The organism is Bradyrhizobium barranii subsp. barranii (assembly GCF_017565645.3).
GTDB lineage: Bacteria > Pseudomonadota > Alphaproteobacteria > Rhizobiales > Xanthobacteraceae > Bradyrhizobium > Bradyrhizobium barranii.
In genome coordinates, this window is sequence record NZ_CP086136.1 from 5,815,012 (window position 1) to 5,869,640 (window position 54,629).

Sequence of the window (54,629 nt, forward strand, 5' to 3'; positions counted from 1 at the left end):
TCCACCTGAATTTGTAGGGCAGATTTTTTTCTAACCTGAGTTAGTTTTTTCTATGCCCAGCGTCGACTACCCCAATTTTTCTGCGCGTAGAGCAAGGGGTCGACCGGGTGGTTCAACAACTGGAACTGGAGGATTGGGCCTGGCAAATAGCCGCCGACGTGTATCGCTTGAATCTGTATAGCCGACTCACCGGACGAGCGGCCCCGGGAGACGCCGTTTCAGACGAACAGCTTGCCAGAGCAATCCGCGAAAGCTTCACTCAAACGAACGACGGCGCCTATCGAGAAATGGTTGAGTTAGCGACCGATGCCGCTTTATCGGCCTACGATCGTGTCGTCTCACGCAATGTCAAACAGGCGCGCACTCAACTAGCGAACTAACGGCTCGTCGGCGGATGATGACTAGCCTGCCCCGCAAGAGAACCCCGCCGACCTTGTGAGCCGGCGGGCTTATCTCTACCGCTTCAACCGGCGGCGATGCGTCATCAGCCGTTACCGGACGCCACTCCGATGCATTGATGCCGCAATCGGCGCGATGTTATGCTAGTCGCAGAACCGGGAGTTTCTCGATGCGCAAAATCGCCGCCGCTGTCATGTTTGCCCTGATCGGACAGACCGCATTGGCTCAGGACCATGTTCCAATGTACGGCGAGTCCAAGGACAAGACGGAGGCCGAGAAGGCGGACGACATTCGGGCCGAGCGCGCCTATCAACGCTCCCTCGGCAATGTTCCCAACCAGAAGGCAGTCGATCCGTGGGGAACTGCCCGCGGCGACGAAGCGAAGAAGCCGGCCACGCCGGCCAAACCGGTAGTGAAACATTCGTCCAAGGCCAAGAGCGGCAGCCCCCCCAACTAGCGAATTCTAAAGGGGGGCCGCCAGCGCGAACCGGCGGGTCAGCGCTTCGCTGCGTTGCCAGCTAATTCCATCGCGAGATCTAGGGCTGCGATTCCAATTTGGTCGGTCGGACGGGATCTACAGCGCTGGTCCATCCAAGCAATTATCGCTGTGAAGTCACCGCCTCCGACAATCGCCTCTATCATAGAGCGACGGCCGGCGAGGCTGCCATCGAGCATCCAGCCAAAGCTTATGCCGTGGCGACGGCAATAGCCGGCCAATTCTTGTGAAGCGCAGAAGCCTGGTGCGTGCGGAGCCGGCTCCTGAGCGCGGTGGCCAAGGGCTACGAGTGTTGGTCCACGGGTCTGCAACCTTGGGGAAAACGCTCCCTAGGTCAGTCGGGCTGCATTTTCCGAATCAACCAGATGTGCGCGCGTTCGCGCGTGATCTTGCCGGGGGTGTGCGTGAGCCAGTTTCTGTCCGTGCTGCTATTGCTGACGACACTAACGCTGACGGTGTGTTTCGGCGTGGCTGCCTGGCGCCAGTCGGCCGGCAGAGATGCCGATATCACCGCCACCATTTCACATCGGGAAACCGGCTGGAGGTCGGAACGGAGCAACTGAGACCTTGCGCTCGCTCTTGCGAGAGAGTTTTGAAGTCACCGTTGGCGCGCGCCAGTTCGATTACGATGCCCCCCGGGCTTGATCTCGAAAATGCATCGGGGCGCAGCAGCCCCTGTTGCGGGCTTCAAGTCGAGCGGCCCCTCACGGATAACGCCTCGGTGAATGAAACCGTTCGCCGCATCACGCGAAGCACTCAGGAAACAATCCGGGTCCAATCTCCCGTCACCCACGAGGGGATCTCAAAATGATTATTCTGAAGGTCTTTGCTGTTGTTCTTGGCGCTGGCATCCTTTTCACGATGTACTCAGGGGACCTAGGCGCAGACGTCGTGCTTGCCATCGTGTCCTGCTTGGCATGACAAGAAGACCGGCCAACGTGAACTTGAGGGCCAGTAATGCCAACTGCTTCGCTTGAACTATCTTCAGCTTTCCGGAGCCGACGTCGCAGCCGGCACACTCAGCGGCGCTCCCCCAACTGAAACCGGCCCGACAGACTTCGACTGCCGAACCATCCGCTTCCGCATCGCTGCCGACAGTCCATAGCGCGCATTCGCTTTTCGGATCGAGGACGTGACGTCCGACATCATTGCATTTTGCAGCGTATCGACCTTCGCAATGAGCGTGGACAGCTGCGAAGATATCTTCCTCACATCCACCCGTTCGTCCGTGATGCTCTGCCGCAGAGACAACAGCACCATTGAATCCTGCTGCAGCAGAGCTGCATTCTGCTGCAAGGCGTGGTTGCTCTCCTGCAGCGAAGCCGTGTGTTGCTGCTGGGCCGACTGAATGTCCTTCAAGGCAGCGGCAACCGGATCCGCCTTTGGCGCGGAAGCTTCCCGGCGCGGAAGCAGTTCAGCCAGACTGCTGAGATTCGGCGACGGAAGATCGGCCGGCAATGTATAGATCGCCGCCGCACCATTGATGGCCAAGGCACACACCGACAGTGCCAGGACCGATTTCCGGCGGGACCGCCTGCTCGATGCCGGAGCTTCCGGGGCTGCGGGCTCGAGTGCTGCGACTGCGAGCGCGAGCGCCGCGGGGTCGAGTTGTTCGACGAGGCCTTGCGCCTCGGATGTCGTGGTCATGTCCATTGACCTCAAATGAGCGAGCAACAGGAAGCCGACGCCGGAACGTCCTCGCGACGGCTCCTCTACGCAGCACCCACCTACAACTGCCTAGAATTGTGGGCATTTTGGATTAATTCCACGTTAGCGACATGGCCGCCTGGCAGGCCCGGCCGCCCCGGCCGATTACGGGGGGCGAAGGGACGGAATGAGTCACGCGGCAGCCTGCTTCGAAGCACCAAAGCCGAGAGACAAGGCCCCTGAAAGGTGTAAGATTCACGAGAACCGGAGGAACGGCATGTTTGAAATCAGCGGTTTCGACACGGCAGGCGTCGTCAGCCTCAAGCGGCTGTCACTCGCGGCCGCCCTCAAGAAGGCCCGAGAGCTTGTCGAAGACGGGTGCTGGGACGTTCAGATCGTCGATCCGGCTGGGCGCGTGCACACCTCGTTTGAGGAGCAGGCCGCTTAGCGTGGCGCTGGACCGGCTCCGCGGCTAGCTCATCAAGAGCACGCTGATCAGGAGCACACTGATCCGGAGCACACCCGGCCTCACGCCTGACGGCCCGTCCCTCAGTACCGCCGATAGTAATTCTCTGGCCGGTCCTGGAATTGTAGTGGAACCGTGCCGTTGGGGTAGCAGACACCGTCGCGGATATCGACGTCAGCACCGTGGCCACATGGCACCGGACGCCGGCGCATTCCATAGTAAGGCCGCGGGCCCTGATAGTACCCCTGCAGTGCCGCCTGGTCTTCGGGACGGAGATAGCCGTTGGGATAGCACATCCCGTCGCGGGCGCTCTGATCCCAATGATCACCGCACGGCGACGGATGTCTCGGCACGCCGCGATACTGCACCTCGAGCGGGCGTTCGACAGCTGCGGCAGGCGCCGTTGCACCGCCATGAAGAGCAAGGATTGTCGCAATAGTGGTGATCAACATCGAAGCGGTCTTCCAAGGCCGCAAGATAGACAAGCCCTCTGAATGACGCCTGAACGCGACGGGAGCGCCACGACCATCAGGGTCGGCCGATGGCACGATGGCGGCCACCGCGCTGCACTGGACACTGCAGCTGCGGTTCCATGGGCCTTGCCACAAAAGCCGGGAGACAACGCCCTCGAAAGGTGTAAGATTCAGGAAAACCGGAGGAACGGCATGTTTGAAATCAGCGGTTTCGACACGGCAGGCGTCGTCAGCCTCAAGCGGCTGTCACTCGCGGCCGCCCTCAAGAAGGCCCGAGAGCTCGTCGAAGACGGCTGCTGGGACGTTCAGATCGTCGATCCGGCTGGGGAGGTCTACACCTCGTTCGAGGAGCAAGCCGCTTAGTCGCCCGCCCTTCGGCACTTTTCAGAAATCACCCGTCCGGTCCGATCACGCTTCGCGAGCCGTGATCGTGATCGTGATCGAAATGAAAACCCCAGCGCCTGGTAGGGAGCGCTGGGGCGTTTTCAAAATATCAATCGGTAAAAGCAATGAGGCCTTCATAGCACCGGTCTCGAAGCGCGAGTGTGAACTGGTTCACACGGCTCCGCCGATCTTCGCGTACCGCGCCCGGGTATAGCTATCCGCCTCGGCCGACGTTGGACGAGGCATTATTGAGCCAGCGCGCCGTTGCTTCATCGCTCCAGCCGGGGACCGCGAAGCGCACGCGAGGATTCACTTCCGTGCCGAAACGATCGACCGGAGGATGGCGCGTCGCAGGATTGTGCGCACGAGCGTGGTGCGCGGCGTCTGCAGACGTGCACAAGACGATCAAGAGGCCCAGGGCCAAAACAAGACGCATCGTATCGGCTCCAATCGAGTCCGTTCCCGCTCATGTAATACGCCGACCGACCCACCGCGATCTGACGCGGCTTCACAGCTAGGAGAGCGAAGCGCGAACGCGACGCTCTTGCGATGGAGCGGACCGCCGCTCAACTCCCGCGCGCCGCACCGTTGCCAACCAATTCGTTTGGGAGCACGCTCTCTCCAGGCGCTTCAGACGCCGCACAGGGAGAACCACATGAAGGAACCGGGCCTGGACGGCCGCCATCGGGACAAGGATGGCGCGATCAGCAAGAAGCATGGCAACACGCTGGTCGGTACGTTGCGGAAGATCTACGGAAAGGCATTTGCGGCCGGTTATCCCGATGCGACGCCGCTCAGCGAGGTCTTGCATCAATTGAACGAGACCTCGCTGAGCCAATTGCGTCGCGATCACGACACCGGGCATCTCGTGCACAAGATCGACCACGCCTCGAAGTGAATGGACTTCACTGGCCGATTTCACTTAGCCGACTTCAGGTCGTCGAAACCGACTCCGCCGACAGCCTCTCGGACGCAGGCTGCGCGATCTGTCGCCTCACCGTACTTGCCGTTTGAGCCCTCGCTACCCTCGCGCTAGCATGAGCCCTTTTACGGAGGCTCATTTGAAGCAGCTCATTATCATCGCCGCCATCGCGCTCGCCGTGACCGCTCCCGCCCGCTCGCAGGCGCTGGTCGATCCCAACAAGGTTGCCCCCGAATATCGCGAGGCGGCCGAGAAGCGCCGGGCCGAGCAAATGCGGCAACGCGAATGCGCGCTGAAGGCCGATCTCGACAAGGTGCTGCCCAGGGATCGCACCGTCTATCTCAACCACTGCCTGGACACGCTGGCGGTCAAGCAATAGCGGCTGGCTGGGGCCGTCTCGATCAGACCACGACGATAGGCCGACCTGACCGCACGATGATCTGTCGATTTCGGGCTCGTGTTGTGGACCAGCGGGCGATTTGTCGCACCGGCCGCCGCGAAGACGCGGCCCCCCTCCTCACTGGCGCCGCGGCTTGCTCGGAAACAGCCGATCGCGGATGTAGCGCGAGGTCGGCGTCAGGCGGATGCCGCGCGGCTTCTGCCAGGCGGCGCGGTCGATCTCCTTTTTGTCGCCGATCTCGAGCCTGCCCTTGGCACCCTTGGCGATGAAGATCGCGTCGCTCATCTTGCGACCGGAGCGCTTATTCCTGGCCGTCACTTCCTTCCACAGGCTGATCCGGCCGAGCTTCAGCTTGGGCAGTTCCTCCTTGATCTCCCGCCGCAAGCAGTCCTTGTCGGACTCGCGCGAACGCTTGCGGCCGCCCGGGAACATCCACAGGCCGTCCGACCGCCGTCTGACCAACAATACCTTGCCGCGTTTTGCGGCAACCAGCTTGGAAGACTTCGCCATTACTGCCGTAGATCGAAAACAGAATCGGCCTATCGTAACTTGTCTAGTTGAATAGACAAGTTCGCGGGGCGCTTTGACCACAGCCCGTGCGAGCAGCTCAGCTTTCGCTCGCCGCCGCCCGGTCCTCGGTCCTGATCCAGGCCATCATCAACTCCCAGGCCACCGACAGGATGATCGGCCCGATGAACAGGCCGACGATGCCGTGGGCGAGCGTGCCGCCGATCACGCCGACGAAGATCACGATGGTCGGCGTGGTGAGGCCGCGCCCCATCACCAGCGGCTTCAACATGGTGTCGATGAAGCCGACGAGGACGAGAAACACCGTGAGCAGCAGCGCCGTGGTGACGTCCTTGGCGGTCCAGATCCAGATGATCACCGGCAGGATCACCAGGAACGCGCCGATCTGCACGATCGAGAGCAGGAGCACGATGAAGGCGAGCAGGCCGGCGCTCGGCACGGCTGCCATCTTGAATCCGATGCCGGCGAGCAGCGCCTGCACGATGGCGACGCCGATCACGCCTTGCGCCACGGCGCGGATGGTGGCGCCCCCAAGCTCGAGAAAATGCTCGCTCTGCTCGGGCACGATGCGAAACAGGAAGCCGCGCCCGGCCGCAACCAGCCGCGGCCCATGCGGAAACAGGAAGCCGGCGACGAACACCGAGACCAGAAACTGGAGCGTGCCGAGGCTCGCATCGCCCGCAAGCGACAACAGGGGTCCCGCCAGCGGCTGGAGATAGGGCGCGACCTCGCGCAGCACCGCACGGATGTTGTTGTAAGCCTGATCCCAGAGATCGTAGAGCCAAGGGCCGACCACCGGCCACGACTTGAGCTGCTCCGGCGCCGACTGCAGCGCGAGGTCGCCGGTGCCGAGCTGCTTCGCCAGCTCGCGCGCACCGTCCACCGCGCTGAGGCCGAGCCAGGTCGCCGGGCCAATGACGATGCCGAGCGTGATCAGGGTGAGGATCGCGGCCGCGGTCTTCGGGCGGCCACCGAGGATCTTGGCGACCCAGCTGAAGGCCGGATAGAACGCGACCGCGAGCACGGCGCTCCAGGCCAGGATCGGCACGAACGGGCGGATGATCAGGAAGGTCCAGATGATCAGCAGGCCAAGCAGGCCGACCCGGATCAGGAGCTGGATGATGTCCTCTCCCGTCAGGAGCTGACGGAGACTTTTCACGGGCACGCCTTTCCTTGCGGCATTGACGCGGGTTCCGGCACTTGCGCGGCAAAGCGTTATTGCCAGCCGCGCATCCGGCGTCAAGACGACCGGGCCCGCGGCTGCGCAAGGGATCGGACCGCTGCGCCGCCCGGCGCGGCATCAGCTGTCGCCGAACGGGTTGGTCCAGTCGGCCAAGCGGTGGCGCTCCGTCCGCTCAGAAGTGGTAGTTCACGCCCACCGTGCCGGTCTGGATGTTCAGCTTCACATTGGCTGGAGTCGCCACCAGATTGCCTGTCGTCACCGGCTGCTCGGTGATCGTGCCGAAGCCCATATAGTTGTACTCGGCCCGCACCGACCAGTTCGGCACGAACATCCACTCGATGCCGCCGCCGGCAAGCCAGCCGGTGCGATTGAAGCTGCCCGAGGCGGAACCGGCGAGCGGGCCGGCAAGGCCGTTGTTGACGCTGTACTTGTCGCGGGTGAAGGCCGCGCCACCCTTGGCGTAGAGCAGCACGCGGTCGAAGGCGACGCCGAAACGGCCGGCGACCGTAGCGATGTAGTCGTTCTTCAGCGACAGGTTGAAGCCGGCACCGCCACCGAACGGGCCGCCGGCATTGAGTGTGACGCTGGACCAGGCGCCGGTGCCTTCGAGGCCGATCACGAAATTGCTGATCTGGTAGTTGCCGCCGATCTGGCCCCCGACGATGCCGCCGCTGGCCGTGGCCGAGCTCCAGGTCGCTGTCGGATCGGTCAGGTCGATGCCGGTCCATTTGCTCCAGGCGCCGCCGCCATGCGCGCCGATGTAGAAGCCGGTCCAGCTGAAGATCTGGGCCGGCACCGGCGCTTTGACCGGCGCGGGCGCAATGATGTCAGCTGCAAATGCCGGCGTTGCCAATGACAGCAGCGCAGACGCCAAAACCAGTTTCTTCCGCATGATCTCACCCCCAAATTGTCCGCCCTCCGACCGAGGCGACGATGAAATCTAGCTGTGGGATCACGCGCGCGCTTGGACCAATCGGCGACGCGATTTGGACTGACGGGCGCTCGTCAGACCCGGGAAGCTCCTGCAACGCCGCGACCGGAGCCCGGTTTGGCTAACGGCGATTAACCGGATTTCCCGAGGTCAGTTTACGCCGATGCAAATCCCCGCACCTAGGCTTCTCGCCAGCATTCAAAAACACTGATGTGCAATGGCCAACAGCATCTGGACGACCGAAGAATTCACCTGCGCGGGTTGCAGCATGAACTACACCGCGACACGGGAAGAGCACAGCGAAGCCCACACCGGCAGCTTCAAATGCAGCATCTGCAGCGGCGTGGTACACGCCTGGTCCGGCAAGCACCACTTCTTCGGCTGGCAAGCGGTGAAGACAAAACCGCCGGTGTTCGGACGGCGCTGGGCGGGCGTGCAGTGACAGGTGCCAGCGATGGTCTCGGTACCGTAGCCCAATTGTGGCGACGGCGCGCCTCCACGCCGTCATTGCGAGCGTAGCGAAGCAATCCAGAGTCTTTCCGCGGCGACGGTCCGGATTGCTTCGCGACGCTCGCGATCAACGAATCCATTGAAGTAAACGTATTGCGCCACTCCAACGTGCTGCTGGCGCTCGCAGACCCACTACTGCCGTCACCGCAGTCTGCGCGAACTATGGCTTCTGCTACTCTGCGGCGCAGGATAGACTTCCCTCCCCGCAACAGAATCCGACACGCAATGACCGCACCCTTCGTTCCCCAGATCGCTCTCTATCGCAACTGGCTCGCCGAGCAGCGTGGCCTTTCCTTCGCGAATTACGAGGAGATGCGGCAGTGGTCGGTGCGCGATCTCGACGGCTTCTGGCGCAGCATCTGGGACTATTACGATCTGCAATCGCCGACGCCGTTTGCGGCCGTGATCGCCGAGCGCAAGATGCCGGGCGCGGTGTGGTTTCCCGGCGCGCAGGTCAACTATGCGCGGCAGGTGTTCCGGCATGTCGAGGCCGCCGACGCCGCCGGCCTGCCCGCGATCGTCAGTAGCGGCGAGGATGGCAAGCTCGACGCAACGAGCTGGCCGGAGCTGCGGCGCAAGGCAGCGGCGCTCGCGCTGCATCTGAAGGAGAAGGGTATCAAGCCCGGCGACCGGATCGCGGCCTACCTGCCCAACATCCCCGAAACCATCATCGCGTTTCTGGCGAGCACCAGCATCGGCGCGGTCTGGAGCGTCTGTGCGCCCGACATGGCTGCGCCCGCCGTGATCGACCGCTTCAAGCAGATCGAGCCAAAGGTGCTGATCGCCTGCGATGCCGTCACCTATGCCGGCCGCCGGCATGATCGCAAGGACGTCGTCGCGGAGCTGCGGCGATCGCTGCCGACGGTCGAGCACGTCATCCTGCACAGCGAGGCCGCGCCCGCAGCGCCGGACGCCCTGCTCGCCGACATCGTCGCAAGGACAGGCGCCGCGATCGACGCGTTCGAGCCGGCCTGGCTGCCGTTCGATCATCCGCTCTGGATCGTCTATTCCAGCGGCACCACCGGCCTGCCGAAACCGATCGTGCACGGCCATGGCGGGATCGTCATCGTGGTGCTGGCGCTGCTGGGCCTGCACAACGACCTCGGCTGCTCCTACCACGAGAACTCGTTCGGCGAGCGCTATCACTGGTACTCTTCGACCGGCTGGATCATGTGGAATTCGCAGGTCGGCGGCCTGCTCAGCGGCACCACCTGCTGCATCTTCGACGGCAGCCCGGGCGGCACCAAGGACAAGCCGGACTGGACCACGCTGTGGCGGTTCGTGGCACAGTCGAAAGCGACCTTCTTCGGCGCCGGCGCGGCGTTCTTCGCCAACTGCGCCAAGGCCGAGATCGATCTCACTGCGGCCGGCGATCTGTCGCGGCTGCGTTGCCTCGGCTCGACCGGCTCGCCGCTCAGCGCCGACACGCAAGCCTGGTTCAACGATCGCTTCGCGGCGTTGTCGAAAATCAACGGCAGCAAGGCGCAGGCCGACATCTGGTGGGCGAACATCTCCGGCGGCACCGATTTCGCCGGCGCCTTCATCGGCGGCAACCGCGAATTGCCGCAGACCCCGGGCGCGATGCAGTGCCGCCTGCTCGGCGCGGCGGTCGAAGCCTTCAGCGAGCAGGCCCGCGCCGTCATCGACGAGGTCGGCGAGCTCGTCTGTACCGAGCCGATGCCCTCGATGCCGCTCCGCTTCTGGAACGACAAGGGCGATGCGCGCTATCGCGCCAGCTATTTCGAGACCTATCCGGACAATTTCGACGGCAGTGGCCGCGGGCCGGTGTGGCGGCACGGTGACTGGCTCAAGGTCAATCCGGACGGCTCCTGCATCATCTATGGCCGCAGCGATGCGACCATCAACCGGCACGGCCTGCGCATGGGCACGAGCGAGCTCTATTCCGCGATCGAAGCGCTGCCGGAGGTGCTAGATAGCCTTGTCGTCGACCTCGAATATCTCGGCCGCGACAGCTACATGCCGCTGTTCGTGGTGCTGCGCGAGGGCACAGCCTTCGACGCTGCGATGCAGGCCAGGATCAACAAGGCGATCGAGGCCGGCCTGTCCCGGCGATTCCTCCCGAACGAGATCTTTGCCGTCGCCGAGATCCCGCGCACGCTCTCGGGCAAGAAGCAGGAGCTGCCGATCAAGAAGCTGCTGCTGGGCCAGCCCGTCGAAAAGGTCATCAACAAAGAGGCGATGGCCAATCCCGCCTGCCTCGACTGGTATCTCGCCTTCGCCCGCGATTATCTCGCCCGAACCGCGGCGTAGCTTCGATCAACCGCCGCCGAAATTGGAGGGATCGAGATTCCTGTTCTCGGACGGCGGGATCGGCGGCCACCCGGGAAATTTGTACCAGCCGGGCGGGACCGGCGCGTCCTCGGGCAGATGGGCGACGACGTGATGGCGCGGGCGGGCATGATGCGCCGGAGCGGCAGCCGCCGACGCGCATGTTGAAATCAACAGGACCAAAGCCAGGATAGACCGCATCATACGTGCTCCAGACGTCCACCCGGGCACCATGTGGTGCGGGAACCACGCTGGAACGATGCGTCGCAACGTCACGATGTCTCACATCGGCGGCATCGCTGCTGCCGGGAGACGCCGGAGATCAACCCAATTGCGCCAATGGCGTTTGGATTCCGTTCACCGATCGCCGCTAGATCAGGATGGATCCTCCGCGACGAACAGCAGCTATGGCCGATCTCAACGCAGTCCTCTCCAGGCTCAACGACCGCCTGCTCCGCCTCGAAGGCGAGCTGTTCGTGCTGCGCTCGCTGGCGCGCGCGACGCTGACGGCGGGCGACGACCATGCGGCGCGCATGCGCAAGCTGGTCGAGGCCGCAAAGGTCGCGCTCGACGACGAAGCCAAACGTGAGCTCGACAAACCGACGCGCAAATATGTCGATGCGGCAACCGCGCTGGTGGAGGAACTGCTGGTCGAACCCACCCAGGCACGGCCGCTGTTCACCGTCATCGACGGTGGCCGGCGCGACTGAGCGCGTCAGATCGGACGTATCCCGCGGGGATCCGCGGACTGGGCCTTCAGCCGGCTGAGCCCCTCCTCGATGATCGCGATCTCCTCGTCGATCTTGCCGATCGGCAGGCTGAAATCGTAGCCGGACCGGCTCTTCAGATCGACCGCGAGCCGCTGCCTGTGCATCATCAGCTCGTCGAGCCCACGGCGGTTCTTCAGCCGCACATAGGCGTCCACGATCTGCTCAATTGCGCTCAGCATGAAATCGGTCCCGGCAAAAAAGCCCACGCGGCGCACCCACGCCGGCGGGACATTTTTGGTGTCGCGGTACGCAATACAAATCCGCGACGGATTCGTCGATACGACAGGCAGGTTGAGAACGCGTTACCGTTTGATGATTTCGTGATGGCGCCGGCATGAAAAGCCGCTGGCGATCACTCGCCAGCGGCCAAAGCCGGGTTCGAAAACGGATTCGGAATCAAATTTGGCCAGCCCCGGTTGGTGCATTCTAGCGGCACATGGGGGCTGCTTATGTTAGAAATGAAACAGAGGAACCGGCGGATACATCATTTGCTGTCGATGTGGCCGGGCGGCAACGCTAGTCCGTGACGCAAAAATACTTGCGCGGCAGCCTGCGGTAGGCGCTGTAGCGGTAGTACGGCCTGTAGGCGTAGCCGCGATAGAGTGCGGGCGGCTCCTCGCCGTAATAGGCGCCGTGGTAGAAATTATAGACCGGCCCTTCGGCGCAACGATAGGCATCCCACGTCGGACCGATGAAGGGCGCCACCCCGACCTCGGGCGGGACCGCCGGGTACGGCCCGCCGGCGCGCGCGGGCGTGGCTACGCTCAGTGCCGCGAGAAGGAAAAACCACGCGCTTCGCATGCGCTCGCTCCTGATACGGTGCAATACGCGCATGGAAGCACCGGAACGGCCGGCTGCGCAATCGCGGAGCCCGTCGCGCCCCCGCGCCCGGTGCATTGTTGATAACCGGCACAAACCGCCCGCGGCTGGTGACAGGACGCACCGACGTGTTATCGGGGGATGACGCAGTTGCGAGACGGATCGGACACCCATGCGCATTACCCTCGTCGGCTCCCGCCATTTCGGCGTGACCACCCTGAACATGCTCCGGGAGCACGGCGTCCCGATCGTGCGGGTCGTCGTGGCCGACGCCGAGGATCGCCTCGCGGCGAGCGCCAAGGCGGCTGGCATCGAGGTAACGGTCCAGGCCAATCCGAAGCTGGTGGTCGCCTCCGAAATCGGCCCCGACACCGACCTGATCATCACCGCCCACAGCCACGCCCGGATCGGCAAGGACGCCCTGGCCGCCGCGAAGTACGGCGGGATCGGCTATCATCCCTCGCTGCTGCCGCGTCATCGGGGCAAAGCCGCTGTGGAATGGACCATCAAGGAAGGCGATCCGATCGCCGGCGGCACGATCTATCATCTTGCCGACCGCATGGACGCCGGCGCCATCGCCGCCCAGGACTGGTGCTTCGTCAAGAAGGGCGAGACGGCTCGCGAACTCTGGGAGCGCGCGCTCGCTCCGCTCGGCCTCAAGCTGCTGGCCGACGTGATCGACTACGTCAAGGTCCACAAGGCGCTGCCCTCCAAGGTTCAGGACGAGCAGTTCGCGACCTTGGCGCCAAGTCTTTCCTGAGTCCCTTCGTGAGTCGTTCCCTGAGTCCTCTCCTGACGTTTACCCTTAACGTGAAGGCGCGTTGATTCTGCTTCGAAAATTGGAGCCGGAAACACAAATAAACTATTGTTTCCACTGGAACAATTTTCACTTTGGCAATGCAACAAATTTCCGTCACATTTGGACCGAATAAGCGTCAGCATATCAGACAGATTCAAGGACGGAATTCATGCGTTTTGGTCGCATTACGGCATTCTGTGCCGCTTCAGTTATCACCCTCGCCGCTCCCGCTTTCGCCCAGACCCCCTATGACGGCAACTGGCATGTCACCATCGTGACCAAGAGCGGTACCTGCGAGCCGACCGCGAGCTCCATGCTGACGGTTGCCGACGGCAAGATCACCGCGCCCGGCGCTAACGTTTCCGGCACCATCGGCAGCGGGGGACTTGTGAAAGTTTCGATCAATGGTGCATATGCCAACGGTCAACTCAGCGGCAACGCCGGATCGGGGAAGTGGAATGGAGCATCTGCAGGCATACCGTGCAGTGGGCGGTGGGAAGCATCGCGCCAGTAAGAAATTCGGGATCAGCGTCGTGAGCCGGCGGCTGCTGATCGCGGCCGCCGTTTTGTTTGCGGCGGGGATCGCCAACTCTGAGAGCCAGGCCCAGTCCGGCCCGTTCGCCCCGCTGGCGGGGAGCTGGAGCGGTGCCGGCACCGTCACGCTCGATGACGGCTCGACCGAGCGGATCCGCTGCCGGGCCAGATACGCCCCGATCGGACCGACGATGGAGATGTCGCTGACCTGCGCCAGCGACGCCTACAAGTTCAATCTCGGCGCCAACGTCAGGGCTGAAGGCGGCACTATTGGCGGCAGCTGGTCCGAGGCCAGCCGCAACATCAGCGGCTCGCTCCAGGGCCGCGGCGCTGGCGGCAACTACGAGCTGGTCGCCTCGACAGCCGGCTTCAACGCCAACATCACGCTGAAGACGTCCGGTAACAAGCAGAGCGTCACGATGCGCGCGGACAGCCAGTTCCGCGGCGCCAACATCTCGCTGTCGCGCTAAGGCGGACCGCGTTCAAGCCAAAAGCCCCGGCGATTCCGCCGGGGCTTTTTTATGCGTCTTATGCGTTCGGCACGAACGCTGTGACCTCGATTTCGACCTTGGCGCGCTCGTCCACGAGACCGCCGATGTAGAGCAGCGTCGAGGGCGGAAAATTGCGCCCCAGCGTTTCCTTCCAGGCGGCACCGATGCCGGCCCCGGCCGCCTCATATTCGCTGCGGCTGGTCAGGTACCAGGTCAGGCGGACGATGTGCTCCGGACCGGCTCCGGCCTCGCCCAGCAGCTTGATGATCCGCTTCAGCGCGGTTGCGACCTGCGCCGCCATGTCAGGCGCGTAATTGCCGGTCTCGTCGCCGCCGGTCTGCCCGGCCAGCACCACCCAGCGGCCAGGCCCTTCGGCCACCACGCCGTGAGAAAAGCCCCGCGGTTTCTTCCATTCGGCCGGCTGCAAGATTTGCATGAGCGAAGATCTCCCTTTTCTTGTTGTTCAATGATGCCTTAGCACGCCGCCCTGCATCGCTGCATCCGCAGTTTTGGCCGTTGCAAACGCCGGCGATGTCGCCGATACCGGCCCTCCCCTCAGGCTCGATCGCCCGCACCAGCAACGATGACCGCGACACCGTCCAAAACGATGGCTGCACTGTGGATGGCCGGCTGGCTGGCGCTGATGCTGGTCATGGCGGTTGCCGGCCGCGAGACCACGCGCGAGCTGAACGTCTTCCAGATCATGGAAGTGCGCTCGGTGATCGGCTTCACGCTGCTGCTGCCGATCATCTACCGGGCCGGCGGTTTCAAAGCGGTCGCGACCAAACGTCTGCCCCAGCACCTCGCGCGCAACGGGGTCCATTATTTCGCGCAGCTCGGTTGGTTCTACGCACTGACGCTGATCGGGATCGGCCAGGTCGTCGCGATCGAATTCACCATGCCGATCTGGACTGCGCTGCTGGCCGCGACGTTCCTGTCCGAGCGCATGACCGTCTGGAAGATCGCCGCCATCGCGCTCGGTATCGTCGGCGTCGTCATGATCGTGCGGCCCGCCACCGGCGAAATCAATCCGGGCCAGTTGATCGCACTGGGGGCCGCGATCGGCTTCAGCATTTCCATGATCTTGGCGAAATCGCTGACCCGGACCGAGAGCGCATTGTCGATCCTGTTCTGGATGATCGTCGTGCAGATGGTCGTGGGCCTGCTGCCGACGCTCTACGTCTGGACCTGGCCGTCAACCACTCTCTGGGGGTGGCTCTTCGTCATCGGGGTCTGCGGCACATTCTCGCACTATTGCCTCGCCAGCGCGCTCCGCTACGCGGATGCAACCATCGTGGTGCCGATGGACTTCTTGCGGGTGCCGCTCACCGCGACTGTCGGATGGCTGCTGTATTCGGAGCGGCTCGACGCCTGGACCGTGCTCGGCGCGACGCTGATCCTGTGCGGCAATCTTCTGAACCTGAAGCCGACCGCCCCGGTTCCCGCCCGCGCGCAGTGAACCTCGCGCTGTCTCGCGCGACAAAGACGAAGTGGCCGTGTGATCTGGATCACGTTGGAGGGTCATTCCATCGTGCACATTCGGCCACACAGCAGCGGGTTGAATACGACGTACTGCCGTTTTGGTGGCGCGAAGTCGGGCACTTCGTGTAGGTTCGTTGCCAATTTGTTGCTGCCTGCAATTCGATTCTGTTGGGGATTTCAGATGCGCACTCTCACCCTGCTCGCTTCGCTGATGTGCATGGCACTGTCGGTCAGTGCCGCGAAGGCCGACCGCCGTGTCGCCTTCGTCGTCGGCAACGGCTCCTACAAGAACGTCGCACAATTGCCGAACCCGCCGATCGACGCCAAGGCGATGGCGGCGACCCTGCGCAATGTCGGCTTCGAGGTGATCGAAGGATCCAACCTCACCCGCGACCAGATGACGGAGAAGCTCCTGGACTTCGGCCGCAAGGCGCAAGGCTCCGATGTCGCAGTGTTCTATTACGCCGGCCACGGCATCGCGGTCAGCGGCAGCAACTACCTTCTGCCTGTCGACGCCGACATCAAGTCGGAGATGGACGTCAAGCTCGGCGCAGCCATCAATATCGACCTGACGCTCGAGCAGACCATGGGCGACGCCAAGGTCAAGCTGGTCTTCCTCGACGCCTGCCGCGACAATCCGTTCGCCGCCAAGATCAAGTCGAACTCGGCAACGCGCAGCGTCAACGTGCAGAGCGGTCTTGCCGAGATGAAGTCGGGCGAAGGCACGCTGATCGCGTTCGCCACCGGCCCGGGCCAGACCGCGCTCGACGGCCAGGAGGGCAACAACAGCCCGTTCACCCGCGCGCTGATCGACAACATCACCAAGCCCGGCGTCGAGATCCAGCAGGCGATGACCTCGGTGCGTGCCCAGGTCAACGAAGAGACCCGCAAGGGCCAGCTTCCCTGGGGCCACACCAACCTGATCGGCGCGGTCTATCTCAACCCGTCGCAGCAGACGCAGGTTGCCAACGCAGCCCCGACCGCTTCCGGAATCGTGCCGGCGGCAGCGAGCAGCTCCGACGGAGTCGAGCTCGAGTACTGGCGCTCGGTCAAGGAATCCAACAAGCCGGAAGAGCTCAACGCCTATCTCTCGGCCTATCCGAACGGCCAGTTCAAGGCGCTGGCGCTGGCGCGGCTTGCGGCGATCAAGAGCGGCCCGTCCACGGCGACCCGCAATCTGAACTCCGGGATCGATCCCGCCACCTTCACCGACGACTCCACCCAGCTCACCGAGGACCAGATCGGCCTCGACAAGGGCCAGCGCCGCGACGTGCAGCGCCGCCTGACCGGGCTCGGCTTCGACACCAAGGTCACCGGTGCCTTCACCGACGAGACGCGCGCGGTGCTGAAGCGCTGGCAGGCCGCCCGCGGCTACCCGTCGACGGGCTACCTCAACAAGCTCCAGCACAAGGCCCTGCTGTCCGAGATCGTGGCGGCCGCGCCGGCCACCGCGAGCGACGACAGCGCGAAGCCGGCCCGGCGTGCTGCCCCGGCCCAGGCCCAGAGCGGCGCACCGGTTCAGCATCGCAACAGCGGCGGCGGCGATGCCGGCGCGGCCTTCGTCGGCGGTGTCGTCGGCGGCATGATGGGCGGCATGTTCCGCCGCTGAGGCGAGACCCGGCTCCAAAACGCAAAAAGGCCCGGCGAGAGCCGGGCCTTTTTCGTGGTGGCAATGGCTAGTAATCTTGGGTGAACCAAGGCACGAGCGTCCGGATCCGCGGCATCGCCTGCATCGTAATGCTCGTCCGAGCCATCTCCGCGATGCGTGGCGCCAGTGATGAGAGATCGCCACGGCGGGTCACCAGAAGCAGCTCACGAAAAAATCCGGGGCCCGGCAGAGGAAGAGCGCTGACTTGACCAGCGTGAGCGAGCCCCTGCAACAGACACAGCGGCGTGGTGATCGCCACGCCCATCCCGGTGGCGACCATGGCGACCAGGCTGTCCGAGGTGTCAAACTCAAAGGCCCGCGGTGGGCGAATGCCCAAACGGCTCAGGTGGCGCTCGACCTGAGCGCCTGCATAGGAGCGTTCGCTGTACCGGACCAGGCGATGCCGGGTCAGGATCTCCCGCAAATCAAGGTCAGCAAATTCGGCTTCCAATCCGCGCGGCACCACCAGCAGATTTGGCTCGCGGTAAAACGGGAAGCGCTCGATATCATACAGGTCATCCATCGCATCGCATGTGATCGCCGCGTCGATCGTTCGGTGGACCAGCGCCTCGGCATGCGAGTGAGCAAGGCCCGACCAAACGGACAGGCTCAGTGCGACCTCGCCCGTCATGAGCTCCTTGACGAGGTGTGCGCCGACCGTGGCGGCATAGGAGTCGATGAGGCCGAGCCTCAGATCGACACGCTCAGGCAGTTTCGCTGCGTCCCGGAGCGCGCTGAGTAACGTGTCAAAGTCGCGATTCAGATCGCGAACACGGCCAGCAAGGATGCGGCCCGCCCGCGTCAGTGTAAGCGGCCTCCGGCTACGGTTGAAGAACGCGACGCCGATCGAGGCCTCGGCCCGCCGCACAGCCTGAGAAACCGCGGATTGCGTCATCCCGAACTGACGGGACGCCTGAAGCATGCTGCCGGACTCCGCGACGGCAGCGACAATCTGCAAGCTTCGCAAGTCTGGAACAGGTGGCGTCATATCCATAGCTTAAGCAGAAGTCATATTAACATGCAAATTGCCTTCATTATATGAATTATCCTTGTAGGTGAGCCGCATCCGAAAGCAGACTTCGGATCGTCCTAACAATTAAGCAGTCCCGATCCATGAGCGAGCAAGTGGATATTCTGGTGATCGGCCTCGGTGCCATGGGCAGCGCGGCCCTCTATCAACTGGCCAAGCGAGGGGTAAAGGCGGTTGGCCTCGATCGCTTTGCCCCGCCCCACACGATGGGATCCAGCCACGGCGAAACCCGCATCACCCGGCAGGCGGTCGGCGAAGGCCGCGATTACGTACCTCTGGTGCTGGATACCCACCGGATCTGGCGTGAGCTCGAAGCCGAGACGTCTGCCGAGCTGCTGAACCCATGCGGCCTCGTCGTCATGGCGCCCGGTGTCGGCGAGACGTCGCACCACGGCAAGCCGGATTTCGTCGCGCGCTCGATTGGGGCCGCGCGTGACTTCGGCATCGCGCATGAAGTGATCGACGGGCGAGAGGTGGCCCATCGCTTCCCGCAGTTCCTGAATCTCCAGGGCAACGAGAAGGCCTATTACGAACCCGGCGGAGGGTACGTTTTTCCGGAGCGCTGCATCAAGGCGCAGCTGACGCGCGCGGAGCAGCTCGGTGCAACGATCCGCACAGGAGTCGAGGTTCTCTCGATCGCGCAGCGCGGCTCCGCCGTTCGGGTGGAAACGTCCTCAGGCACATTCGAGGCCGACCAGGTGGTGGTGTCGGCCGGCGGCTGGAATGCCCACCTGCTCGGCGCGCCGTTTGACCGCGTGCTTACGGTGAAGCGGCAGGTGCTGCATTGGTACGAGCTCGAGGATACCAGCGCGTACCGCGCCGACGCCCCTGTGTTCATCTGGATGCACGGCGCGACGGATGTCGACTACCTCTACGGCTTCCCGCCGCTGCCTCGCGATCGTCGTCTCAAGGTCGCGACCGAGCAGTACGAGATCAACACGACGGCCGACGCCATCGACCGCACCGTCGATCCCGCGGAATCGGCTGAAATGTACCGGAAGCACGTCGCGGGGCGGCTCGCCGGCGCCACGCCGCGCGTCGCGCAGGCGGCTGCCTGCATCTACACGGTGACGCCCGATCGGGGCTTCATCATCGACCGCCATCCCGACCAGGACCGGATTTGTGTCGTCTCGGCGTGCTCGGGCCACGGCTTCAAGCACTCGGCAGGTATCGGCAACGTCGTGGCCGGAATGGTAACCGACGGTCGAAGCGCGATCGACCTCAGCCCATTCTCCATCTCCCGTTTTTCGTGACGTTTGGCACGAGCCTTGTATCTTGAACAAGCGCGCGCAACGCGCGTCGTGATCACAATCCTGGAGGCGTCATCCGATGAGAGACATTGTCCGTTCCATGATGACAGGCATCGCGGCGCTGCTGATGCTTGGCAGCGCCCAAGCCGCCGATGGCGTCGATGCCATCAAGCAGCGCGGCACGTTGAATGTCGGCGTCAAGGCTGACTACAAGCCCTTCGGCTTCCGCGATCCCACGGGAAACGTGGTCGGCATCGAGCCGGATCTCGCCGCAGACATTGCCAAGCGCCTCGGCGTCAAACTCGAACTCGTTCCGGTCGCGGCCTCCAACAGGATCGAATTTCTTCAGCAGGGAAAGGTCGACCTGCTGATAGCGACCATGTCGGACAGGCCGGAGCGCCGTCGCGTGGTTCAAGCCATCGAGCCGCTGTACTATTCGGACGATGTGAACATCCTTCTCAACAAGAAGTCCGGCATCAAGGACTGGGCCGAGCTCAAGGGAAAACCCGTCTGTGCAACGTCGGGGGCCTGGTACAACAAGGACGTTGCCAAATCCTACGGCCCCGAAATCGTTGCGTTTGACGGCTCGGAGAAGCCTCTGTTCGCCATGAAGCAGGGCAACTGCATCGGCTATGTCTACGATCAGACCTTCCTGCAGGGCAAGCTGCTCGAGGACGAGTGGAAGGCGGACTACGACTTGCCCCTGAAAGGTATTTTGCCATCGCCATGGATGATCGCTGTCGCGCTCGATAATGCCAGCCTTCAGAAGCTGCTCGAAGATACGACAAAGGACTGGATGAAGACCGGCTTCATCGTGGCAGCGGAAAAGAAGTGGGGCATTACGCCGACCGAGTATTCGCTGCTCATGCACGAGCAATACAAGGACAAATAGACGCGCAGAGCGGAGCGCCAGATCCGTCTTGCGCTCCGAACAGGTCGAGCCAATGCACTGATACGAGGCATCGCCTCAACAGTTTGGTGTCGCGCAAAATGCACGAAATCGGCGACTGGTTTCAACGGCTCTACGAAACGACGGGGCTGAATTTCTCCGTATTCTACGATGCCTACGATTGGGACCGCTATTTCGGCGGGCTCAAGATGACGTTGCTTCTGAGCGTCACGACCATCCTGCTGAGCCTCGTCATCGGCGCGGTCGGCGCCTTGCTGCAAGGCAGTCCGTCCATGCTGCTGCGGTTGCCCGTCAATGCTTTCGTGGTGGTGTTCCGCAACACGCCGCCGCTGGTCCAGATCTTCTTTTTCTATTTCGGCCTCGGCACCATGCTCCCAGCCGTCGAGGCGGCAGGCATGCGCGTTCCGCTGCTGAGCAACGTCCAATGGGCCATCATTTCGCTGTCGCTGTTCGCGGGCGCCTTCAACGTCGAAATCTTCCGCTCCGGCATCGAGGCGGTGCCGAGGACGACGCTGGAAGCCGCGGAGGCGCTCGGATACACGCGCCTCAAGGCTTACGTCCATATCGTCCTTCCGCTGGCCATTCGCGTCTGCCTTCCCGCACTGAACAACAACCTCGTCAACCTGCTCAAGACGACCACCCTCGCCTACGCGATCGCCGTTCCCGAGACGCTGTATGCGGTCAAGCAGATCTGGTCGGAATCGCAGAACGTCTTCGAAATGATGGTCGTATTGCTGGCGACCTACGGCATCCTTGTCGGCGTCCTCGTCTGGCTGATGCATCGCTGGGAGCGGGCGATGCGCATCCCGGGATATGCCCGATGAGAGGCGCCCGGCCCGAGCACAGGCTTGCCGTCCTTCTGCCGTATCGTCCCGTGCCGACCCGGATGTCCATTCGGATCGGCCCGCTGGCCGCCGCGATCCTCTGTTTCTGCGCCATCATGGCCGCATCCACCGCGTGGGCGCAGACCGGCCCGGCGATGCTGTCCCCGCTGCAAGTCATTGTGAAGTGGTCGCCGCTGCTGCTGCGCGGGTTCGCCTTCAACATCCTGATCTCCCTGCTGGCCATGCTGCTGGGGACCATTGCCGGGCTTGGCCTGGGTCTGGGGTTGTTGTCGGAGTTTCGACCGCTCGCCGCCGTCAGCTGGCTCCTGACTCAATTCTTCCGCAACGCGCCCTGGCTGGTGCTGCTGTTCTTCGTCATGTTTCTGATGCCCTTCCAGGTCACCCTCTTCAAGACGACCATCCCCTTGCCGGATTGGATCAAGGCGACGGTGGGCTTCGCATTGCCGGTCATGGCGAACGTCGCCGAGGTCGTGCGCGGTGCCGTCCGCTCCATTCCGTCGACGCAATGGGAGGCGGCGGAATCGCTCTCGTTCACGCGGCGCCAGACGATGTGGCTGATCATGCTGCCACAGTGCATCAAGCGCATGCTGCCGCCTTGGATGAACGTCTATGCGCTGGTCGCGATGTCGACGGTGCTGGCATCGATCGTCGGTGTTTCGGAAATGCTCACCCTGACGGCGCAGGTGCATGCCGCCGAAGGCGGCAGGCCGGAGCTGTTCGCGCCGCTCTACGGTTTCGCGCTGCTGTGTTTCTTTCTCTACTGTTATCCGATCAACCTCTGGACCGCTCGTCTCGAGCGTCGGTTCCGCATACGCTGAGGAAGCAGAGCATGGCCACGAGCTGGACTCCGGATCAGCCCATCGTCCAATGCGTCGACGTCAGAAAGTCGTTCGGAGCTCTCGAGGTTCTGAAAGGCATCAGCCTGTCGGTCAAAAAGAGCGAGGTGATCTGTATCATCGGCCCGTCCGGATCAGGCAAATCCACGCTGATCCGCTGCATCAATGCGCTGCAGCCGATCACGTCCGGCAGCATTCAGATCGAAGGCATCGAGGTGTCCGATCCCAGGCTCGACAAGCTGGCGCTGCGCCGCAAGGTCGGGATGGTGTTTCAGCAATACAATCTCCTCCCGCACAAGACCGCGCTCCAGAACGTGATGATGGCGCCGATCCATGTTCTCGGCCAGAAACGTGCCGAGGTCGAAGCGCGCGCCCGGGCGCTGCTTGCCAAGGTTCGGCTCGCGGGGAAGGAGGATACCTATCCCGGCGAGCTCTCCGGCGGACAGCAGCAGCGCGTGGCTATCGCCCGCTCGCTGGCGATGCGACCGGACATCATGTTGTTCGACGAAGTTACGGCCGCCCTCGATCCCGAAACGGTCAAGGAGGTCCTGGTCACCATCCGGGAGCTTGCCGAGGATGGCATGACATGCCTCCTCGTCACCCATGAAATGAACTTCGCGCGTGAGGTCGCCGATCACGTCTACTTCACCGACCGCGGTGTGATCGTCGAGCACGGGCCGCCGGAAGCCTTGTTTACGGCGGCCAAGGACGAGCGAACGCAGCGGTTTCTGTCGCAGGTCCTCTGAGTTCGCCGGCACGCCGCCCTTCGGCGTCCCTGGCAGGAGGCGCTACTTCCCCGCCGCCTTGCGCAGCGCCTCGTTGATGCGCTCCTGCCAGCCGGGACCGCCCTGCTGGAAGAACTCCAGCACGTCCTGGTCGATGCGCAGCGTGACCTGCTCCTTGATTCCCGGCGCCACGTTCGGCTTCGGTGGCGCCACGGCGACCTTGGCGGTCACCTTCTTGAACGCCGCCTCGGCCTCCGACCGCGCATCGCCAAGCGTGCGCGGCCGCCTCGGTTGATCCGTCATGTCCTAGATTCCCTCAAACAGAGCCGTCGAAAGATACCGCTCGGAGAAGGACGGCACTATAGCCAGAATGGTTTTTCCCGCAGCTTCCGGCCGCTTGCCGATCTCCAGCGCAGCTGCGATCGCCGCGCCCGAGGAGATGCCGCCGGGAATGCCCTCATGCCGCGCCAGCGCCCGGGTGGTCTCGATCGCGGTCGTCGAGTTGATCTTCACGATCTCGTCAATCACCGAGCGGTCGAGGATGTCGGGCACGAAGCCGGCGCCGATGCCCTGGATCTTGTGCGGCGTGTGCTGACCGCCTGAGAGCACCGGGCTTTCCTCCGGCTCGACCGCCACGACCCGCAAGGACGGCTTGCGTGGCTTGAGCACCTGGCCGACGCCGGTGATGGTACCGCCGGTGCCGACGCCGGCGACGAAGATATCGACGTTGCCGCCGGTGTCGTTCCAGATCTCCTCGGCGGTGGTACGGCGGTGCACCTCGGGATTGGCGAGGTTCTTGAACTGCTGCGGCATGACCGAATTCGCCGTCGTCTTCAGGAGCTCCTCGGCGGTCGCGATCGCGCCCTTCATGCCCTGCGCTGCCGGCGTCAGCACCAGCTCTGCGCCGAGAAAGGCCAGCATCTTGCGCCGCTCGATCGACATCGATTCCGGCATCACCAGCTTGAGCCGGTAACCACGCGAGGCCGCGACGAAGGCGAGCGCGATGCCGGTGTTGCCCGAGGTCGGCTCGATCAGCACGGTGTCAGGCTTGACGATGCCGGCCTTCTCCATCGCGATGATCATGGCCGCGCCGATGCGATCCTTCACGCTCGCGGCGGGATTGAAATATTCAAGTTTTGCCAAAATCGTCGCGTTGACGCCGTGCATGCCCGGCAGCCGCTGCAAGCGCACGATCGGCGTGTCGCCAAAGGCCTCGACGATCGAAGAGTAGATCCGGCCTCGGCCGGGCTGGTGCGCTGCACCCGTGTTGGACGATGCGTCCATGATGAACTCCCTGTGACGACAATTTCTGTTTCTGCAGCGTCTCTTGTGCAGTAACGGACAGCTTGGGACGACACGCAAGCGACAATGCGGCACATGTTAAATACGCTGCATCGCAAAATCGCGTGAGCTGTAATTATCAGAAAACCAACGCATTTGTGTTGCGACCTCGTCAACTGATTCGGTCTATGTTAGACTTAGGTCTCAAAGCCAGAGAGGTCATCACGATGTCAGCAGTCGCTGAAGTGTTGTCGACCGTCGCACATCACCGCGCCCCGCGTTGCAGCGAGTTGCCGACCTGCCCGGTCTGCGCCGACTCGATGGTCGCCGCCGAAGCATCCGCCTACATCTCTGACCATATGATCAGCTATCTCTGGACCTGCGACAATTGCGGCTATGGCTTCGTGACCAAGCACGCCGTCAAGCAGCGGATCGTCTGCAACTGACTAGCGCGGGGCGATGTCGCCCCTCGCCCAGTCCTGGCGCGTACGCTGGTAGAACTCGTCGAACGTCCCGTGTGCGATCGCGTTCCTGATGCCCTGCATCAGGAACTGGTAGTAGGCTATATTGATCTCGGAGAGCAGCATGGCGCCCAGCGTCTCGCCCGCCTTGACGAGATGATGCAGGTAGGCGCGCGCGTAGTTGCGCGCCGACGGCCAGGAACTCGCTTCGTCGAGCGGACGCGGATCGTCGGCGTGGCGCGCGTTGCGCAAATTGACCTGGCCGAAGCGCGTGAAGGCAACGCCATGACGGCCATTGCGCGTCGGCATCACGCAATCGAACATGTCGATGCCGCGCTTGACCGCTTCGAGGATGTCGTCGGGCGTGCCGACGCCCATCAGGTAGCGCGGCCGCTCTCTCGGCAGCATCGGTGCGGTCTCGTCGATCATCGCCAGCATCACCGCCTGCGGCTCGCCGACGGCAAGTCCGCCGATCGCATAGCCGTGGAAGCCGATTGCGACGAGGCCTTCGGCGCTGGCGTGACGAAGCTGCGGCACGTCGCCGCCCTGCACGATGCCGAACAGCATGTAACCGTCGGGCGCACTCTCGAATGCGCGCTTGCTTCGCTCGGCCCAGCGCAGCGACAGCCGCATCGCCCGTTCGACGTCGTCCCGCTCGGCCGGCAGCCGCACACATTCGTCCATCTGCATGGCGATGTCGGAGCCTAGGAAGCGCTGCACCTCGATCGAGCGCTCCGGTGACAGCTCGACCTTGGCGCCGTCGATATGCGAACGGAATGTGACGGCGTTCTCGGTGACCTTGCGCAGGTCCGACAGCGACATCACCTGGAATCCGCCGGAATCCGTCAGCATCGGCCCGTTCCAGCCGGTGAACCGCTGCAGGCCGCCGAGCGCCGAGATCCGCTCGGCGCCGGGACGCAGCATCAGATGATAGGTGTTGCCGAGCACGATGTCGGCGCCGGCCTCGCGCACCTCACGCCAGTGCATGCCCTTCATGGCGCCGGCGGTTCCGACCGGCATGAAGGCCGGCGTCCGCACCACGCCATGCGGCGTGGTCAGGCGCCCGGTGCGCGCTGCGCCATCGGTGGCGAGCAGCTCGAAGTGGTTGGGTAGACCGGTGTCAGGAAGATTCATGGTCGTGCTTATTGCGTGTCGGAAGAGGCTGATCAACCCGCTCGGACCACGCCAGAGCCGGCTTGTGGCTCAGAGCGGGACACATTTGACGCCGACTTGATCGCCCGGCGCGCTTGCCAAACAAAACGATACAGTGTAGTTTTTGCGCGGGGCTGGACGAGATGCCGCGGTGAATTTTGCCGGCGGCAGTATTTGCGTGATCGCCAGCCACCGACAATGCCCTCCGCTTCATGTTCGACCGAAATGTCCGGCCCCTCGCGCGGCTGGATCAGACAGACAGGCGCCCGCCTGACCGGATTCCTGGTTCTGGCGTGCAGCCTGGCACTCGGCGCCTGCACCTCCCTGCCCCGCACGCCCTATACGGCCGCTGAGGCCGGCGCGTCGCGCGTGCTCGATATCGACGGCTTGCGCCGCTACGCCGACGAGCCCGTCACGAAATTCAGCTTCGAGAAGGACACCAGCACCGCCACGAAGTCCTATCTGGCGCTCTCCGGCGGCGGCGCCGATGGCGCCTACGGCGTCGGCGTGCTCAACGGCTGGACCACGGCGCGCACCCGGCCGACCTTCTCGGTTGTCTCGGGCGTGAGCACCGGCGGCCTGATCGCACCGTTTGCGTATCTCGGCTCGCAATATGACGACACGCTCAGGGAGCTCTACACCAGCGGCATCGCGGAGAGCCTCCTGAACGATCCCAGCATCATGCGCGTGCTGTTCGGATCCGGCCTGTTCGGCAATACGCGGCTGCGCGAGCTCGTCGCCCGCTATGTCGGGCCGGAGATCATGGCGCAGGTCGCGCGTGAAAATGGCAAGGGCCGAAAGCTGCTGGTGGTAACCACCGATCTCGACACCCAGCGGACCTCGATCTGGGACATGGGCAAGATCGCAGCGGTCGGAACACCCGAGGCGCTAAAACTGTTTCGCGACGTGATGGCGGCTTCCGCCAGCATTCCCCTGGTGTTTCCGCCTATCATGATCGACGCCGAAGGCGAGGGCCGCAGATTTCAGGAGATGCATGTCGACGGCGGCGTGACGGCGCCGGTGCTGACGCTGCCGGAAGCCCTGCTCTCCCAGGACCGCCTGCCCGGCAACGCGCGGATGAACATCTACATCCTCGTCAACAAGAAGATCGAACGCAATTTCGAGCTCGTGTCCAACAGCACCATCGACGTCGCCTCGCGCAGCCTGTCGTCGATCACCCAGTCGCAGACGCGCTCGATCATCTTCTCGACCTATGATTTCGCCAAGCGCAACAATCTCGGCTTCCACCTCTCCTACATCGCGCGCGATTACCCCGCGCCGCCTTCGGAAGGGTTCGACACCGCCTATATGCGGGCGCTGTATCAGTACGGATACGAGAAGGCTGCCTCCGGCCAGGCCTGGACTTCGAAGCTGCCGTGATCCCTCGTGACGGAACGAGACCGCGCCGAAACCGTTGACGATATGGCCAATTCGGCCAGATTCGCGATGACGCCCCCGCTCCTGCGCGATATAGAGCAAATGACGACGATTAGAAGCGCGCAGGAATCATTGGGCATGGGATTGACTGCGACCAGGACAAAACCGGCGGCGCCACGGCGCGAGGTGCCGAAATCACGCGGCGGCCGTCCGACGAAAACCGCTGCGATCGAGCGCGATCAGCGGCTGATTGAGGTCGCCACCCGCCTGTTCCTGGATCGCGGCTTCGACGCGACCTCGCTCGACGCGGTCGCGGAGGCCGCTCGGGTCAGCAAACCCACCGTCTATTCCCGCTACGGGGACAAGCGCGGCCTGTTTGCCGCCGTGCTGAGGCGCGAAATCGCGCGCTGGCTTGCGCCACTATCGGCAGCCGCCGAGACCCAGCTCTCCAGCGCCTCGGACATTTCGGTCGAGCAGAGGCTGGTCGAGATCGGGCGCGAGATGCTGACCTTCACCTGCGGGCCCGATGCCGTCGCATTCAGCCGCATGCTGACGTCACAGGCCATCAACTTCCCCGACATCGCCAAGCTCGGCAAGGAGGAAGGCTGGCTGAAGGCCGTCGCCACCACGGCCCGCTTCTTCGACCGTCTGGTGGCGCAGGGCGCACTCGACGTCGACGACACCACGATCGCGGCAGAGGTGTTCCTCGACGTCGTCGTCGGTCACACCCACCGCCTGGCGACGTTCGGCACGGCGCTGGAATTGAAGGCCGCCGAGAAGCGCATGCGCGCGGCGATCAAGCTGTTCCTGGCCGGCGCGCTGGGACCAGCAGACCGCATCCAGAGCCCCGCAAAGGGCACACAGCGGCGGCGCCCGTCCCGCTGACAATTCCGTGAGGTCGCGACGTTTCCCCTTCGAGGTTACGCCCGCGTCGTTGACCAAAACAAAACGATACGGTATGGTTTAGTTATAAGCGATACGGACCGCTTTTTCACCAGCCCCAAAGGGGTCCGTACCGCCGAAGATCGCCGTGCCGGGTCCAGCCCGCTGCGACGCTCCGCGGCCGGCCGATGCCCAAGGTCGGCCGCGAATTCTTTACGATCATCCGGCACACTCGCTGGCCGAGGGTTTCGAGCATGACGACAGCCAAACGATTGACCGCGCGATTACTTGCGATCGCCTTGCCCGCGCTGCTCCTCGCCGCGCCGGCGCAGGCGATTGTCACCACGGGCACGCCAACCGCGCTTCACGGCGACACAGATGGTGATGCCGAAGCAGACCGCCAAGCGGTCAGCCGCGAAATCGAACGATTCCGCAGCTCGTCGATCTCGATCAGCCAGGCCATGGCGATTGCGGAAGCCCGTCATGCCGGTGCCACGACGGCGGATGTGAGTTTCGACGGAGCCTCCGGCGTGCCGGTCTACCGGGTGAAGACCCTGCACAACGACCGCATCTGGCGCCACACCATCAACGCCGCCACCGGCGAGCTCGTCGGCGGCGAAGCCGCCCTCCCCCTCGCCGAACTCGATCTCGACGACCGCAGCAACCTCGCAGCGCTCGGTGCCATCAAGCACCGCCTTGCGGATGCCGTGCACGTCGCCGAACGTGCGGCCTCGGGAAAGGCGATCAGCGGCGGACTGGTCCGCGAACGCGGCCGGCTGAATTTCGCGATCGTCGTCATCAGCGGCGATAACCTCAAGGAGGTCATCCTGGAGCCGCCGGGCGCCCGGACGAAGTAGCGGCGGCCACAATCCCGCCGAAAAGCCATTGACGGGCGCGAAACTCTCCCGCATAAGTCGCCGCCATGTTCACGACCACCAAACGCACGACTAAAACCACCACGGCCTTCGGGGCCCGGGGAGGCGTGCGCGCGTAGGTCGTCGACTTAAACGCAATCCACTCTACCGAAGCTCCGACCTCTGGTCCGGGGCTTTTTTGTTGTCTTCAGCTCAATGCAATGGAGGAGAATGTGAGTAACGATCCCGTCGTCGCGATTGTCGGCGTCACCGGTGCGGTGGGCGCCGAATTCATCGCCACCATGGACAAGCGCGGCTTTCGCGTCGGCAAGCTCAAGGCGCTCGCAAGCGCCCGCTCGGCCGGCAAGACGGTGTCGTTCCGCGGGCAGGACGTCGTCATCGAGGAATTGACCGAGCGCGCTTTCGAGGGCGTCGACATCGCGCTGTTCTCGGCCGGCGGCAGCATCTCCAAGAAGTTCGCGCCAATCGCTGTCAAGGCCGGCGCCGTCGTGGTCGACAACTCCTCCGCCTTCCGCATGGACCCGAACGTGCCGCTGGTGATCCCCGAGATCAACGCCAACCGCATCCGCGACCACAAGGGCATCATTGCGAACCCGAACTGCGCCGCGATCACCGCACTGGTGCCGCTCTGGCCGATCCACCAGACGAACCGCATCAAGCGCGTCATCATCTCGACCTACCAGGCGGCCTCCGGCGCCGGCGCCGCCGCGATGGACGAGCTCGTCGAGTCCACCCGCGCCAATCTCAACGGGCAGGTCTATACGCCCAAGGTGATGCCGCACCCCTACGCCTTCAATCTCTTCAACCACAACACCGCGGTCGACCCTGAAACCGGCTACAACGACGAAGAGACCAAGGTCATCAAGGAAACCCGCAAGATCTTCGAGGACGAGAAGATCGCGATCGGCGTCACCTGCGTTCGCGTGCCGGTGCTGCGCGCCCATTGCGAGGCCATCACCTTCGAATGCGAGAAGCCGATCACCGACAAACAGGTCCGTGCCATCATGGCGCAGGCGCCCGGCGTGAAGCTCGTCGACGACCGCGTGAAGAACTACTTCCCGATGCCGATCGACGCTTCGGGCCAGGACGACGTCCTGGTCGGCCGCATCCGCAAGGATCTCAGCGATCCCTCAGGGCATTCGATCTCGATGTTCGTGGCGGCCGACCAGCTGCTCAAGGGCGCCGCGCTGAACGCGGTGCAGATCGCGGAGTTGTTGCCGCAGCGCGTGATGGCGTAACGCAAGGTGCCGTAGGGTGGGCAAAGCGAAGCGTGCCCACCAATCGACCTGAAATATGCGGATAGATGGTGGGCACGGCGCTACGCGCCTTTGCCCACCCTACGGCTCCGCGCGAAACAACAAGCACGCATCCCCGTACGAATAGAACCGATAGCCACTCGCGATCGCGTGCGCATACGCCTGCTGCATCGCCTCGAGCCCGGAGAACGCCGACACCAGCATGAACAGCGTCGACTTCGGCAAATGGAAATTGGTCAGCAGGATATCGACGGCACGGAAGCGATAGCCGGGGGTGATGAAGATCGACGTCTCGGCCGCGAACGGCTGGATGGTGCCGTCCTCGCCGGCCGCGCTTTCGAGCAGTCGCAGTGACGTCGTGCCGACGGCGATGATGCGGCCGCCATTCTGCCGTGCGGTGTTGAGCCGCTCTGCCGTCTCGGCGGAGATCGTGCCCCACTCGGCATGCATCTTGTGGCCTTCGGTGTCGTCCACCTTCACCGGCAGGAAGGTCCCTGCCCCGACGTGCAGCGTGACGCGGTTGATGCCGACGCCGCGGTCGCGCAGCGCCTGCTCCAGCGCCGGGGTGAAATGCAGGCCGGCGGTGGGCGCCGCGACGGCGCCTTCATTGGCCGCGAACATGGTCTGGTAGTCCGCGAGGTCCTGATCGTCGGGCGTGCGCTTCGAGGCGATATAGGGCGGCAGCGGCGGGCTGCCGAGATCTTCGATCGCCTGATCCAGCGCCGGGCCGTGAAACGAGAATGACAGTGTCACTTCACCATCGGTGCCCTTGACCTCGACCTCGGCGTCGAGATGGCCGAGCAGGCAGACCTTGCCCTCGTTGCCGAAGCGGATGCAGTCGCCTGCCACGAGCTTTTTTGCCGGCTTGACCAGTGCCTGCCAGCGCGAGCCGTCGAGGCGCTTGATCAGCGTCGCCTCGATCTTGGGCTCGGTCTCGCGGCCGATGCGGCGGCCCTTGAGCTGCGCCGCGATCACCTTGGTGTCGTTGACGACGAGCTGGTCGCCCGCCTTCAGCCATTGCGGCAGCTCGGAAATGAGCTGGTCGCGCAGCGCGCCACCTTCCACGACCAGCATCTTCGCGGAGTCGCGCGGGCTCGCCGGGCGCAACGCGATGCGCTCGGCGGGCAGATCGAAATCGAAGAGATCAGTGCGCATGTCGGGCTCAGCGCCACGCAGTCAGACCCTCATGGCGAGGAGGCGCGTAGCGCCGTCTCGAACCATGAAGGCCGAGCTGCAACAGCGGGGCCTTCATCCTTCGAGGCGCGCGTTCCGCGCTCCTCAGGATGAGGGTTGAGCGGTTACTCCGCGTCCGCGGCCATCCGCGCCTTGACGATCTTGTCGGGGTTCTGGACGGGCTCGCCGCGCTTGATCTTGTCGACGTTCTCCATGCCCTCGGTGACCTTGCCCCACACCGTGTACTGGTTGTCGAGGAAGCGGGCGTCGTCGAAGACGATGAAGAACTGGCTGTCGCCGGAATCGGGGCTGGCGGCGCGGGCCATCGAGGTGGTGCCGCGCACGTGCGGTTCCTTGTTGAATTCCGCCTTCAGCTTCTTGCCGGAGCCACCGGTGCCGGTGCCCTGCGGGCAGCCGGTCTGCGCCATGAAGCCCTCGATCACGCGGTGGAACACGATGCCGTCGTAGAAGCCCTCGCGGACCAGTTCCTTGATGCGCGCGACATGGCCGGGCGCAAGATCGGGCCGCATCTCGATGGTGACGGGGCCCTGCGTGGTCTCGAGGATCAGGGTGTTTTCGGTGACGCTCATGCTCGTCTCTCTTGCGTTGGGGGTGAAGTCTTCCGGTTACGGAACTGGATCGCGAATGGACGTCCCGCGGCGGCCCCGGCCATTGCATCGGTAAATGGCATCGGCGTGCAGCGTTGCAGCGCCTCCATCACCGCGACCCGGTATTGCAGCCGGTCATTGTCAGAGGCCTCCGCGGATTCATAGGTAATCCTCGGATGGCCCAGAATGTTTCCGGCCCGGTTAAAGCTCACGACGACGGTGATGTCGATAGGGCGAGCCTTGCTGGGCGGCGGCGGCTTCCAGCAGGTCCGCAAGTGCTGGAATATGTCCTGGATGGTGTTGACCTCTGCGTCCCCGGCGGCCGCGCCGGAAACGCCTGAAAGCAGCAGCGCGGCAGCCAGCAGAAGCCTATTGCCACAGCGCGCCATGGTCCCATCCTATTTGATGTCGGAGGCGACTTGGACCTTCACCATCTTGTCGGGATCGGTGACGGCACCGCCGGCCGAACCGGGCGGTGCCTTCTTCAGCTTGTCGACGACGTCCATGCCCTGCACGACCTCGCCGATCACGGTGTACTGGTTATCAAGGCTGCCGCCGTCCGCGAACATGATGAAGAACTGCGAGTTGGCGCTATCGACGCTGTCGCCGCGCCGCGCCATCCCGACGATGCCGCGGGCGAAATGAACCTTGGAGAATTCCTGCTTCAGGTTCGGATATTTCGAGCCGCCGGTGCCGTTGAATTTCTCGCCGTCGCCGGTCTGGGCCATGAAGCCGTCCATGACGCGATGGAACGGCACGTTGTTGTAATAGCCCTCGCGCGCGAGCTGCTTGATGCGCTCGGCATGCTGGGGCGCAATGTCGGTCCGCAGCTTGATGATGATGCGGCCCTTGGTGGTGTCGATGACGATGGCGTTGGCCTTGTCGAGATTGGCCGGCAATTGCTGCGCCACCGCCGGGACCGCGCTGAAGAGCGCGGCAAAAATCGTGGCAAGAATTGCGAGACGACGGATCATGAGAACTCCGGATCAGGTAGGATGAAGAATTGCGCCGTTATCCGGCGAATTTGGCCTTGAGCAGGTTGGCGACGAGCGGCGGCACGAAGGTCGAGATATCTCCGCCCATGGCCGCGATTTGACGCACCAACGTGCCGGTAATTGGGCGGACGGCCGGAGAGGCCGGCAGGAACACGGTTTGGACGTCGGGCGCCATGGCGCCGTTCATCCCGGCGAGCTGCATCTCGTAGTCGAGGTCGGTGCCGTCGCGGAGACCCCGAATCATGACAGTCGCGCCGTGCCTGCGTGCCGCGGTGACCGCAAGATCGTCGTAGGTCACGGCATCAAGCGTGCAGCCGACCTGGGCTGCGACCGGCCCGCAGACGTCATGGAGCATCTTGAGCCGCTCCTCACTAGAGAACAGCGGCTTCTTGCCGGGATGGACCCCAATCGCGACCACGAGCCGATCGCACAGGGGGACACTGTTCCGGACGACGTCCAGATGGCCGTTGGTGATGGGGTCAAAGGAACCCGGATAGAAGGCGATACGCGGCATGTCCCCGTCCTACCGCGCCCGGCCCGGCCCGGCAAGCCAGACGGGTTCCCTGCCGGTTTTTCGGCGGCGCCGAGTCGGAATTCCCCGAATTGTTTCGTCCTCGGGACGACCATGAAACAAAACGAAGTGCGAACGAAACCATTTCGGGCGTCCGCGAAGACGTCCGGAAACTGGCCATGGTTACTAATCCACCCAACGAATGACGGGCCGCACAACTGGGCGTAGCGGCCGCATCACAGGGGACCGTCAATGATCAAGACCATCTCGGCCATCGCTATTGCTGCGTTTGTTGCCGCCGCTCTCACCGTCCTTCCCGGTTTCGCTCCGTCCGTCGAAGCAAGCGTCCCGCAGCCGCTGGCCAAGAGCGACCGCCTCGATATCCGCACCGTCGGCAGGGACTGCTCGCAGCAGGCTTGGCCGAACTTCGAGGCATCCTGCCTGCGGCAGGCCGGCACCAAGGCCAATATCCGCGAGGCCCGCCTCGTGACCGCCGACCGGACCCCGTAGTCGGGGCTGTCAGCTTCGCGTCATATAAATCCCGAGATGAATCCCATGGATATTTGCGACGTCCCGTCGCAGACTGTCTGATGCTCGCGCCCGTCGGAATGGCCCGGCGGGCGCGATCCCATCGGGGGGTCGACCTTGTCCAGTACGCCCGCAGTCGTTTCCGGCCATCACCCTGACCCTCTGCCGATTGCCATGACCATGGGCGCCCTCGGGGTTGTCTATGGCGATATCGGCACCAGCCCCCTCTACGCCCTGAAGGAAGCCGCCAAGGCGGCCGCCCATGGCGCTACGGTGACTCCCGAAGCTGTCCTGGGCGTTGCCTCGCTGATCCTCTGGGCGCTGCTGCTGATCATCTCGCTGAAATATGCGCTTCTGATCCTGCGCGCGGACAATCGCGGCGAAGGCGGCATCGTCGCGCTGCTGGCGCTATTGCATGCCCGCCACGCCCAGCCCGGCACCTGGCGCGCGCATCTCCTGGTGGTCGGCCTCGTCGGCGCTGCTCTCCTTTATGGCGACGGCGCGATCACCCCGGCGATCTCGGTGCTCTCAGCCATCGAAGGCCTCAAGGTCGATGCGCCCTCGCTCGCGCCGGTCGTCGTGCCCATCACCGTCGCCATCCTGATCGGGCTGTTCATGATCCAGAAGCAGGGCACGGGCTTCATCGGCCGCATCTTCGGGCCGGTGATGCTGGCCTGGTTCTTCGTGCTGGCCGCGCTCGGCGTCCACGGCATCGTCAAGGCCCCGGCTGTGCTCGCGGCACTGAGCCCGCTCTATGCCTTCAACTTCCTGATCCACCAGGACTTCCACATCTCCTTCGCGATCCTCGGCGCCGCCTTCCTGGCGGTGACCGGCGGTGAAGCGATGTATGCCGATATGGGCCATTTCGGCCGCTTCCCGATCCGGCTTGCCTGGTTCGCGATCTGCCTGCCCGCGCTGGTGCTGAACTACTTTGGGCAGGCCGCGCTGCTGATCACCGATCCCGCGATGATCGAGAACCCCTTCTTTCAGCTCTGCCCGGACGCCCTGCACTATCCGCTGGTCGCCTTCTCGGCGCTCGCGACCGTGATCGCCTCGCAGGCGATCATTCTCGCTGACCCAGCAATCGATCCAGCTCGGCTTCCTGCCGCGCATGCAGATCCGCCACACCACGAGCCACGCGATGGGCCAGATCTACGTGCCGCTGGTGAACTGGCTGCTCGCTGCAGCAACGCTCGGCGCGGTCCTGAGCTTCGGCACCTCGGAAGCACTCGCCGGCGCCTACGGCATCGCGGTGTCGCTGCTGATGGCGATCACCACGCTGCTCGCGGCCCTGGTCGCGATCCAGTGGGGCTATTCGCCGTGGATCGTGGTCGCCGTCAACGGCTTCTTCTTCGTGATCGACGTGATCTTCTTCTCCGCCAATTCGATCAAGCTGTTCGAGGGCGGCTGGTTTCCGCTGCTGCTCGCGGCCCTCGTCGCCTTCATGATGCTGACCTGGCGCAGCGGCGTGAGGCTGGTCGAGGCGGCGCGCGCGAAGCTGCGCCAGCCCGAGGAGGACCTGATCGAGACTGCGGTCAACAAGTGCAGGGCCAGACTGCCCGGGACCGCCGTCTTCCTGGCATCCGCGCCGCGCGGCGTGCCGCTGGCGCTGACGCAATTCGTCAAGCACAACCACGTGCTGCATGAGCGCATCGTCCTCGTCACCGTGCTGATCGAGGAATCCCCGCACATCACCGATGAAGACCGCGCCGAGGTGATCGAGATCATCCCCGGTATCACCCGCGTGGTCCTGCACTACGGCTTCATGCAGAATCCGACGATCTATGCCGGCCTGACGCTCGCCTGCCGCCAGGGCAAGCTGCCCGGCATCGACCTCTCCGACATCACCTACTATGTCGGCCGCGAGACCATCATCCCGAGCGAGGACATTCCGGGCATGTGGGTCTGGCGCGAAGGCCTGTTCGCCTTCCTCCAGCGCAACGCCGAACGCTCCGCCGCGTTCTTCGGCGTGCCGACGAGGCAGGTGGTGGAGTTCGGGACCGAGTTGGAGATCTGATCGTCGTGCGGATCGCCCGTTCAGGGCAAGGCAGGCTTCGCACCACGCGTCTCGATGAGATGCCGATCACCGACAGGTAGAGCTCGTCACGCCCGCTTACCCGGGAGTGTGCGACATTCGCGCGCACCTCAATCTTGTCTGGCCCATCTCCAGACATACGCAGCAACAAATTCCAATGTTTTGTCGATCAGTTAGCTTCGCTTTTTTAGAAGTTCTAAGAATGCCTCCAATTATGACGTTTCGAGTGATTCAAAATTCGTCCAACTCGACGCTCGCAATGTCGCGATCTAACACGCGCGCGGGTGCGAAGTCGCGTGAGGTCAGAAGGATCATCCCGCCGGCGCGGCGATCGCCGGATGGGGCGCTGACATGGAATGCGATGGACACGGCCTGCGTGGTCGTGCGGACTATTTTTCAAGGAACACTTTCAAGAGCACAGCCAGCGCACTCACGCTCGGCTGCTTGCTGATGGCCGTCGCGCCGGTGAACGCGCAGAACACTGGCCAATCCGGTGCATCCGCGTTGCCGCCGGTGACGGTCGACGCACCCGTTCAGCGCGCGCAACGTCCGGTCCAGGTCCGGCGCAACGCATCGGCGCGGCGCAGTGCGAGCCAGCGGTCCGCTCAACAGGCCAACCGTTCGACAGGCCAACCGTTCGACAGTACAGCCGGAGCCCCAAGCGCTGGTGGGAACAGCAGCGCGCGTCAACGCCGGCACCAACGGGTTCGTCGCCACCCGCGCCTCCGGCGCCACCAAGACGGATGCGCCGATCATGTCGACGCCGGCATCGATCGCCGTCATCACTCGCGACGAAATGAATGTGCGGCAGGCGCAGAGCATCCGCGACCTCTTGCGCTACGCGCCAGGAATCTATTTCAGCAACGATACCGATTTCCGCTTTCAGAACGTCAGCGCGCGCGGCTTCAGCCTCGAAACATATCTGGACGGGCTGCGGCTCCAGGGCGGACCGTTCGGTGCGCCGCGGGTCGATCCCTATTTGCTCGAGCGCGCCGAGGTGATCACCGGGCCGGCATCAATTCTCTACGGCGCCGCCTCGCCCGGCGGCATCCTCAACCTCGTCAGCAAGCGCCCGACTGAAAATCCGTTCGGAGAAGTCTCCCTGCAAACCGGCTCGTTCGACCGGATCCAGGGCGCCTTCGATGTCGGCGGCCCCGTCGACAAGGACAAGACGCTGCTCTACCGCGTCACCGGTATCGGCCTCAACGCCGACACCCAGGTCGACAATATCGGCGAGCAAAGATTTTCGATCGCGCCGGCCTGGACGTGGCGTCCGAGTATCGACACCACCATCACCTTCCTGACGAGCTACCGGCAGGACCCGAAGGGTGGTGCCTTCGCGCTGTTGCCGATCCAGGGCACGCTGGTGCCGGGGACGTTCGGGCAGATCCCGCGCAATTTCTTTGCCGGCGATCTCAACTACGAGACTCTCAAATACAAGCAGGCAACCGCCGGCTACGAGTTCGAGCATCGTTTCGACGACGTCTTCACGGTGCGCCAGAACGTACGCTACCTGCACAATGAGCTCAGCTATGTCGAGGTGCAGCCCGGCGGGTTCACGACGACGGGCGCGGGCGCCACGCTCCGGCTGGTCGACGGCCGCACGATCAACCGGAGCTACTTCTCGACCAACGAGAACCTCGACACATTCGCTGCCGACAACCAGCTCCAGGCCAAGTTCAACATGGGACCGCTGCAGCACACGGTGCTTGCCGGCCTCGACTACCAGCGGTTCGACTTCAACAATCTCGCCCGCTTCGCGGCCACCAACACGCTCGACATCTTGGCGCCGAATTACACGCAGAACATCGCCGTCCCCACGGCGCTCTTCCAGAACCTCGACCAGCACCTGTCGCAGCGCGGCCTCTACGTCCAGGACGAGGCCAGGCTCGGCCGGCTCACCGTCCTCGGCGGAGTCCGCTACGACTGGGCCGAGGGCAATACGCTGGCCCAGAACACCGGCGTTCGCGTCCTGAACGACGACCAGAAGCCAACCGGCCGCATCGGCGCGATCTACAATTTCGACAACGGCATCGCGCCCTATGTCAGCTACTCGACCTCGTTCCAGCCGACCTCGGTCGGCACGCTGCTCAACGGTCAGCCGTTCAAGCCGACCACCGGCGAACAGTACGAAGGCGGCGTGAAGTATCAGCCGGTCGGGACCAATCTGATGTTCACGGCCGCGGTCTACGACCTCAAGCAGCAAAACGTCGCAACCGTCATCAGTGGCCCCGGCATTCCGGCCAACACAACGGCGCAGGTCGGCGAGGTCAGCTCGCGCGGGTTCGAAGGGTCCGTCGTCGGCAGCCCCCTGCCCGGCTTCAGCCTGCGTGGGCAGTACTCCTATCTCGACAACCGGATCAGTTCGCCCCAGGACGTCAATTTCGGCAAGCGGCTCGCCAACGTCCCGATGCACACCGCCTCGCTCTGGGCCAACTATCTGGTGCAGGGCGGTCCTGCCACCGGCTTCGGCTTCGGCGGCGGCGTCCGCTACGTCCACGACATGTACACGACCAACGCCAACAATCTGACGGTTCCGACCATCGTGCCGGGCGTCTTCCTGCCCGCCGCCACGGTGCCGGCCAGCACGGTGTTCGATGCGGTGCTGTCCTATGATTTCGGGATGCGATATCAGCAGTGGAAGGGCCTCAGTGCGGCGGTGAACGTCAACAACGTGTTCGACAAGACCTATGTCTCGTTATGCACGGCCGGCGGCTGCCGCTGGGCGCTGGGGCGCACGGTGCTGGCGACGCTGACCTACCGGTGGTGAGAGGATGACAGCACAGTCAGTCAAATGGTGGTCGCTGGTCCACAAATGGACCAGCCTGGTCTGCACGCTATTCCTCCTGATGCTTTGCATCACCGGGCTCCCACTGATCTTTCATGACGAGATCGACGAGCTCTTCAAGTCGGAAGCCTCGGCCCGAGAGCTCCCGGCGGATACTCCGCAGGCTCCGCTAAGCCGGCTGGTCGACGCCGCCAAGGCGCGCTATCCGCAGCGCTACCTCCAGGTGCTCGGCTGGGACGACGATCGCGCCAACGTCGTCAACGTATTCCTCTCGGCTACGCCTGAAGCTCCCCCCGGCCAACGTTTCCTGAAGCTGTCATTCGATTCCAGGACCGCGGAACTGATCGGCGAAGACACGCAGCAGGGCGGCCTGATGAGCGCCATCCGCATATTCCACCGCGACATGTTCTTGGGGTTGCCGGGTGAACTGTTTCTCGGCGTCATGGGCCTGCTGTTTGTCATCGCGATCGTTTCCGGCATCGTGCTCTACGCGCCCTTCATGCGCCGGCTCAACTTCGGCACGGTGCGTCGTATCGGCGCGTCGCGGGTCAAATGGCTCGACCTGCACAATCTGATCGGCGGAGTGACTCTCATATGGCTGCTTGCCGTCGGCGTCACCGGTGTCATCAACACGATATCGTTGCCGCTGTTCTCCGCCTGGCGCGCGGAGGTGATGCCGGAGCTGATCGCGCCGCACTTGGGCAAGCCGCCGCTTGCGAAATGGGCCGACGTCGACGACGTCATGGCCGCAGCACGTCGGGCGCTCGACGGCAACACGCCGGCCAGCATCATCTTTCCGACGGTCGCACGGTTCGGGACACCACGGCACTTCATCGTCTGGACCAAGGGCACGACGCCGATCACCTCGCGCCTGTTCACGCCCGCGATGCTCGACGCCGAAACCGGGCAGCTCGTCACCGCGCGTGGCCTGCCGTGGTATCTCAGGGCGTTGCAGGTATCGCGCCCGCTTCATTTCGGGGACTACGGCAGCCTGCCGCTGAAGATCATCTGGGCGCTGTTCGATCTTGCCGCCATCGTCGTGCTTGCCAGCGGCGTCTATCTCTGGCTCGGCAAGCGCAAATCGCCTCGCGTCACCACGCGCGCTCAGGACGGGCCGCCTGTCGTAGCGACATCCGGGATCCGTCCATGAAGCGCGAGCGCCACACCATGGACGAGATCTTTCGCTGGCCGCTCCTGCTCGGGGGGCTCATCCTTGTCGGGCTGGCGTCGGCGCTGTTCGGCGACGATGGCTGGGACGCGCTGTCCTGGGCAGCACTGGCAATTCCGCTGGCCGTGCTCGGCTGGAAGGCATCGCGCCAGCCGCATCTTCCAGGATCATAGGCCGGACACCGGCGCGTTGTGCCGTGCCGGACCTATCCGGTTGATTGCAACCGTCAACGGAGACGACACCTGACGGGATCGGCTCGATCTACGAACCGTTCCCGTTCTCGCCGTTCCCGCTATCGGCCTCTTCCGTGATGTGCTCGACCGAGACGACGTGCTCGTCCTCGGCGGTGTCGAACACGATCACGCCCTGGGTCGAGCGACCGGCGACGCGGATGCCTTCGACCGGGCAGCGGATGAGCTGGCCCTTGTCCGTGACCAGCATGATCTGGTCGGCGTCTTCCACGGGGAAGGAGGCCACCAGATTGCCGTTGCGGTTGTTGACGCTCATGGCGACGATGCCTTTGCCGCCGCGGCCAGTGGTGCGGTACTCGTAGGACGAGGTCCGCTTGCCGTAGCCGTTGACGGAGACGGTGAGCACGACCTGCTCGGCCGCCGACATCTCGACATAGCGCTCCTGCGGGAGCTGGAAGCTGCCGGAAGTCGTCTCTTCGGCCTCGGCATCCACCGGAGCCTCGTCGACCACGGCTTCGCCGGCCACCGCACGACGCATCTTCAAATAGGCCGAACGTTCGTCCGAGGTGGTCTCCATGTGGCGCAGGATCGCCAGCGAGATCACCTTGTCGCCTTCGGCAAGCGCAATGCCGCGCACGCCCATCGAAGTGCGGCCGGTAAACACGCGCACGTCGGGGACGGGGAAGCGGATGCACTGGCCGCCGGCGCCGGTCAGCAGCACGTCGTCGCGCTCGGTGCAGATCTGCACGTCCACGATCGCTTCATTCTCATCGAGCTTCATGGCGATGATACCGGAGCGGCGGACGTCGACGAAGTCGGACAGCTTGTTGCGCCGGACGTTGCCGCCGGTGGTGGCGAACATCACGTCCAGGTTGCCCCAGGTCGATTCATCCTCCGGCAGCGGCATGATGGTGGTGATGCGCTCGCCCTGCTCCAGCGGCAGGATGTTGATCAGCGCCTTGCCGCGCGCGTTCGGCGCGGCCATCGGCAGGCGCCACACCTTCTCCTTGTAGACCTGGCCGCGCGACGAGAAGAACAGCACCGGTGTGTGCGTCGACGCCACGAACAGGCGGCTGACGAAATCCTCGTCGCGGGTCTGCATGCCGGCGCGGCCCTTGCCGCCGCGGCGCTGCGCCCGGTAGGCCGACAGCGGCACGCGCTTGACGTAGCCGGCGTGGGAGACGGTGACGACCATATCCTCGCGCTGGATCAGGTCCTCGTCCTCGACCTCGCCCTCCTGCTCGATGATCACGGTGCGGCGCGGGGTCGCGAACTCGGCCTTCACCTCGGCGAGCTCGGTCTTGATGATGCCCAGCACGCGGGCGCGCGAGCGCAGGATGTCGAGATAGTCGGCGATCTCGCCGGCGAGCTTGTCGAGCTCGTCGCGGATTTCGTCGCGGCCGAGTGCGGTGAGGCGCTGAAGGCGCAGGTCGAGAATGGCCCTCGCCTGTTCCATCGACAGCCGGATCGTGCCGTCCTCGCTAATGCGGTGGCGCGGATCGTCGATCAGCGTCAGCATGTCCTCGACGTCCCGTGCCGGCCAGTCGCGCGCCATCAGGGTGTCGCGGGCAGTGGTCGGGTCGGGCGAGGTCCGGATGACGCGGATCATCTCGTCGATATTGGCGACCGCGATCGCCAGACCAACCAGGATGTGGGCGCGATCGCGCGCCTTGGCGAGCAGGAACTTGGTGCGACGCGTGACGACCCGCTCGCGGAAGTCGACGAAGATCGCCAGCAGGTCCTTCAGATGCATGATCCGCGGACGGCCGCTGTCGAGCGCCACCATGTTGACGCCGAAGCTCGTCTGCAGCGGCGTGAATCGGTACAGCTGATTCAGCACCACATCCGGCACGGCGTCGCGCTTCAATTCGATGACGACGCGGTAGCCGTCGCGGTCGGATTCATCGCGCAGGTCGCCGATGCCCTCGATCTTCTTTTCCTTGACCAGCTCGGCGATGCGCTCGACCATCGTCGCCTTGTTCACCTGGTAGGGAATCTCGGTGATGATGATCGCCTCGCGCTCCTTGCGGATGGTCTCGATGGCGACCTTGCCGCGCATGACGATCGAGCCGCGGCCGAGGTGGTAGGCGGCGCGGATGCCCGCGCGTCCGAGAATGACGCCGCCGGTCGGGAAATCCGGTCCCGGAACGATGTTGATGAGTTCCTCGATGGTGAGCGCAGGATTGTCGATCAACGCGACGCAGGCGTCGATGACCTCGCCGAGATTGTGCGGCGGGATGTTGGTCGCCATGCCGACCGCGATGCCGCCCGCCCCGTTGACGAGGAGGTTCGGGAACTTGGCCGGCAGGACCGACGGCTCGGTTTCGTTGTTGTCGTAGTTCGGCTGGAAGTCGACGGTGTCCTTGTCGATGTCGGCCAGCAGAGCCAACGCCACCTTCGTCAGTCGCGCTTCGGTGTACCGATAGGCGGCCGGGGGATCGCCGTCGACCGAGCCGAAATTGCCCTGGCCGTCGATGAGCGGCACGCGCATCGAGAAGTCCTGCGCCATCCGGACCATGGCGTCGTAGATCGACTGGTCGCCATGCGGATGATATTTACCGATGACGTCACCGACCACGCGCGCCGACTTGACGTACTTCTTGTCGGGCGTGTGCCCCTGCTCGTTCATCGAGTAGAGGATGCGACGATGAACCGGCTTCAACCCGTCGCGCGCATCGGGCAGCGCACGCGCCACGATCACGCTCATCGCGTAATCGAGGTAGGACTTCTTCATCTCCTCGTAGATGGAAACGGGACGAATGTCCGAGGGTTGCGCCGGCTGGTCGCCGGGCTTGTTGTCGTCGTCAGCCAAGGGGAAATCCGGTGAGATTTTATCTGGGAATCATATAGCGCATCGCCCCCCTGATAACCACCCTTGCGAGGTCTGGGGAAGCGGTTTTTCCGACTGTTTTTCCAGAGACTTACGAGCTCAGCACCACCGCATCGAGCGAGGCCGGAATGTGCCGCCTGGAACCACGTCCTAGGCTCCGAAAATCACCCGGTGCATGATGCGGCCGGGCACCAGCGTGAACAGCCCGGCAATCACGAGCGCGCCGATGAACGTCATGATCATGATACGCCGGTGATCGGCGACCCGATGGGTATGCGCCCGCCACACCGCGAGCGGCAGCATCACCAGCGTGAAGATCGACAGGAGATGGATCGGGCTGAACGGCCCGACCAGACGGATCTGGTGGATCCAGAACGACGAGGCCGCCACCACCGCCATCAGCGCCACCCAGATCCAGCCGATCGTCCGGTGCGGCAGCGTGCCCTTGGGGGCGGCAAACTGAACGAGGCCGAGCACGAAGGCGGCCATGGCGGCAAAGGCATGCAGCGGGATCGCCGGAGCAGCCTCAAGCAGTGGCGCAACGCTCATGCAGGGCTCTCTCCGGTCGACGGCCAACCCATGTGAACAGGATTAACATCAAGTTAATACCATTCACATCACGCCTCGTCAAAGGCTTGAGGCAGCACATGAGGCAAGCCCGCAAAAACCGAGCTTTGCCCGTCAATTGGTAAGGAATCCTGTCGTTCTAGGCGAGCAAGGTGACATCAGGGGCGAAGCGCCCCCGCCCGCCTCAGAACGGGATATCGTCGTCCATGTCGCTGTTGCGGCCACCACCACCACCGCCGCCGCCGCCGCCGGCGCCGCCGGCGGCAACGGCACGGCGCGGCGCGCTGCTGACGGGACCGGAGGAGCCGAAATCGCCGCCCGGCTCGTCGCCGAAGCTGCCGCCTCCACCGCCGCCGCGGCCGTCGAGCATCGTCAGGGTCGAGTTGAAGCCCTGGAGCACGACCTCGGTGGAGTACTTCTCGGCGCCGCTCTGGTCGGTCCATTTGCGGGTCTGGAGCGCGCCCTCGATGTAAACCTTCGCGCCCTTCTTCAGGTACTGCTCGGCGACCTTGCAGAGCCCTTCATTGAAGATCACGACGCGATGCCACTCGGTCTTTTCCTTGCGCTCGCCGCTATTCTTGTCGCGCCAGGTCTCTGAGGTGGCGATGCTCAAATTCGCGATCGGCCGCCCGTCCTGGGTGCGGCGGATTTCGGGATCCTTGCCGAGATTTCCAACCAGAATGACCTTGTTGACGCTTCCCGCCATCGCCGCTCTCCACTCCGAATGCCACTGAATTTTAGAAGGCCCGGGACGCGCCCGCGTCCTCTGCAACCTGTTGACGCGACCCTATACGCTTGCGCGGACGGATCGGCCCGTCACCCCTCCACTTATCCCCATATATAGCACCCCTGGCGGGTTCGTTCCAGATTTGTTCTTACGACACCCCTCACCTTGTTGCGTTGGCAAGACGACACCGCGCTGCACAAAGACGGCCTGCGCCAAATGGAATTTCCCCGAATTCCTGAGGACGGCGAAACAGCTTAACATTCATCAAGTTAGAAGCAGTTCAGATGCCGCCCGACTGTTGCATTCCGGAGACGGACTCCGCCTCCCGCCTAAGCTACGCTTGCCGCGGAATTAGATTCTTAAGGCGTCGCGCCTGATCAGCCGCTTCGGGGACTTCGAAAAGCGGTCAGAAACTGGGGGGACTGCAATGAATAAGATTTTGATTGGTACTATTGGTGCAATCGCGTTGGGGCTGTCGGCTCCCGCAAGCGCGGCAGATCTCGCTGCGCGTCCCTACACCAAGGCTCCGGCACCGATGATCGCGACCATCTACGACTGGAGCGGCTTCTACATCGGTATCAACGGCGGCGGCGGCACCAGCCACAAGTGCTGGGACGTCGATATCGGCGGTGGCGTTCTCGTAGGCGAAGGCTGCCACAACGCGACCGGCGGCACGGTCGGCGGCCAGGTCGGCTACCGCTGGCAGTCAGCCAACTGGGTGTTCGGCTTCGAAGGCCAGGGCAACTGGGCCGATTTCTCGGGTGACAACATCAGTGCGATCAGCGGCCTGCGCGATCGTTCGAAGATCAACGCCTTCGGCCTGATTACCGGTCAGGTCGGTTACGCCTGGAACAACGTCCTGGTCTACGTGAAGGGCGGCGGCGCCGTCGTCAGCGATCGCTACCGCAGCTTCGACGTCGCCAGCGGCCTCGAGTTCGACCGGGCCAACGAGACCCGTTGGGGCGGCACCGTGGGTGCGGGCGTCGAGTTCGGATTCGCCCCGAACTGGACCGTGGGCTTCGAGTACGACCACATCTTCCTCGGCAACCGCACCATCGGCTTCACCGGATCCGGCAATTTCGCCCCGCTCGGCGTTGCCACACGCTCCGATCGCATCAGCCAGGACGTCGATATCGGCCTCGTCCGCGTGAACTATCGCTGGGGCGGCCCGATGATCGCAAGATACTGACATCCCTCTGAAATCGCTTGGAGATCAAAGGCCGGCCTCGCGCCGGCCTTTTTGCGTGGGCAACGGGAATTATAGGTCAGTCACCGTTACGTTTTGCGATTATTGTGGCTTTTGGGAGACACAACTTGCGGCTTTGCTCGTGTAAGCACGACATCAGTTGGACCACGGCGTCCGATGTCCTTCCGAACGCACGGAAGGCAAAAACAGAAACCGGGACTGGGATTAGTTTGAAAATGAAGAAGGTTTTGTTGGCTTCGGCCTGTTTGTTCGCTCTCGCTGCTCCGGCTTCGGCCGCTGATCTCGCGGCGCGCCCCTACACCAAGGCTCCGGTGGCGGTGGCCTCGGTCTACAACTGGACCGGCTTCTACCTCGGTATCGTCGGCGGCGGCGCCTGGGAAAACGGTTCCGGCGACCCGAAGATGAATGGTGGCTTCGTCGGCGGCACCGCCGGCTACAACTGGCAGACCGGCAACGTCGTGTTCGGCGTCGAGGCTGATGGTTCCTGGGCTGACGTCAGCGCTTCGGCGACCGGCGCCACTGTTGTTCCCGGATTCGGCGTTGTGACCGCAACGGCGAGCTCGAAGACCGATGCCATGGGCACCGTGCGCGGCCGTATCGGCTACGCCGTCAATCAGGTCCTGTTCTACGGCACCGGCGGCTACGCCTGGATCGACAACAAGATCACCCTCTCCGCTCTCGGCCTGACCGCATCGGACAGCAAGTGGCACTCCGGCTGGACCGTCGGCGCGGGCGTCGAGGCGTTCTTCGCTCCGCAGTGGTCGGTCAAGGGCGAGTACCTCTATCGCAGCCTCGGCGGCGAGACCTACTTCTCGGGCGCCCTGCCCACCGGCACGCTCAACTTCCACACCGTGCAGGTCGGCGTGAACTATCACTTCGGGGGCCCGGTGGTCGCGAAGTACTGAGCTTCGCTTCCAACGCACCGCGTTACGAAAGGCCGGCCTTGCGCCGGCCTTTTTGTTTTCGCGCGTCCAGATCCAGGCCAACCGATTCCCAACGTTTTCGGGGAAAGCTGTGGTATCCCGGCGACACAACCTTCGGCTTCAATGGTGTAGAGCAATGACATCGGTTGGGTCATTGGGTCGGCCGTTTTTGGTCGACAAAGAGAAACGAAACTGGGGAATTGAAATGAAGAAGGTTTTGCTGGCCTCGGCCAGTCTGTTCGCACTCAGCGCGTTGGCTCCCGCCTCGGCGGCCGATTTGGCGGCCCGCCCCTACACCAAGGCGCCCATTGCTGTGGCCTCGATCTACAACTGGAGCGGGTTCTACCTCGGCATCAACGGCGGCGGCGCTTCGAGCCGCAACTGCTGGGATGTCAACAATATCTTCGGCGTTGCGGGTCCGGACACGGCTGAAGGCTGTCACAATGCGACAGGCGGCGTCGTCGGTGGCCAGGTCGGTTATCGCTGGCAGTCGGCCAGCTGGGTGTTCGGCCTTGAAGCCCAGGGCGACTGGGCCAATCTGAAGGGCTCGAATACGAGCGTGGCGCTTGCTCCGCTGGTCAACGAGACCAAGATCGACGCGATCGGCCTGTTCACCGGCCAGGTCGGCTATGCCTGGAACAATGTGCTCTGGTACGTGAAGGGTGGCGCGGCGGTCACGCATGCCAAGTACAACGGCACGGTCGTCGGCGTGGTCCTCGACAGCGCAAGCGAGACGCGCTGGGGCGGCGCGGTCGGCACCGGCCTCGAATTCGGCTTCGCGCCGAACTGGTCCGTTGCGATCGAATACGACCATCTGTTCATGGGCAAGCGCAACAACTCGTTCACGATTCTCGGCATCAACGACCGCATCGACCGTATCAAGCAGGACGTCGATATGGGCACGGTCCGCGTGAACTACACCTTCGGCGGCCCGGTTGTGGCGAAGTACTGACCTTCGCCATCAACGCCCATCGCGTTACGAAAGGCCGGCTTTGCGCCGGCCTTTTTGTTTTCGCGCGCACGGCGCGAGCGCTTGCGGACAAGTTCCATTTTTCGGCGCGCTGTGACCCTCCGGTGACAGACTGTCGCACCTCGAAGGTTGTATCGAAGATCGCAACAACTTTGGCCTTGGGGGGTCCGTCTTGAACAAGTTTATGCTTGCCGCCGCCGGCATAGTCGCGATGACCACGTCCGTTTCGGCGGCCGACCTGGCGGCGAGCCCCTACACCAAAGCTCCTGCCCCGATGATCGCCGCGGTCTACGATTGGAGCGGCTTCTACATCGGCGCCAACGGTGGTGGCGGCTGGAGCCATAATTGCTGGGACATCGTCACCAACATCCTCGGTGCGCCGGTCACTCCCCCCGCATCGGAGGGCTGCCACACCGCGACCGGCGGCGTGGCCGGCGGCCAGGCCGGCTTTCGCTGGCAGAGCGCGTCGTGGGTGTTCGGCGTGGAAGGCCAGGGCGACTGGGCTCACCTTAGCGGCTCCAATGGACCGAGCCTGGCTGCCGGCGGCGTCGGCTCTGACCGCTCGAAGATCAACGCCTTCGGCCTCGTGACCGGCCAGGTCGGCTACGCCTGGAGCAATGTGCTGTTCTACGCGAAGGGTGGTGCGATGGTTGTGAGCGACAAATACGAGGGCTTCACCACCGCCACCGGCTTCGTGTTCGACAGGGCGAATGAAACGCGCTGGGGCGGAGCGATTGGTGCTGGCCTCGATTTCGGCGTAACGCCCAACATCGTGGTCGGCGTCGATTATGTGCACGGCTTCATGGGATCGCGCGACAACCGCTTTACGTTCAACAACGGCACGTTCTCGCGCGCCGATCGGATCCGCCAGGACGTTGACATTGCAACGGCCCGCGTCAGTTACAGGTTCGGCGGCCCCCTCATCGCCAAATACTGATCTTCGCCTCCGACGCCATCGCGTTACGAAAGGCCGGCCTTGCGCCGGCCTTTTTGTTTTCGCGCGAGGGTGCACCCAACCGTCTTGGAGTCGTGAGGCGCGCGCAAGGCGTCCGCGAATGGCTTTGGCGAGTTGGGGACGTGACATGAAGACGTGGATGCTGGCTGCGGTCAGCCTGTTCGCACTCGGCGCGGTCGCGCCGGCTACCGCCGCCGATCTCCCGATCTACAAGGCGCCGGCGGCCGCCATTCCCGTCTATGACTGGAGCGGCATCTATGCCGGCATCAACGGCGGCGGCGGCTTGGCCCATGCCTGCTGGGGCGTGACCCGCGCGCTCGGCATCGCTGTCGATCCGGCCGTTGGCGAAGGCTGTCACAATGCGGGCGGTGGCACAGTCGGCGGACAACTCGGCTATCGCTGGCAGAAGTCGCGCTGGGTGTTCGGCATCGAGGGCCAGGGCAACTGGGCCGACTTCAAGGGCAGCAATGTCAGCGTGGCGTTGGCGCCGATCACGAACCAGACCAAGATCGACAGCTTCGGTCTCTTCACCGGCCAACTCGGCTACGCCGTGAACAATCTGCTGCTCTACGGCAAGGCCGGCGCAGCCGTGGCCCACGACAAATACGACACCTTCTTTCCGGGCGCGCCAGCGGCGGCGACGTTCAACAGCGTCAACCAGACCCGCTGGGGCTACGCGATCGGCATCGGCGTGGAATGGGGCTTTGCCGAGAACTGGTCGGTCGGCGGCGAGTACAACCATGTCTTCCTCGGCCATCACAGCGCTGACTTCGCAACGCTCATCGGCGGCTTCGCCCCGCGCACCGACCGGATCGGCCAGGATATCGACATGGGCCTGATCCGCATCAATTACCGCTGGGGCGGCCCGGTCGTCGCCAAATACTGAGACAAAGCTTCCCTCAGGAACCTCCAAGTCCTGATCACGTGCGGATTGCCCCAAATCCGCATTCAAAGGCGAACGAAGGGCTGGCCTCGCGCTGGCCCTTCGCATGTTCCGGGCGCCCCGCTCCTGCCAGATGCCGCCAGCGCGCCAACAATCCGTTGACGATTCGCACACGCCACTGGAAATCCGTCCCCGTTCTTCCTACGTTCGCTGCCATACCCATCGGCGCCGATCCCGGTTCCGGGCGATGCGCGCCTTTTTTGTTGGCGCGATCGCGCACCTTTGGATTCCTTGAGGGCAACTCGGATGGATGAAGTGATCAAGGCGAAGCGCCAACAGCAGAACGCGGGATCCAGCCTGCGCGCAATTACGATCCGTGGCGCGCGCGAGCACAACCTCAAGAATGTCGACGTCGAGATCCCCCGCGACAAGCTGGTGGTGTTCACGGGGCTATCCGGCTCCGGCAAATCCTCGCTCGCCTTCGACACCATCTATGCCGAGGGCCAGCGCCGCTACGTCGAATCGCTGTCGGCCTATGCGCGTCAGTTCCTGGAGATGATGCAAAAGCCTGATGTCGACCAGATCGACGGCCTGTCGCCGGCGATCTCGATCGAGCAGAAGACGACGTCGAAGAACCCGCGCTCGACCGTCGGCACCGTCACCGAGATTTACGACTACATGCGCCTGCTCTGGGCGCGCGTCGGCGTGCCCTATTCGCCCGCCACGGGTCTGCCGATCGAGAGCCAGACCGTCTCGCAGATGGTCGACCGCGTGCTGGCGCTGCCCGAAGGCACCCGCCTCTATCTGCTCGCCCCCGTCGTCCGCGGCCGCAAGGGCGAGTACCGCAAGGAGCTCGCCGAATGGCTCAAGAAGGGCTTTCAGCGCGTCAAGATCGACGGCACCTTCCATGAGCTCGCGGAGGCGCCGACGCTCGACAAGAAATTTCCGCACGACATCGACGTCGTGGTCGACCGCATCGTGGTGCGCGCCGACATCGGCCAGCGCCTCGCCGAAAGCTTTGAGACCGCGCTGAAGCTCGCGGAGGGCCTCGCCGTCGTCGAGTTCGCCGATGCGCCTGCAGCGGCTGCACAAGCCGAAGAAAAGAAGAAGACCGCAAAAATTCACGACAAGAGCGGACCCGAGCGCATCCTGTTCTCCGAAAAATTCGCTTGCCCCGTCTCCGGCTTCACGATTCCGGAGATCGAGCCGCGCCTGTTCTCGTTCAACAATCCCTACGGCGCCTGCCCGGCCTGCGGCGGCCTCGGCGTCGAGCAGCATGTCGACGAAGACCTCGTCATCCCCGACAAGGAGCTCCCCATCGGTAAGGGCGCGATCGCGCCCTGGGCCAAGTCGTCGTCGCCTTACTATATTCAGACGCTGACCGCGCTCGGCAAGCACTACAAGTTCACGCTGACCACCAAATGGAAGGATCTGCCGAAGAAGACGCAGAACGCGATCCTCCTTGGCTCGGGCGAGGACGAGATCAAGTTCTCCTACGAGGACGGCGTCCGCTCCTACGACACCAAGAAGCCGTTCGAGGGCGTCATCACCAACATCAACCGCCGCTATCGCGAGACCGAGAGCGAGTGGGCGCGCGAGGAGCTCGCAAAGTATTTCCACGACGTCCCCTGCGAGGGCTGCAAGGGTTTCCGGCTGAAGCCCGAGGCGCTCTGCGTCAAGATCGGCGGCAAGCATATCGGCGAGATCTCGGAGCTGTCGGTCAGGAAGGCCGGCGAATGGTTCGAGACCGTGCCCGAAGCGCTGAACACGCAGCAGAACGAGATCGCCGGCCGCATCCTCAAGGAGATCCGCGAGCGCCTCACCTTCCTGCTCGACGTCGGCCTCAACTACCTCACTCTGTCCCGCTCCTCCGGCACGCTGTCCGGCGGCGAGAGCCAGCGCATCCGCCTCGCCTCGCAGATCGGCTCGGGACTGACTGGCGTGCTCTACGTGCTGGACGAGCCCTCGATCGGCCTGCACCAGCGCGACAACGCCCGCCTGCTCGATACGCTGAAGCGCCTGCGCGACCTCGGCAACACCGTGATCGTGGTCGAGCATGACGAGGACGCGATCCTGCTTGCCGACTACGTCCTCGACATCGGGCCCGGCGCCGGCATGCACGGCGGCAACATCGTCGCCGAAGGCACGCCCGCCGAGATCATGCGCAACCCGAAATCGCTCACCGGCAAATATCTCACCGGCGAGCTCGAGGTCGAGGTGCCGGAGCGGCGGCCGCCGAACCATCGCCGCACCATCAAGGTGGTCAACGCGCGTGGCAATAACCTCAAGAACGTCACGGCCGAGATTCCGCTCGGCCTGTTCACGGCCGTCACCGGCGTCTCCGGCGGCGGCAAGTCGACGCTGCTGATCGACACGCTCTACAAGGCCATCGCCCGCAAGCTGAACAACGCCAGCGAAGGCGCCGCCCCCCACGATCGCATCGAGGGCCTCGAGCACATCGACAAGATCATCGACATCGACCAGTCGCCGATCGGCCGCACGCCACGTTCGAACCCCGCGACCTACACCGGCGCCTTCACGCCGATCCGCGAATGGTTCGCCGGCCTGCCCGAGGCGAAGGCGCGCGGCTACGAGCCCGGCCGCTTCTCCTTCAACGTCAAGGGCGGCCGCTGCGAGGCCTGCCAGGGCGACGGCGTCATCAAGATCGAGATGCACTTCCTGCCCGACGTCTACGTCACCTGCGACGTCTGCAAGGGCAAGCGCTACAACCGCGAGACGCTCGAGGTCCTGTTCAAGGGCAAGAGCATCGCCGACGTGCTCGACATGACCGTCGAGGAAGCCGCCGACTTCTTCAAGGCGGTGCCGCGCGTGCGCGAGACCTTCCAGACCCTGCACCGCGTCGGCCTCGACTACATCCATGTCGGCCAGCAGGCGACGACCCTGTCGGGCGGCGAAGCCCAGCGCGTCAAGCTTGCAAAGGAACTGTCCAAGCGCGCCACTGGCCGCACACTCTACATCCTGGACGAGCCGACCACCGGCCTGCATTTCCACGACGTCAAGAAGCTGCTTGAGGTGCTGCACGAGCTGGTCGCACAGGGCAACACGGTCGTCGTCATCGAGCACAATCTCGAAGTCATCAAGACCGCCGACTGGGTCATCGACCTCGGCCCCGAAGGCGGCGACGGTGGCGGCGAAATCGTCGCCTGGGGCCCGCCGGAGGATATCGCCAAGGCGCCGCGGAGCTATACGGGGAAGTTTTTGGAGCCGGTGCTGAAGAAGGCGCGGAAGCCGAAGCGGCGGAGCACGAGCGAGGCGGCGGAGTAGAATTCACTCTGCCTCGTCCGCGGGATCATCGGGGAAAGTCTGCAAGTGTCCGCGATGCCCAGCCGCACCTACAAGCTCTTCCGCAAGGCAATCCTTGCCGAGCAGCAGGTAACCTGCATCTACGAGGGGCGTTATCGCGAGCTCTGCCCCCACATCATCGGCACCAACAAGATGGGTGAGGAAGCCGTCCTCGCCTGGCAATTTGGCGGCGAGAGCAGCGGACCGCTGCCGCAATGGCGATGCCTGAAGCTCGCCAATATCACCAACGCCCGCACGCGCGATGGCCACTGGCACGAGGGCGGCTCTCACCGGACTACGCAGACCTGCGTCAGCAACATCGATCTCGACATCAATGTTCACGTGCGCAAATTGCGGTGACACACTCTGCCACGCATTCGTTCACGAGCCAGAGCGGGTATTCCGAGATGATGGCCTTGGTCGTCATGCCAGCCCCAGCTCCCGCAACACCAATTCGACCGGCACACGCGTCCCACGGATAACGAGCTTGCCATCCATGATCGCAGGGTTGATTTCAATGCGCTCGTGTCGCATGACTGTCCTCGAATTCTCCTGAAATAATAGCACGCCACATCACGTTTTTCAGCGAACTCCAAAACCCTCCTCAAATGCCCTACTCCCTCGCCATCTTCGACCTCGACGGCACGCTGGCCGACAGCTTTCCGTGGTTTCGGCGCACCATCAACGACATCGCCGATCGCTTTGGGTTTCGCCGCGTTGCGGATGAGGATGTCGAGGGGCTGCGGCATGCCTCGACGCGCGAGATCCTGAGCCGGCTCGAGGTGCCGCTGTGGAAGCTGCCGGCGATCGCGCGGCATGCACGGCGGTTGAAGGCGGAAGCATCGGCGGAGATTGCGCTGTTTCCTGGCGTCGAGCCTATGCTGCGGACGCTCACCGATAACGGTGTGCAGCTGGCGCTCGTGAGCTCCGACAGTGAGGCCAATGCGCGACAGAAGCTGGGTGACGCCGCCGCGCTGTTCTCGCATTTCGACTGCGCCGCCTCAGTATTCGGCAAGCCGGCCAAATTTCGCCGCGTGATCCGGCGCGCCGGTGTCGTCCCGGCAGAGGTCATTTCAATCGGCGACGAGGTCCGCGATATCGAGGCGGCGCGCGCGGTGGGGATTGCCTGCGGCGCGGTGAGTTGGGGCTATGCCGCGCCGGCGGCGCTGCGGGCGCTTGCGCCCGATCACATGTTCGCGCAGATGGATGAGATCGCAGACGTGGTCTGCCCGATTTCGCTCAAGGCCTGATCCGCAATCGGCACGCCCGGTCCAAGGAGACGGTGATGACACTCTCGGACGCAGCCCGCCTCAAACTCCTGGAGCCGCCGGTCGGCAAGGTGCGCGTGGTCCTCGACACCGACACCTACAACGAGATCGACGATCAGTTCGCGCTGGTGCAGATGCTGCTATCGAAGGACCGGTTCGACGTCGAGGCGATCTACGCCGCGCCGTTGTTCAACACGCGCGCCGACAGTCCCGGCCACGGCATGGAGCTGAGCTACCAGGAAATCCTTCGCCTGCTGGAGCGCCTCGACGTCGCGCCGGACGGCCTCGTCCATCGCGGCGTCACCGACTATGTCGGCCCCGGCAAGACGGCGCAAGCGGCCCCCGCCGTCAACGACCTTGTGGCCCGGGCGCACGCAGGCTCCCCTGACAATCCGCTCTACGTCATTGCCATCGGCGCCATCAGCAATATCGCCTCGGCGCTGCTCAAGGCCCCCGACATCATCGACCGCGTGGTCGTGGTCTGGCTTGGCGGTCACGCGCTGGAATGGCCGCACACGATCGAGTTCAACCTCAAGCAGGACGTCGGCGGCGCGCAGGTGCTGTTCGACAGCGGCGTGCCGCTCGTGCTCGTGCCCTGCAAGGGCGTCACCTCGCACCTTCACAGCACGGTGCCGGAGATCGAGCGCTACGTCGAACCACATGGCAGCATCGGCGCGTTCCTCGCCATGCGCTTCAAGGACTATTCGTCCGACCATCTGGGTTGGGCCAAGGAGATCTGGGACATGGCGCCGGTCGGCTGGCTTCTCAATCCCGATTGGGCGCCGAGCGTGATCATCCCGGCCCCGGTTCTCACGGATCAGATCACGTGGAGCGTCGACCGCCGGCGGCATCCGATCCGCTACGTGACCTATGTGGATCGCAACCCGATCCTGAAGGACTTTTTCCTGAAGTTGAAAGCGTTTGCCGCGCCGAAGGTGCCGTAGGGTG

59 protein-coding genes and 1 pseudogene are annotated in these 54,629 nt (G+C 63.9%); 38 read left to right on the top strand and 22 right to left on the bottom strand.

What is annotated here, in order from left to right:
* Positions 1–107: 107 nt before the first annotated feature.
* Entirely contained in the window at positions 108–380 is a 273-nt protein-coding gene (locus J4G43_RS28075) for a hypothetical protein (RefSeq protein ID WP_208086954.1), read from the top strand.
* A gap of 188 nt (positions 381–568) precedes the next feature.
* Positions 569–856 carry a hypothetical protein gene (locus J4G43_RS28080; protein WP_063983198.1) on the top strand — a complete coding sequence of 96 codons (288 nt, stop codon included), beginning with the start codon at positions 569–571 and terminating at the stop codon, positions 854–856.
* A gap of 1,023 nt (positions 857–1,879) precedes the next feature.
* On the opposite strand, the gene J4G43_RS28085 is transcribed toward J4G43_RS28080, so the two are convergent.
* Entirely contained in the window at positions 1,880–2,548 is a 669-nt protein-coding gene (locus tag J4G43_RS28085; protein ID WP_208086955.1) for a hypothetical protein, read from the bottom strand.
* A 271-nt stretch (positions 2,549–2,819) separates the two neighbouring features.
* On the opposite strand from J4G43_RS28085, the gene J4G43_RS28090 reads away from it, so the two are divergent.
* Complete coding sequence (locus J4G43_RS28090) at positions 2,820–2,990, top strand: hypothetical protein (protein WP_208086956.1); 171 nt, start codon at positions 2,820–2,822, stop codon at positions 2,988–2,990.
* A 101-nt stretch (positions 2,991–3,091) separates the two neighbouring features.
* On the opposite strand, the gene J4G43_RS28095 is transcribed toward J4G43_RS28090, so the two are convergent.
* The gene (locus J4G43_RS28095; RefSeq protein WP_208086957.1) at positions 3,092–3,460 is read right to left on the bottom strand and encodes a hypothetical protein; all 369 of its coding nucleotides are present in this window, start codon (positions 3,458–3,460) and stop codon (positions 3,092–3,094) included.
* A gap of 213 nt (positions 3,461–3,673) precedes the next feature.
* On the opposite strand from J4G43_RS28095, the gene J4G43_RS28100 reads away from it, so the two are divergent.
* From J4G43_RS28100 to J4G43_RS28110, 3 genes are all read left to right on the top strand, one after another.
* Positions 3,674–3,844: a hypothetical protein gene (locus J4G43_RS28100; RefSeq protein WP_208086958.1), complete on the top strand. Its 171-nt coding sequence runs from the start codon at positions 3,674–3,676 to the stop codon at positions 3,842–3,844.
* A 676-nt stretch (positions 3,845–4,520) separates the two neighbouring features.
* Positions 4,521–4,763, top strand: coding sequence for a hypothetical protein (locus tag J4G43_RS28105; protein ID WP_208086959.1), 243 nt, complete (start codon positions 4,521–4,523; stop codon positions 4,761–4,763).
* Between the two features lie 163 nt (positions 4,764–4,926).
* Positions 4,927–5,166 carry a hypothetical protein gene (locus J4G43_RS28110; protein WP_208086960.1) on the top strand — a complete coding sequence of 80 codons (240 nt, stop codon included), beginning with the start codon at positions 4,927–4,929 and terminating at the stop codon, positions 5,164–5,166.
* 138 nt (positions 5,167–5,304) lie between these two features.
* Here J4G43_RS28110 and J4G43_RS28115 read toward each other — a convergent pair whose 3' ends face one another.
* From J4G43_RS28115 to J4G43_RS28125, 3 genes are all read right to left on the bottom strand, one after another.
* The gene (locus J4G43_RS28115; protein WP_028152127.1) at positions 5,305–5,697 is read right to left on the bottom strand and encodes an NUDIX hydrolase; all 393 of its coding nucleotides are present in this window, start codon (positions 5,695–5,697) and stop codon (positions 5,305–5,307) included.
* 97 nt (positions 5,698–5,794) lie between these two features.
* Positions 5,795–6,880 (bottom strand): AI-2E family transporter, encoded by a 1,086-nt coding sequence (locus J4G43_RS28120; RefSeq protein WP_063983192.1) that lies wholly within the window; start codon positions 6,878–6,880, stop codon positions 5,795–5,797.
* 190 nt (positions 6,881–7,070) lie between these two features.
* A complete protein-coding gene (locus tag J4G43_RS28125) occupies positions 7,071–7,790 on the bottom strand; it encodes an outer membrane protein (protein WP_208086961.1) in 720 nt (239 codons plus the stop codon).
* Between the two features lie 256 nt (positions 7,791–8,046).
* Between J4G43_RS28125 and J4G43_RS28130 the strand changes: the two genes are divergently transcribed.
* Both J4G43_RS28130 and J4G43_RS28135 read left to right on the top strand, forming a co-directional pair.
* The gene (locus J4G43_RS28130; protein WP_208086962.1) at positions 8,047–8,271 is read left to right on the top strand and encodes a hypothetical protein; all 225 of its coding nucleotides are present in this window, start codon (positions 8,047–8,049) and stop codon (positions 8,269–8,271) included.
* A 293-nt stretch (positions 8,272–8,564) separates the two neighbouring features.
* Positions 8,565–10,610: an acetoacetate--CoA ligase gene (locus J4G43_RS28135; RefSeq protein ID WP_208086963.1), complete on the top strand. Its 2,046-nt coding sequence runs from the start codon at positions 8,565–8,567 to the stop codon at positions 10,608–10,610.
* Positions 10,611–10,616: 6 nt separating this feature from the next.
* Here the strand turns inward: J4G43_RS28135 and J4G43_RS28140 are convergent, their stop codons facing one another.
* Positions 10,617–10,832 (bottom strand): hypothetical protein, encoded by a 216-nt coding sequence (locus tag J4G43_RS28140; RefSeq protein WP_225005168.1) that lies wholly within the window; start codon positions 10,830–10,832, stop codon positions 10,617–10,619.
* A gap of 203 nt (positions 10,833–11,035) precedes the next feature.
* Here J4G43_RS28140 and J4G43_RS28145 point away from each other — a divergent pair, with 203 nt between their 5' ends.
* On the top strand, positions 11,036–11,338 hold the full coding sequence (locus J4G43_RS28145) for a hypothetical protein (protein WP_063983186.1): 303 nt from the start codon (positions 11,036–11,038) through the stop codon (positions 11,336–11,338).
* A 5-nt stretch (positions 11,339–11,343) separates the two neighbouring features.
* Here J4G43_RS28145 and J4G43_RS28150 read toward each other — a convergent pair whose 3' ends face one another.
* Complete coding sequence (locus J4G43_RS28150) at positions 11,344–11,577, bottom strand: hypothetical protein (RefSeq protein ID WP_208086964.1); 234 nt, start codon at positions 11,575–11,577, stop codon at positions 11,344–11,346.
* Between the two features lie 337 nt (positions 11,578–11,914).
* Positions 11,915–12,199, bottom strand: a complete 285-nt coding sequence (locus tag J4G43_RS28155; RefSeq protein WP_208086965.1) for a hypothetical protein — start codon at positions 12,197–12,199, stop codon at positions 11,915–11,917.
* Positions 12,200–12,389: 190 nt separating this feature from the next.
* Between J4G43_RS28155 and J4G43_RS28160 the strand changes: the two genes are divergently transcribed.
* The 3 genes from J4G43_RS28160 (at position 12,390) to J4G43_RS28170 (ending at position 14,020) form a co-directional block, all read left to right on the top strand.
* Positions 12,390–12,977, top strand: coding sequence for a formyltransferase family protein (locus tag J4G43_RS28160; protein ID WP_085404716.1), 588 nt, complete (start codon positions 12,390–12,392; stop codon positions 12,975–12,977).
* Positions 12,978–13,185: 208 nt separating this feature from the next.
* On the top strand, positions 13,186–13,530 hold the full coding sequence (locus J4G43_RS28165) for a hypothetical protein (protein WP_014495138.1): 345 nt from the start codon (positions 13,186–13,188) through the stop codon (positions 13,528–13,530).
* Entirely contained in the window at positions 13,475–14,020 is a 546-nt protein-coding gene (locus J4G43_RS28170) for a hypothetical protein (RefSeq protein ID WP_085404715.1), read from the top strand. The genes J4G43_RS28165 and J4G43_RS28170 overlap by 56 nt, the downstream gene beginning before the upstream one ends.
* Positions 14,021–14,078: 58 nt before the next feature.
* Here J4G43_RS28170 and J4G43_RS28175 read toward each other — a convergent pair whose 3' ends face one another.
* Positions 14,079–14,477: a RidA family protein gene (locus J4G43_RS28175; RefSeq protein ID WP_038955466.1), complete on the bottom strand. Its 399-nt coding sequence runs from the start codon at positions 14,475–14,477 to the stop codon at positions 14,079–14,081.
* Positions 14,478–14,624: 147 nt separating this feature from the next.
* Here J4G43_RS28175 and J4G43_RS28180 point away from each other — a divergent pair, with 147 nt between their 5' ends.
* Both J4G43_RS28180 and J4G43_RS28185 read left to right on the top strand, forming a co-directional pair.
* Positions 14,625–15,500: a DMT family transporter gene (locus J4G43_RS28180; protein WP_063983183.1), complete on the top strand. Its 876-nt coding sequence runs from the start codon at positions 14,625–14,627 to the stop codon at positions 15,498–15,500.
* Positions 15,501–15,704: 204 nt separating this feature from the next.
* Positions 15,705–17,132 (top strand): caspase family protein, encoded by a 1,428-nt coding sequence (locus tag J4G43_RS28185; RefSeq protein ID WP_208086966.1) that lies wholly within the window; start codon positions 15,705–15,707, stop codon positions 17,130–17,132.
* Between the two features lie 67 nt (positions 17,133–17,199).
* Here the strand turns inward: J4G43_RS28185 and J4G43_RS28190 are convergent, their stop codons facing one another.
* The gene (locus J4G43_RS28190; RefSeq protein WP_231142047.1) at positions 17,200–18,093 is read right to left on the bottom strand and encodes a LysR family transcriptional regulator; all 894 of its coding nucleotides are present in this window, start codon (positions 18,091–18,093) and stop codon (positions 17,200–17,202) included.
* Between the two features lie 191 nt (positions 18,094–18,284).
* Between J4G43_RS28190 and solA the strand changes: the two genes are divergently transcribed.
* From solA to J4G43_RS28215, 5 genes are all read left to right on the top strand, one after another.
* Entirely contained in the window at positions 18,285–19,454 is a 1,170-nt protein-coding gene (gene solA, locus J4G43_RS28195; RefSeq protein ID WP_208086967.1) for an N-methyl-L-tryptophan oxidase, read from the top strand.
* Positions 19,455–19,530: 76 nt separating this feature from the next.
* On the top strand, positions 19,531–20,343 hold the full coding sequence (locus tag J4G43_RS28200) for a transporter substrate-binding domain-containing protein (protein WP_208086968.1): 813 nt from the start codon (positions 19,531–19,533) through the stop codon (positions 20,341–20,343).
* Between the two features lie 98 nt (positions 20,344–20,441).
* On the top strand, positions 20,442–21,185 hold the full coding sequence (locus tag J4G43_RS28205; RefSeq protein WP_208086969.1) for an amino acid ABC transporter permease: 744 nt from the start codon (positions 20,442–20,444) through the stop codon (positions 21,183–21,185).
* The gene (locus J4G43_RS28210; protein WP_208086970.1) at positions 21,182–22,024 is read left to right on the top strand and encodes an amino acid ABC transporter permease; all 843 of its coding nucleotides are present in this window, start codon (positions 21,182–21,184) and stop codon (positions 22,022–22,024) included. The genes J4G43_RS28205 and J4G43_RS28210 overlap by 4 nt, the downstream gene beginning before the upstream one ends.
* A gap of 11 nt (positions 22,025–22,035) precedes the next feature.
* The gene (locus J4G43_RS28215; protein ID WP_208086971.1) at positions 22,036–22,788 is read left to right on the top strand and encodes an amino acid ABC transporter ATP-binding protein; all 753 of its coding nucleotides are present in this window, start codon (positions 22,036–22,038) and stop codon (positions 22,786–22,788) included.
* Positions 22,789–22,830: 42 nt separating this feature from the next.
* Here the strand turns inward: J4G43_RS28215 and J4G43_RS28220 are convergent, their stop codons facing one another.
* Both J4G43_RS28220 and cysK read right to left on the bottom strand, forming a co-directional pair.
* Positions 22,831–23,070, bottom strand: coding sequence for a BrnA antitoxin family protein (locus J4G43_RS28220; RefSeq protein ID WP_208086972.1), 240 nt, complete (start codon positions 23,068–23,070; stop codon positions 22,831–22,833).
* Between the two features lie 3 nt (positions 23,071–23,073).
* A complete protein-coding gene (gene cysK, locus J4G43_RS28225) occupies positions 23,074–24,051 on the bottom strand; it encodes a cysteine synthase A (protein ID WP_208086973.1) in 978 nt (325 codons plus the stop codon).
* A 224-nt stretch (positions 24,052–24,275) separates the two neighbouring features.
* Between cysK and J4G43_RS28230 the strand changes: the two genes are divergently transcribed.
* A complete protein-coding gene (locus J4G43_RS28230) occupies positions 24,276–24,494 on the top strand; it encodes a hypothetical protein (protein ID WP_085404705.1) in 219 nt (72 codons plus the stop codon).
* Here J4G43_RS28230 and tgt read toward each other — a convergent pair whose 3' ends face one another.
* Positions 24,495–25,643, bottom strand: coding sequence for a tRNA guanosine(34) transglycosylase Tgt (gene tgt, locus J4G43_RS28235; RefSeq protein WP_208086974.1), 1,149 nt, complete (start codon positions 25,641–25,643; stop codon positions 24,495–24,497).
* A 243-nt stretch (positions 25,644–25,886) separates the two neighbouring features.
* Between tgt and J4G43_RS28240 the strand changes: the two genes are divergently transcribed.
* The 4 genes from J4G43_RS28240 to J4G43_RS28255 all read left to right on the top strand — a co-directional run bounded on the left by J4G43_RS28240 (position 25,887) and on the right by J4G43_RS28255 (position 30,033).
* Positions 25,887–27,041, top strand: a complete 1,155-nt coding sequence (locus J4G43_RS28240) for a patatin-like phospholipase family protein (RefSeq protein ID WP_208086975.1) — start codon at positions 25,887–25,889, stop codon at positions 27,039–27,041.
* Between the two features lie 135 nt (positions 27,042–27,176).
* Positions 27,177–27,923 carry a TetR/AcrR family transcriptional regulator gene (locus J4G43_RS28245; RefSeq protein ID WP_208089436.1) on the top strand — a complete coding sequence of 249 codons (747 nt, stop codon included), beginning with the start codon at positions 27,177–27,179 and terminating at the stop codon, positions 27,921–27,923.
* A 251-nt stretch (positions 27,924–28,174) separates the two neighbouring features.
* Positions 28,175–28,777, top strand: a complete 603-nt coding sequence (locus J4G43_RS28250; protein ID WP_208086976.1) for a PepSY domain-containing protein — start codon at positions 28,175–28,177, stop codon at positions 28,775–28,777.
* Positions 28,778–28,995: 218 nt separating this feature from the next.
* Positions 28,996–30,033 (top strand): aspartate-semialdehyde dehydrogenase, encoded by a 1,038-nt coding sequence (locus tag J4G43_RS28255; RefSeq protein ID WP_208086977.1) that lies wholly within the window; start codon positions 28,996–28,998, stop codon positions 30,031–30,033.
* Between the two features lie 99 nt (positions 30,034–30,132).
* On the opposite strand, the gene queA is transcribed toward J4G43_RS28255, so the two are convergent.
* The 5 genes from queA to coaD all read right to left on the bottom strand — a co-directional run bounded on the left by queA (position 30,133) and on the right by coaD (position 33,341).
* Complete coding sequence (gene queA, locus J4G43_RS28260; RefSeq protein ID WP_208086978.1) at positions 30,133–31,206, bottom strand: tRNA preQ1(34) S-adenosylmethionine ribosyltransferase-isomerase QueA; 1,074 nt, start codon at positions 31,204–31,206, stop codon at positions 30,133–30,135.
* Positions 31,207–31,349: 143 nt separating this feature from the next.
* Positions 31,350–31,814 carry a peptidylprolyl isomerase gene (locus tag J4G43_RS28265; RefSeq protein WP_071913717.1) on the bottom strand — a complete coding sequence of 155 codons (465 nt, stop codon included), beginning with the start codon at positions 31,812–31,814 and terminating at the stop codon, positions 31,350–31,352.
* On the bottom strand, positions 31,811–32,221 hold the full coding sequence (locus J4G43_RS28270) for a UCP034077 family protein (RefSeq protein ID WP_208086979.1): 411 nt from the start codon (positions 32,219–32,221) through the stop codon (positions 31,811–31,813). The genes J4G43_RS28265 and J4G43_RS28270 overlap by 4 nt, the downstream gene beginning before the upstream one ends.
* Positions 32,222–32,230: 9 nt before the next feature.
* A complete protein-coding gene (locus J4G43_RS28275) occupies positions 32,231–32,806 on the bottom strand; it encodes a peptidylprolyl isomerase (protein ID WP_208086980.1) in 576 nt (191 codons plus the stop codon).
* 37 nt (positions 32,807–32,843) lie between these two features.
* On the bottom strand, positions 32,844–33,341 hold the full coding sequence (coaD, locus tag J4G43_RS28280) for a pantetheine-phosphate adenylyltransferase (RefSeq protein WP_208086981.1): 498 nt from the start codon (positions 33,339–33,341) through the stop codon (positions 32,844–32,846).
* Between the two features lie 249 nt (positions 33,342–33,590).
* Between coaD and J4G43_RS28285 the strand changes: the two genes are divergently transcribed.
* The 5 genes and pseudogenes from J4G43_RS28285 to J4G43_RS28305 all read left to right on the top strand — a co-directional run bounded on the left by J4G43_RS28285 (position 33,591) and on the right by J4G43_RS28305 (position 40,030).
* Complete coding sequence (locus J4G43_RS28285; protein ID WP_063983166.1) at positions 33,591–33,848, top strand: hypothetical protein; 258 nt, start codon at positions 33,591–33,593, stop codon at positions 33,846–33,848.
* Positions 33,849–34,040: 192 nt separating this feature from the next.
* Positions 34,041–35,883: pseudogene (locus tag J4G43_RS28290) on the top strand (potassium transporter Kup).
* A gap of 685 nt (positions 35,884–36,568) precedes the next feature.
* Positions 36,569–38,671 (top strand): TonB-dependent siderophore receptor, encoded by a 2,103-nt coding sequence (locus J4G43_RS28295; RefSeq protein WP_208086982.1) that lies wholly within the window; start codon positions 36,569–36,571, stop codon positions 38,669–38,671.
* Between the two features lie 4 nt (positions 38,672–38,675).
* Positions 38,676–39,839, top strand: a complete 1,164-nt coding sequence (locus J4G43_RS28300) for a PepSY-associated TM helix domain-containing protein (protein ID WP_208086983.1) — start codon at positions 38,676–38,678, stop codon at positions 39,837–39,839.
* Complete coding sequence (locus tag J4G43_RS28305) at positions 39,836–40,030, top strand: hypothetical protein (RefSeq protein WP_071913707.1); 195 nt, start codon at positions 39,836–39,838, stop codon at positions 40,028–40,030. The genes J4G43_RS28300 and J4G43_RS28305 overlap by 4 nt, the downstream gene beginning before the upstream one ends.
* 88 nt (positions 40,031–40,118) lie before the next feature.
* Here J4G43_RS28305 and gyrA read toward each other — a convergent pair whose 3' ends face one another.
* The 3 genes from gyrA to J4G43_RS28320 all read right to left on the bottom strand — a co-directional run bounded on the left by gyrA (position 40,119) and on the right by J4G43_RS28320 (position 44,151).
* Positions 40,119–42,860: a DNA gyrase subunit A gene (gene gyrA / locus J4G43_RS28310; RefSeq protein WP_208086984.1), complete on the bottom strand. Its 2,742-nt coding sequence runs from the start codon at positions 42,858–42,860 to the stop codon at positions 40,119–40,121.
* A gap of 168 nt (positions 42,861–43,028) precedes the next feature.
* Positions 43,029–43,427: a DUF2306 domain-containing protein gene (locus tag J4G43_RS28315; RefSeq protein ID WP_208086985.1), complete on the bottom strand. Its 399-nt coding sequence runs from the start codon at positions 43,425–43,427 to the stop codon at positions 43,029–43,031.
* Between the two features lie 202 nt (positions 43,428–43,629).
* The gene (locus J4G43_RS28320) at positions 43,630–44,151 is read right to left on the bottom strand and encodes a single-stranded DNA-binding protein (protein WP_208086986.1); all 522 of its coding nucleotides are present in this window, start codon (positions 44,149–44,151) and stop codon (positions 43,630–43,632) included.
* Positions 44,152–44,599: 448 nt separating this feature from the next.
* Here J4G43_RS28320 and J4G43_RS28325 point away from each other — a divergent pair, with 448 nt between their 5' ends.
* The 7 genes from J4G43_RS28325 (at position 44,600) to J4G43_RS28355 (ending at position 52,773) form a co-directional block, all read left to right on the top strand.
* The gene (locus J4G43_RS28325; protein WP_085404690.1) at positions 44,600–45,361 is read left to right on the top strand and encodes an outer membrane protein; all 762 of its coding nucleotides are present in this window, start codon (positions 44,600–44,602) and stop codon (positions 45,359–45,361) included.
* A 233-nt stretch (positions 45,362–45,594) separates the two neighbouring features.
* A complete protein-coding gene (locus J4G43_RS28330; protein ID WP_208086987.1) occupies positions 45,595–46,284 on the top strand; it encodes an outer membrane protein in 690 nt (229 codons plus the stop codon).
* Between the two features lie 223 nt (positions 46,285–46,507).
* Complete coding sequence (locus tag J4G43_RS28335; RefSeq protein ID WP_208086988.1) at positions 46,508–47,254, top strand: outer membrane protein; 747 nt, start codon at positions 46,508–46,510, stop codon at positions 47,252–47,254.
* Positions 47,255–47,483: 229 nt separating this feature from the next.
* The gene (locus tag J4G43_RS28340) at positions 47,484–48,209 is read left to right on the top strand and encodes an outer membrane protein (RefSeq protein WP_225005169.1); all 726 of its coding nucleotides are present in this window, start codon (positions 47,484–47,486) and stop codon (positions 48,207–48,209) included.
* Positions 48,210–48,354: 145 nt separating this feature from the next.
* Positions 48,355–49,113: an outer membrane protein gene (locus tag J4G43_RS28345; protein ID WP_208086989.1), complete on the top strand. Its 759-nt coding sequence runs from the start codon at positions 48,355–48,357 to the stop codon at positions 49,111–49,113.
* Between the two features lie 303 nt (positions 49,114–49,416).
* Entirely contained in the window at positions 49,417–52,395 is a 2,979-nt protein-coding gene (gene uvrA / locus J4G43_RS28350) for an excinuclease ABC subunit UvrA (protein WP_208086990.1), read from the top strand.
* 45 nt (positions 52,396–52,440) lie between these two features.
* Complete coding sequence (locus J4G43_RS28355; protein ID WP_208086991.1) at positions 52,441–52,773, top strand: hypothetical protein; 333 nt, start codon at positions 52,441–52,443, stop codon at positions 52,771–52,773.
* Between the two features lie 63 nt (positions 52,774–52,836).
* Here the strand turns inward: J4G43_RS28355 and J4G43_RS28360 are convergent, their stop codons facing one another.
* Positions 52,837–52,947: a DUF433 domain-containing protein gene (locus tag J4G43_RS28360; RefSeq protein WP_225005170.1), complete on the bottom strand. Its 111-nt coding sequence runs from the start codon at positions 52,945–52,947 to the stop codon at positions 52,837–52,839.
* A gap of 74 nt (positions 52,948–53,021) precedes the next feature.
* Here J4G43_RS28360 and J4G43_RS28365 point away from each other — a divergent pair, with 74 nt between their 5' ends.
* Both J4G43_RS28365 and J4G43_RS28370 read left to right on the top strand, forming a co-directional pair.
* The gene (locus J4G43_RS28365) at positions 53,022–53,663 is read left to right on the top strand and encodes an HAD-IA family hydrolase (RefSeq protein ID WP_208086992.1); all 642 of its coding nucleotides are present in this window, start codon (positions 53,022–53,024) and stop codon (positions 53,661–53,663) included.
* A 35-nt stretch (positions 53,664–53,698) separates the two neighbouring features.
* Complete coding sequence (locus tag J4G43_RS28370) at positions 53,699–54,625, top strand: nucleoside hydrolase (RefSeq protein WP_208086993.1); 927 nt, start codon at positions 53,699–53,701, stop codon at positions 54,623–54,625.
* Positions 54,626–54,629: the final 4 nt, after the last annotated feature.

What these genes read in the sequence shown, in the direction of transcription:
- J4G43_RS28080 (WP_063983198.1), top strand. Translation starts at nt 569, where the DNA reads ATGCGCAAAATCGCCGCCGCTGTCATGTTTGCCCTGATCGGACAGACC.
- J4G43_RS28085 (WP_208086955.1), bottom strand. Translation starts at nt 2,548, where the DNA reads ATGGACATGACCACGACATCCGAGGCGCAAGGCCTCGTCGAACAACTC.
- J4G43_RS28090 (WP_208086956.1), top strand. Translation starts at nt 2,820, where the DNA reads ATGTTTGAAATCAGCGGTTTCGACACGGCAGGCGTCGTCAGCCTCAAG.
- J4G43_RS28095 (WP_208086957.1), bottom strand. Translation starts at nt 3,460, where the DNA reads ATGTTGATCACCACTATTGCGACAATCCTTGCTCTTCATGGCGGTGCA.
- J4G43_RS28100 (WP_208086958.1), top strand. Translation starts at nt 3,674, where the DNA reads ATGTTTGAAATCAGCGGTTTCGACACGGCAGGCGTCGTCAGCCTCAAG.
- J4G43_RS28105 (WP_208086959.1), top strand. Translation starts at nt 4,521, where the DNA reads ATGAAGGAACCGGGCCTGGACGGCCGCCATCGGGACAAGGATGGCGCG.
- J4G43_RS28115 (WP_028152127.1), bottom strand. Translation starts at nt 5,697, where the DNA reads ATGGCGAAGTCTTCCAAGCTGGTTGCCGCAAAACGCGGCAAGGTATTG.
- J4G43_RS28125 (WP_208086961.1), bottom strand. Translation starts at nt 7,790, where the DNA reads ATGCGGAAGAAACTGGTTTTGGCGTCTGCGCTGCTGTCATTGGCAACG.
- J4G43_RS28130 (WP_208086962.1), top strand. Translation starts at nt 8,047, where the DNA reads ATGGCCAACAGCATCTGGACGACCGAAGAATTCACCTGCGCGGGTTGC.
- J4G43_RS28135 (WP_208086963.1), top strand. Translation starts at nt 8,565, where the DNA reads ATGACCGCACCCTTCGTTCCCCAGATCGCTCTCTATCGCAACTGGCTC.
- J4G43_RS28140 (WP_225005168.1), bottom strand. Translation starts at nt 10,832, where the DNA reads ATGATGCGGTCTATCCTGGCTTTGGTCCTGTTGATTTCAACATGCGCG.
- J4G43_RS28145 (WP_063983186.1), top strand. Translation starts at nt 11,036, where the DNA reads ATGGCCGATCTCAACGCAGTCCTCTCCAGGCTCAACGACCGCCTGCTC.
- J4G43_RS28150 (WP_208086964.1), bottom strand. Translation starts at nt 11,577, where the DNA reads ATGCTGAGCGCAATTGAGCAGATCGTGGACGCCTATGTGCGGCTGAAG.
- J4G43_RS28155 (WP_208086965.1), bottom strand. Translation starts at nt 12,199, where the DNA reads ATGCGAAGCGCGTGGTTTTTCCTTCTCGCGGCACTGAGCGTAGCCACG.
- J4G43_RS28160 (WP_085404716.1), top strand. Translation starts at nt 12,390, where the DNA reads ATGCGCATTACCCTCGTCGGCTCCCGCCATTTCGGCGTGACCACCCTG.
- J4G43_RS28165 (WP_014495138.1), top strand. Translation starts at nt 13,186, where the DNA reads ATGCGTTTTGGTCGCATTACGGCATTCTGTGCCGCTTCAGTTATCACC.
- J4G43_RS28170 (WP_085404715.1), top strand. Translation starts at nt 13,475, where the DNA reads ATGGAGCATCTGCAGGCATACCGTGCAGTGGGCGGTGGGAAGCATCGC.
- J4G43_RS28175 (WP_038955466.1), bottom strand. Translation starts at nt 14,477, where the DNA reads ATGCAAATCTTGCAGCCGGCCGAATGGAAGAAACCGCGGGGCTTTTCT.
- J4G43_RS28180 (WP_063983183.1), top strand. Translation starts at nt 14,625, where the DNA reads ATGACCGCGACACCGTCCAAAACGATGGCTGCACTGTGGATGGCCGGC.
- J4G43_RS28185 (WP_208086966.1), top strand. Translation starts at nt 15,705, where the DNA reads ATGCGCACTCTCACCCTGCTCGCTTCGCTGATGTGCATGGCACTGTCG.
- J4G43_RS28190 (WP_231142047.1), bottom strand. Translation starts at nt 18,093, where the DNA reads ATGCTTCAGGCGTCCCGTCAGTTCGGGATGACGCAATCCGCGGTTTCT.
- solA (WP_208086967.1), top strand. Translation starts at nt 18,285, where the DNA reads ATGAGCGAGCAAGTGGATATTCTGGTGATCGGCCTCGGTGCCATGGGC.
- J4G43_RS28200 (WP_208086968.1), top strand. Translation starts at nt 19,531, where the DNA reads ATGAGAGACATTGTCCGTTCCATGATGACAGGCATCGCGGCGCTGCTG.
- J4G43_RS28205 (WP_208086969.1), top strand. Translation starts at nt 20,442, where the DNA reads ATGCACGAAATCGGCGACTGGTTTCAACGGCTCTACGAAACGACGGGG.
- J4G43_RS28210 (WP_208086970.1), top strand. Translation starts at nt 21,182, where the DNA reads ATGAGAGGCGCCCGGCCCGAGCACAGGCTTGCCGTCCTTCTGCCGTAT.
- J4G43_RS28215 (WP_208086971.1), top strand. Translation starts at nt 22,036, where the DNA reads ATGGCCACGAGCTGGACTCCGGATCAGCCCATCGTCCAATGCGTCGAC.
- J4G43_RS28220 (WP_208086972.1), bottom strand. Translation starts at nt 23,070, where the DNA reads ATGACGGATCAACCGAGGCGGCCGCGCACGCTTGGCGATGCGCGGTCG.
- cysK (WP_208086973.1), bottom strand. Translation starts at nt 24,051, where the DNA reads ATGGACGCATCGTCCAACACGGGTGCAGCGCACCAGCCCGGCCGAGGC.
- J4G43_RS28230 (WP_085404705.1), top strand. Translation starts at nt 24,276, where the DNA reads ATGTCAGCAGTCGCTGAAGTGTTGTCGACCGTCGCACATCACCGCGCC.
- tgt (WP_208086974.1), bottom strand. Translation starts at nt 25,643, where the DNA reads ATGAATCTTCCTGACACCGGTCTACCCAACCACTTCGAGCTGCTCGCC.
- J4G43_RS28240 (WP_208086975.1), top strand. Translation starts at nt 25,887, where the DNA reads ATGTCCGGCCCCTCGCGCGGCTGGATCAGACAGACAGGCGCCCGCCTG.
- J4G43_RS28245 (WP_208089436.1), top strand. Translation starts at nt 27,177, where the DNA reads ATGGGATTGACTGCGACCAGGACAAAACCGGCGGCGCCACGGCGCGAG.
- J4G43_RS28250 (WP_208086976.1), top strand. Translation starts at nt 28,175, where the DNA reads ATGACGACAGCCAAACGATTGACCGCGCGATTACTTGCGATCGCCTTG.
- J4G43_RS28255 (WP_208086977.1), top strand. Translation starts at nt 28,996, where the DNA reads ATGGAGGAGAATGTGAGTAACGATCCCGTCGTCGCGATTGTCGGCGTC.
- queA (WP_208086978.1), bottom strand. Translation starts at nt 31,206, where the DNA reads ATGCGCACTGATCTCTTCGATTTCGATCTGCCCGCCGAGCGCATCGCG.
- J4G43_RS28265 (WP_071913717.1), bottom strand. Translation starts at nt 31,814, where the DNA reads ATGAGCGTCACCGAAAACACCCTGATCCTCGAGACCACGCAGGGCCCC.
- J4G43_RS28270 (WP_208086979.1), bottom strand. Translation starts at nt 32,221, where the DNA reads ATGGCGCGCTGTGGCAATAGGCTTCTGCTGGCTGCCGCGCTGCTGCTT.
- J4G43_RS28275 (WP_208086980.1), bottom strand. Translation starts at nt 32,806, where the DNA reads ATGATCCGTCGTCTCGCAATTCTTGCCACGATTTTTGCCGCGCTCTTC.
- coaD (WP_208086981.1), bottom strand. Translation starts at nt 33,341, where the DNA reads ATGCCGCGTATCGCCTTCTATCCGGGTTCCTTTGACCCCATCACCAAC.
- J4G43_RS28285 (WP_063983166.1), top strand. Translation starts at nt 33,591, where the DNA reads ATGATCAAGACCATCTCGGCCATCGCTATTGCTGCGTTTGTTGCCGCC.
- J4G43_RS28300 (WP_208086983.1), top strand. Translation starts at nt 38,676, where the DNA reads ATGACAGCACAGTCAGTCAAATGGTGGTCGCTGGTCCACAAATGGACC.
- J4G43_RS28305 (WP_071913707.1), top strand. Translation starts at nt 39,836, where the DNA reads ATGAAGCGCGAGCGCCACACCATGGACGAGATCTTTCGCTGGCCGCTC.
- J4G43_RS28315 (WP_208086985.1), bottom strand. Translation starts at nt 43,427, where the DNA reads ATGAGCGTTGCGCCACTGCTTGAGGCTGCTCCGGCGATCCCGCTGCAT.
- J4G43_RS28320 (WP_208086986.1), bottom strand. Translation starts at nt 44,151, where the DNA reads ATGGCGGGAAGCGTCAACAAGGTCATTCTGGTTGGAAATCTCGGCAAG.
- J4G43_RS28325 (WP_085404690.1), top strand. Translation starts at nt 44,600, where the DNA reads ATGAATAAGATTTTGATTGGTACTATTGGTGCAATCGCGTTGGGGCTG.
- J4G43_RS28330 (WP_208086987.1), top strand. Translation starts at nt 45,595, where the DNA reads ATGAAGAAGGTTTTGTTGGCTTCGGCCTGTTTGTTCGCTCTCGCTGCT.
- J4G43_RS28335 (WP_208086988.1), top strand. Translation starts at nt 46,508, where the DNA reads ATGAAGAAGGTTTTGCTGGCCTCGGCCAGTCTGTTCGCACTCAGCGCG.
- J4G43_RS28340 (WP_225005169.1), top strand. Translation starts at nt 47,484, where the DNA reads ATGACCACGTCCGTTTCGGCGGCCGACCTGGCGGCGAGCCCCTACACC.
- J4G43_RS28345 (WP_208086989.1), top strand. Translation starts at nt 48,355, where the DNA reads ATGAAGACGTGGATGCTGGCTGCGGTCAGCCTGTTCGCACTCGGCGCG.
- uvrA (WP_208086990.1), top strand. Translation starts at nt 49,417, where the DNA reads ATGGATGAAGTGATCAAGGCGAAGCGCCAACAGCAGAACGCGGGATCC.
- J4G43_RS28360 (WP_225005170.1), bottom strand. Translation starts at nt 52,947, where the DNA reads ATGCGACACGAGCGCATTGAAATCAACCCTGCGATCATGGATGGCAAG.
- J4G43_RS28365 (WP_208086992.1), top strand. Translation starts at nt 53,022, where the DNA reads ATGCCCTACTCCCTCGCCATCTTCGACCTCGACGGCACGCTGGCCGAC.
- J4G43_RS28370 (WP_208086993.1), top strand. Translation starts at nt 53,699, where the DNA reads ATGACACTCTCGGACGCAGCCCGCCTCAAACTCCTGGAGCCGCCGGTC.